This window comes from Frankia sp. EI5c, assembly GCF_001636565.1.
In the GTDB taxonomy this organism is placed as follows: domain Bacteria; phylum Actinomycetota; class Actinomycetes; order Frankiales; family Frankiaceae; genus Parafrankia.
On record NZ_LRTK01000007.1, the window covers coordinates 57,672 to 115,342 of the forward strand.

The 57,671-nt window shown below is 72.6% G+C and carries 40 protein-coding genes and 8 pseudogenes (1 of these 48 only partly in view); 19 read left to right on the forward strand and 29 right to left on the reverse strand.

Annotated features, from left to right (window positions below):
* Positions 1–732: the 3' portion of a helix-turn-helix domain-containing protein gene (locus tag UG55_RS05325; RefSeq protein WP_066063668.1), read on the forward strand. The gene continues 534 nt to the left of window position 1, outside the view; only the last 732 of its 1,266 coding nucleotides appear in the window; the start codon falls outside the window, past its left edge; its stop codon occupies positions 730–732.
* A gap of 33 nt (positions 733–765) precedes the next feature.
* Here UG55_RS05325 and UG55_RS05330 read toward each other — a convergent pair whose 3' ends face one another.
* The 6 genes from UG55_RS05330 to UG55_RS05355 form a co-directional block, all read right to left on the reverse strand.
* Positions 766–1,980: an ABC transporter substrate-binding protein gene (locus UG55_RS05330; protein WP_066063670.1), complete on the reverse strand. Its 1,215-nt coding sequence runs from the start codon at positions 1,978–1,980 to the stop codon at positions 766–768.
* Between the two features lie 562 nt (positions 1,981–2,542).
* Positions 2,543–4,222 carry an MFS transporter gene (locus tag UG55_RS05335; RefSeq protein WP_083986426.1) on the reverse strand — a complete coding sequence of 560 codons (1,680 nt, stop codon included), beginning with the start codon at positions 4,220–4,222 and terminating at the stop codon, positions 2,543–2,545.
* A 21-nt stretch (positions 4,223–4,243) separates the two neighbouring features.
* Complete coding sequence (locus UG55_RS05340; protein WP_242423772.1) at positions 4,244–5,425, reverse strand: alpha/beta hydrolase family protein; 1,182 nt, start codon at positions 5,423–5,425, stop codon at positions 4,244–4,246.
* Between the two features lie 292 nt (positions 5,426–5,717).
* Positions 5,718–7,328 (reverse strand): acyl-CoA carboxylase subunit beta, encoded by a 1,611-nt coding sequence (locus tag UG55_RS05345; RefSeq protein ID WP_066063675.1) that lies wholly within the window; start codon positions 7,326–7,328, stop codon positions 5,718–5,720.
* Positions 7,325–14,854: a type I polyketide synthase gene (locus tag UG55_RS05350; protein WP_066063678.1), complete on the reverse strand. Its 7,530-nt coding sequence runs from the start codon at positions 14,852–14,854 to the stop codon at positions 7,325–7,327. The genes UG55_RS05345 and UG55_RS05350 overlap by 4 nt, the downstream gene beginning before the upstream one ends.
* Positions 14,851–16,806 (reverse strand): fatty acyl-AMP ligase, encoded by a 1,956-nt coding sequence (locus tag UG55_RS05355; protein WP_066063680.1) that lies wholly within the window; start codon positions 16,804–16,806, stop codon positions 14,851–14,853. Before UG55_RS05355 ends, UG55_RS05350 begins: the two co-directional genes overlap by 4 nt.
* 1,036 nt (positions 16,807–17,842) lie before the next feature.
* Here UG55_RS05355 and UG55_RS05365 point away from each other — a divergent pair.
* Positions 17,843–18,610, forward strand: coding sequence for an ABC transporter permease (locus UG55_RS05365; RefSeq protein ID WP_083986429.1), 768 nt, complete (start codon positions 17,843–17,845; stop codon positions 18,608–18,610).
* A gap of 138 nt (positions 18,611–18,748) precedes the next feature.
* Here UG55_RS05365 and UG55_RS05370 read toward each other — a convergent pair whose 3' ends face one another.
* From UG55_RS05370 to UG55_RS46140, 5 genes and pseudogenes are all read right to left on the reverse strand, one after another.
* Positions 18,749–20,326 carry an alpha/beta hydrolase domain-containing protein gene (locus UG55_RS05370; RefSeq protein WP_242423773.1) on the reverse strand — a complete coding sequence of 526 codons (1,578 nt, stop codon included), beginning with the start codon at positions 20,324–20,326 and terminating at the stop codon, positions 18,749–18,751.
* Positions 20,327–20,647: 321 nt separating this feature from the next.
* A partial coding sequence (locus UG55_RS46650) for a hypothetical protein (protein ID WP_396230810.1) occupies positions 20,648–20,933 on the reverse strand: 286 nt, incomplete at its 5' end.
* Position 20,934: 1 nt separating this feature from the next.
* A pseudogene (locus tag UG55_RS46655) lies at positions 20,935–21,049 on the reverse strand (hypothetical protein); the annotation flags it as partial.
* A gap of 39 nt (positions 21,050–21,088) precedes the next feature.
* A complete protein-coding gene (locus UG55_RS32735) occupies positions 21,089–21,334 on the reverse strand; it encodes a hypothetical protein (RefSeq protein WP_242423774.1) in 246 nt (81 codons plus the stop codon).
* 238 nt (positions 21,335–21,572) lie between these two features.
* Positions 21,573–21,758, reverse strand: a pseudogene (locus tag UG55_RS46140) (TetR family transcriptional regulator); the annotation flags it as partial.
* Between the two features lie 1,135 nt (positions 21,759–22,893).
* Between UG55_RS46140 and UG55_RS29830 the strand changes: the two are divergent.
* On the forward strand, positions 22,894–23,916 hold a 1,023-nt coding region (locus UG55_RS29830; protein ID WP_206779345.1), incomplete at its 3' end, for a S9 family peptidase.
* 734 nt (positions 23,917–24,650) lie between these two features.
* On the opposite strand, the gene UG55_RS05390 is transcribed toward UG55_RS29830, so the two are convergent.
* Positions 24,651–25,538: a LysM peptidoglycan-binding domain-containing protein gene (locus UG55_RS05390; protein ID WP_066063691.1), complete on the reverse strand. Its 888-nt coding sequence runs from the start codon at positions 25,536–25,538 to the stop codon at positions 24,651–24,653.
* 715 nt (positions 25,539–26,253) lie between these two features.
* On the opposite strand from UG55_RS05390, the gene UG55_RS05395 reads away from it, so the two are divergent.
* From UG55_RS05395 to UG55_RS05400, 3 genes and pseudogenes are all read left to right on the forward strand, one after another.
* Positions 26,254–26,842: SAM-dependent methyltransferase (locus UG55_RS05395; RefSeq protein WP_242423775.1), on the forward strand; the 589-nt coding region annotated here is incomplete at its 3' end.
* Between the two features lies 1 nt (position 26,843).
* Positions 26,844–27,063 (forward strand): annotated as a pseudogene (locus UG55_RS32745) (SAM-dependent methyltransferase); the annotation flags it as partial.
* A 110-nt stretch (positions 27,064–27,173) separates the two neighbouring features.
* Positions 27,174–27,605, forward strand: coding sequence for a nuclear transport factor 2 family protein (locus UG55_RS05400; RefSeq protein WP_066063695.1), 432 nt, complete (start codon positions 27,174–27,176; stop codon positions 27,603–27,605).
* A gap of 122 nt (positions 27,606–27,727) precedes the next feature.
* Here UG55_RS05400 and UG55_RS05405 read toward each other — a convergent pair whose 3' ends face one another.
* Complete coding sequence (locus tag UG55_RS05405; RefSeq protein WP_199865042.1) at positions 27,728–29,320, reverse strand: Vps62-related protein; 1,593 nt, start codon at positions 29,318–29,320, stop codon at positions 27,728–27,730.
* Between the two features lie 789 nt (positions 29,321–30,109).
* On the opposite strand from UG55_RS05405, the gene UG55_RS29060 reads away from it, so the two are divergent.
* Positions 30,110–30,388, forward strand: coding sequence for a hypothetical protein (locus UG55_RS29060; protein WP_066063698.1), 279 nt, complete (start codon positions 30,110–30,112; stop codon positions 30,386–30,388).
* A complete protein-coding gene (locus tag UG55_RS05415) occupies positions 30,381–31,757 on the forward strand; it encodes a zeta toxin family protein (protein ID WP_066063699.1) in 1,377 nt (458 codons plus the stop codon). Before UG55_RS29060 ends, UG55_RS05415 begins: the two co-directional genes overlap by 8 nt.
* 665 nt (positions 31,758–32,422) lie before the next feature.
* Here the strand turns inward: UG55_RS05415 and UG55_RS05420 are convergent.
* The gene (locus UG55_RS05420; protein WP_066063700.1) at positions 32,423–32,812 is read right to left on the reverse strand and encodes a MerR family transcriptional regulator; all 390 of its coding nucleotides are present in this window, start codon (positions 32,810–32,812) and stop codon (positions 32,423–32,425) included.
* A gap of 56 nt (positions 32,813–32,868) precedes the next feature.
* Between UG55_RS05420 and UG55_RS32750 the strand changes: the two are divergent.
* Together UG55_RS32750 and UG55_RS05425 are read left to right on the forward strand one after the other, a co-directional pair.
* Positions 32,869–33,047, forward strand: a pseudogene (locus tag UG55_RS32750) (serine hydrolase); the annotation flags it as partial.
* A 1-nt stretch (position 33,048) separates the two neighbouring features.
* Positions 33,049–33,982, forward strand: a pseudogene (locus tag UG55_RS05425) (serine hydrolase domain-containing protein); the annotation flags it as partial.
* Between the two features lie 128 nt (positions 33,983–34,110).
* On the opposite strand, the gene UG55_RS05430 reads toward UG55_RS05425, so the two are convergent.
* The 4 genes from UG55_RS05430 to UG55_RS05445 all read right to left on the reverse strand — a co-directional run bounded on the left by UG55_RS05430 (position 34,111) and on the right by UG55_RS05445 (position 39,351).
* A complete protein-coding gene (locus tag UG55_RS05430) occupies positions 34,111–34,788 on the reverse strand; it encodes a uracil-DNA glycosylase (RefSeq protein WP_066063704.1) in 678 nt (225 codons plus the stop codon).
* Positions 34,789–35,940: 1,152 nt separating this feature from the next.
* Positions 35,941–36,864: a TauD/TfdA family dioxygenase gene (locus tag UG55_RS05435; RefSeq protein ID WP_083986433.1), complete on the reverse strand. Its 924-nt coding sequence runs from the start codon at positions 36,862–36,864 to the stop codon at positions 35,941–35,943.
* A 649-nt stretch (positions 36,865–37,513) separates the two neighbouring features.
* Complete coding sequence (locus tag UG55_RS05440) at positions 37,514–38,575, reverse strand: MerR family transcriptional regulator (RefSeq protein ID WP_066063706.1); 1,062 nt, start codon at positions 38,573–38,575, stop codon at positions 37,514–37,516.
* Positions 38,569–39,351 carry a HEAT repeat domain-containing protein gene (locus tag UG55_RS05445; RefSeq protein ID WP_066063708.1) on the reverse strand — a complete coding sequence of 261 codons (783 nt, stop codon included), beginning with the start codon at positions 39,349–39,351 and terminating at the stop codon, positions 38,569–38,571. Before UG55_RS05445 ends, UG55_RS05440 begins: the two co-directional genes overlap by 7 nt.
* A 182-nt stretch (positions 39,352–39,533) precedes the next feature.
* On the opposite strand from UG55_RS05445, the gene UG55_RS05450 reads away from it, so the two are divergent.
* The 8 genes and pseudogenes from UG55_RS05450 to UG55_RS05480 all read left to right on the forward strand — a co-directional run bounded on the left by UG55_RS05450 (position 39,534) and on the right by UG55_RS05480 (position 46,181).
* Complete coding sequence (locus UG55_RS05450) at positions 39,534–40,814, forward strand: sensor histidine kinase (RefSeq protein ID WP_199865043.1); 1,281 nt, start codon at positions 39,534–39,536, stop codon at positions 40,812–40,814.
* Between the two features lie 148 nt (positions 40,815–40,962).
* A complete protein-coding gene (locus tag UG55_RS05455) occupies positions 40,963–41,802 on the forward strand; it encodes a hypothetical protein (protein ID WP_066063712.1) in 840 nt (279 codons plus the stop codon).
* A 46-nt stretch (positions 41,803–41,848) separates the two neighbouring features.
* The gene (locus UG55_RS05460) at positions 41,849–42,874 is read left to right on the forward strand and encodes a TIGR03885 family FMN-dependent LLM class oxidoreductase (RefSeq protein ID WP_083986435.1); all 1,026 of its coding nucleotides are present in this window, start codon (positions 41,849–41,851) and stop codon (positions 42,872–42,874) included.
* The coding region (locus tag UG55_RS32760; RefSeq protein WP_242423812.1) for an alpha-amylase family glycosyl hydrolase at positions 42,871–43,048 on the forward strand (178 nt) is incomplete at its 3' end. The genes UG55_RS05460 and UG55_RS32760, both read left to right, overlap by 4 nt.
* Before the next feature lies 1 nt (position 43,049).
* Positions 43,050–44,553 (forward strand): annotated as a pseudogene (locus UG55_RS05465) (alpha-amylase family protein); the annotation flags it as partial.
* 58 nt (positions 44,554–44,611) lie between these two features.
* On the forward strand, positions 44,612–45,301 hold the full coding sequence (locus UG55_RS05470; RefSeq protein WP_066063715.1) for a histidine phosphatase family protein: 690 nt from the start codon (positions 44,612–44,614) through the stop codon (positions 45,299–45,301).
* A 169-nt stretch (positions 45,302–45,470) separates the two neighbouring features.
* Complete coding sequence (locus tag UG55_RS05475; protein ID WP_066063717.1) at positions 45,471–45,668, forward strand: hypothetical protein; 198 nt, start codon at positions 45,471–45,473, stop codon at positions 45,666–45,668.
* 192 nt (positions 45,669–45,860) lie between these two features.
* Positions 45,861–46,181 carry a VOC family protein gene (locus UG55_RS05480; RefSeq protein WP_083986436.1) on the forward strand — a complete coding sequence of 107 codons (321 nt, stop codon included), beginning with the start codon at positions 45,861–45,863 and terminating at the stop codon, positions 46,179–46,181.
* Between the two features lie 603 nt (positions 46,182–46,784).
* Here UG55_RS05480 and UG55_RS05485 read toward each other — a convergent pair.
* From UG55_RS05485 to UG55_RS05510, 6 genes are all read right to left on the reverse strand, one after another.
* The gene (locus tag UG55_RS05485; RefSeq protein WP_066063718.1) at positions 46,785–47,090 is read right to left on the reverse strand and encodes a hypothetical protein; all 306 of its coding nucleotides are present in this window, start codon (positions 47,088–47,090) and stop codon (positions 46,785–46,787) included.
* Between the two features lie 311 nt (positions 47,091–47,401).
* Positions 47,402–47,983: an FHA domain-containing protein gene (locus UG55_RS05490; protein ID WP_066063720.1), complete on the reverse strand. Its 582-nt coding sequence runs from the start codon at positions 47,981–47,983 to the stop codon at positions 47,402–47,404.
* 14 nt (positions 47,984–47,997) lie between these two features.
* Positions 47,998–48,513 (reverse strand): Rieske (2Fe-2S) protein, encoded by a 516-nt coding sequence (locus tag UG55_RS05495; protein WP_066063722.1) that lies wholly within the window; start codon positions 48,511–48,513, stop codon positions 47,998–48,000.
* 13 nt (positions 48,514–48,526) lie between these two features.
* On the reverse strand, positions 48,527–49,138 hold the full coding sequence (locus tag UG55_RS05500) for a DUF6529 family protein (RefSeq protein ID WP_396230811.1): 612 nt from the start codon (positions 49,136–49,138) through the stop codon (positions 48,527–48,529).
* Positions 49,139–49,339: 201 nt separating this feature from the next.
* Positions 49,340–49,849 (reverse strand): nuclear transport factor 2 family protein, encoded by a 510-nt coding sequence (locus UG55_RS05505; RefSeq protein ID WP_199865045.1) that lies wholly within the window; start codon positions 49,847–49,849, stop codon positions 49,340–49,342.
* Positions 49,831–50,358, reverse strand: coding sequence for a VOC family protein (locus tag UG55_RS05510; RefSeq protein ID WP_083986472.1), 528 nt, complete (start codon positions 50,356–50,358; stop codon positions 49,831–49,833). The genes UG55_RS05505 and UG55_RS05510 overlap by 19 nt, the downstream gene beginning before the upstream one ends.
* Before the next feature lie 260 nt (positions 50,359–50,618).
* On the opposite strand from UG55_RS05510, the gene UG55_RS05515 reads away from it, so the two are divergent.
* Positions 50,619–53,369, forward strand: a complete 2,751-nt coding sequence (locus tag UG55_RS05515; protein WP_242423776.1) for a SpoIIE family protein phosphatase — start codon at positions 50,619–50,621, stop codon at positions 53,367–53,369.
* 55 nt (positions 53,370–53,424) lie between these two features.
* On the opposite strand, the gene UG55_RS05520 is transcribed toward UG55_RS05515, so the two are convergent.
* The 5 genes and pseudogenes from UG55_RS05520 to UG55_RS05530 form a co-directional block, all read right to left on the reverse strand.
* A complete protein-coding gene (locus tag UG55_RS05520) occupies positions 53,425–54,438 on the reverse strand; it encodes a zinc-binding dehydrogenase (protein ID WP_066063729.1) in 1,014 nt (337 codons plus the stop codon).
* A 257-nt stretch (positions 54,439–54,695) separates the two neighbouring features.
* Positions 54,696–55,058 (reverse strand): FCD domain-containing protein (locus UG55_RS32765; RefSeq protein WP_242423777.1); only part of this gene is annotated, 363 nt, incomplete at its 5' end.
* Between the two features lies 1 nt (position 55,059).
* Positions 55,060–55,171 (reverse strand): annotated as a pseudogene (locus UG55_RS46660) (GntR family transcriptional regulator); the annotation flags it as partial.
* A gap of 1 nt (position 55,172) precedes the next feature.
* A pseudogene (locus UG55_RS32770) lies at positions 55,173–55,595 on the reverse strand (GntR family transcriptional regulator); the annotation flags it as partial.
* Positions 55,582–57,015 carry a hypothetical protein gene (locus tag UG55_RS05530; RefSeq protein ID WP_066063732.1) on the reverse strand — a complete coding sequence of 478 codons (1,434 nt, stop codon included), beginning with the start codon at positions 57,013–57,015 and terminating at the stop codon, positions 55,582–55,584. The gene UG55_RS05530 and the pseudogene UG55_RS32770, both read right to left, overlap by 14 nt.
* Positions 57,016–57,671: the final 656 nt, after the last annotated feature.

The window sequence follows — 57,671 nt, forward strand, 5'->3', positions numbered from 1 at the left end:
GCCGACCTCGTGCCGGTCGGGGTTCCGGTACGGATTCTCGGGATGAGCCCGCCTCCGGACGCGGCGCCGGCCCTGCTTGACGAGGTCGCCCGGATCGCGGGTCGCACGGGTGCGACCGTCTGCGGCGCCGCCCACGGGAAGACCGTGCTCCTGGTGTCCGTCGAGGACGGCCCACCGACGGCGCCCCAGCCCGCGGGGTCCCAGCCGGCGCCGCACCAGCCCGCCGCCGGGGAGGCCACCACGCCCGTCGACCTCCTGACGGAGCTGCGGTCGCTGGTCGGCGGGGTGGCCGGTCCCGGGGTGGTCGCCAGCGAGGTCATCTCCTCGGTGGCGCGGGCCGGCCCCGCCGCGGCGGCGGTGCTGTCGGGGCTGCAGGCGCTGGCCGCCTGGCCGGGTAACCCGGCGATCGTCAGCACGGAGGATCTGCTTGTCGAGCGGGTGCTGTGCGGCGACACGGAGGCCGCCCGGCGGCTCGTGGCCGCCTGCGTGGACCCGCTGGTCAGTGCCGGGCACGGGCTGGTGGAGACCGTGGACGCGATGCTGCGTTCGGACGGTTCGCCGGAGGCCGCCGCCCGCAGCCTGCCCGTGCACGTCAACACGCTTCGCTACCGGATAGCAAAGATCATTGCCCTCACCGGCCGTGATCCCCGCCGCTACCGGGACGCGAGCGCGTTGCAGATCGCCTTCACCCTGGCCCGCGCCGGAGTCATCTCCTCCGCGCTCTCCCACTGACCGACCTGATGCGACCTGAGTACCGTGACCGCGCTAACCGCTGATTTTCGCGCCACACCACTGTTCGGTGCCGCCGGGGGACGGCAGCGTCTGGAATCCGGTGCCTTCGGGGTTCACCCGGGCGAAACTGAAACAGCGGGAGAGGTCACCGCGGTTGGAGCTCAGGTCCACCCCACCGGGAATGAGCCCGGCCGCGTCGTAGTCGGTGAGTGCACGCAGGCCGGCATGGAAGGATGCCCTGGTGGGGCAGCGGCCGCCGATCTCCAGTCCGCGCACCAGCATGTCAGCGGAGATATAGGAGTTGAGAACGATGTTCTGATCCGGATCCGTCACCTCGGGAGCAAACCGGCTCATCGCATCGCGATAGGCCGCGAGGGCGGGTGACCTGGACTCCCAGGGGATCTGGGCGAAGTAGGCGTACACCCCGGCGAAGTCCTGGCCGTCATGCGCCAGCATGTTCTTGTCGTAGGCGACCGGCGAGAGCACCATCCGGAAGCCCAGCCCCGCCCGGCGCGCGGCCAGCAGGATCTCGCGCAACCCGTCGGGGGGCATGGAGACGACCAGGGCGTCGGCGCCGCTCGCCTTGATCGCCTGTGCGGCGCGGGTCGCCGAGCTCTGGCCGATCCGGTACGGGATCCTGGTGACCGTTTCGACTCCCTGCGCGGACATGCTTGTGATCATCTGGCCGCTGAGGGTCTGCGACGTCGGCGCGTACGGGTCTTCCAGCACCGCGACGCGGGTGCTGCCCTGCGCGCGGGCGAAGATCCCGAACGTGGTCGCGGAAGCGCCGGCGGAGTAGATGTAGGTCGCCGCAAACATGTTGTCGTAGTCGTTCCAGACCGGCTCGGCGGCGAGCCCGACGACCGGAACAGCCTTCTGCGCCAGGTAGTCCGCCGCCCCGGAGGCGGCGGTCGTCAGCTCCGCGACGGCGAAGATCCCGCGGTTCTCCACCAGCCGGCGGGCCACCACCAAGTTCGTCGCCGACTGGGCCCGGTCGTCGCCCCAGATCACCTCGACCGTGCGGCCGTGGACCCCGCCCGCCTCGTTCGCCAGCTCGATCCGGGCCTCGAACCCGCTGCGGGCCAGCGCGAACGCGGAGGCGAGCGGACCACTGTCCGGGTAGATCAGGCCGATCCGCACCGCGTCGTCGGTGAAGCCCGGCGTCGTGCACGGCGGGGTGCTCGGCCTCTCGTCAGCGACTGCGTTCCGGCCTCCGCAGCCGGCGACCAGCAGCAGCAGCGCGAGCACCGCGGCGAGACCGGCCCGACGGGCGCGACGGGCGCACCCCCGCCTGGGCGACGGGCCCGCCGGGACGCCCGCCGAGGCGGGTAAGTGGGGTAAGCCGGGTAAGCAGCCCGCCGACGACCCGCTCATTCGTCGGCGTCGAGGCTTCTCGCGCACCCGGGCAGAGACCGCCGGCCCCACCGGCGGAAAACGCGACCGCTGTAGTACGGCGACAAGTTTTCGTTCCGGCGTTGGAGTGGCGCTCCAGTAGCTGCCCCCGACTGTGGTTCGGAACCCGGGCTATCAGCACCGCGAGCATGCGCGGCCGGCCCGATTAACACGATCAAAGAACGGCACGGCCGATTTTTCGCACTCACCGAACAACCCTCCCCGCACAACGGCGTCGACGCCTCACGCGGAGGGAACACAGCCCTGACGACAAGGCGTCGGTACACGCCTCGAATGTCACTCCGCGCCGCCGGGTCCCAGCGTGGACCGAGCATAGCGAGATCGATGTGAGAAGTCCCGCAATACGCGATTGGCGACGACCGGATCAGTTGCCGGAATAATACGCCGAAGATTTCCGTCAGGAGGTTCCGGGGGCCTGCCCGACCTGCCTGGCCGCTCCGCCCGGCCCGATCCGCCGGCCCCGCGGGGCCTGGTGGGCGGCAGCGCGCCGCCGCGGCTGGCGGCGGGCCTGGTGCGCGCCGGCCCGGCGGCGATGACGCGGCACCGTGCGCAGCGTCAGCAGGCTCACTACCGCGCCCACGGCCACCAGCGCGGCCGAGATCTCCAGCCCGCGGGTGTAGCCCGCGACGAACGCGGCCGGGAACGAGGCGCCGTCCAGCATCAGGGTTCGCTGCCGAGCCAGCAGAATCGCCCCCGTCAGGGCCACGCCGAGCACACCGGAGACCTCACGGGCGGAGCTCAGCACCGCCGACGCCGTTCCCGCGTTCGGCGGCGGAAGGACCTCCAGGATCCGGGAGGTCATCGGGGTGGTCAGCGCCGAGCCGCCCCCGATGACGAGCAGGCCCGGCAGCAGCTCGACGAACGTCGCGTCGATCGGGATCCGCGCCGTGAGCAGCAGCCCACCGGCCACCAGCAGCAGCCCGCCGGCCACCGTCCAGTGCGCACCGCACCGTTGCGCCAGCGCGCCGGCGACCGGGACCATCACGATCAGTGCCAGGGCGAGCGGGACGAAGGCCAACCCGGCCCTGGTCGGGCTGTAGCCGAGGACAAGCTGCAGGAACAACGCGGTGAAGAAGAACACCCCGTTCACCCCGAGGCCCCACAGCACCTGAGCGACGATGCCGCCGCTGAACGCGCGGACCCGGAACAGGCCCAGGTCAACCATGGGGTCGCGGGAGCCCCGCTCGACCGCGAGGAAGACACCGCCCGCGACCGCCGCCGTGGCGAACGCCAGCTGGATCCGCGGGGACGTCCAGCCCAGGGTGTTGCCCTCGACGAGGGCGTAGGTGAGTGCCAGCAGTGCCAGCGCCGACAACACGACCCCGGGAAGGTCGAGCCGCGGCCGGCCGGTGGCCGGGTCAGCCCGCCGGGACCGCCGGGACCGCCGGGAACGAGGGGCCGGCCCGGACCGCGGGGACCGGGCCGGCCCGCAACGCCGGGCCCGCCGGGAACGGCCCCGCCGGCCGCCGGACCGGCGCGGGACCAGCAGGATCCCCACGGCACACACCGGGACGTTGAGGTAGAAGATCCAGCTCCAGTGCAGGTACTGCGTGATCGTCCCACCGACCGCGGGACCGAGCGCGAGCGCGGCGGCGATCGCGGCGGTCAGCACGCCCGCGCCGAGATGGCGGTCCCGGTCCTCGAGGTCGGCGGCGAGGACGGCCAGCGCGGCCGGCAGCGCGAGCGCACCGCCCGCGCCCTGGGCCAGCCGGGCGAGGATCAGCTCCGTGCTCGTGTCCGCGGCCCCGGCGACAGCGGAGAACACCGCGAAGACCACGAGGCCCAGTTGGAAGATCCGCCACCGGCCGAACAGGTCGGTGAGCCGGCCGCCGAGCAGCAGCAGGCTGGAGAAGGCGAGGATGTAGCTCGTCGCGACCCATTCCAGGCCGGCGGCGGACAACGCGAAGTCACGCTGCATGGACGGCAGCGCGACGTTGACGACCGTGTTGTCCAGTGCGGTGATGAACGCCGCCAGCCCGATCGGCACGATCACCTTCCGGCCCGCGGGCCCATCACCGCCACTGCCGGCACTGGTGGCGGTGATGGGCCGGGCGGGCGCCGCTGTCGTGGCGCTCACGACGGAACTCCGGGCGCCCGGCTAGGCGGGCAGGCCCAGACCGGCCGCCAGGACGGGCCACGACCTGGCGAGCTGGCGGCTCCAGTAGGGCCAGCTGTGCGTACCGTCGCCGTAGAAATCCGTCGTCACCGGCAGCCTCGCCCCCTTCGCGGCGGTGACGAAGTTCTGGCTGTTGCCGTTGGTGGCCATCTCGAAGGGGTCCTCGGTGGCACCGGCGAAGTCCAGCGGGCCTGGTTTGCCGTTGCCCGACGAGACGTACAACCCGACTCCCCGCAGTCTGTTGAGCAGGTTCACCGGATTGCGCTGGGCCCAGACCCGCAGGAACAGCACCGGATCACCCCACATCGCCCAGGAGGCCTGCCCCTCCCGCAACAGCAGGGCCTGGATCATGCCGGAGGCGAGCAGGCCGATCGTGTCGAGCACCCCGCTGTAGGACGCGGCGGCGCCGTACGCCCCCGGGTGCAGGGCCGACAGCGCGAACGCGGCGTACCCGCCGACCGACGCGCCGGCGATGGCCGCGCGCCCGGAGGCCCGGTAACCGCGCTGCAGGATCTGCGGCAGCTCCGTGCCGAGGAAGGTGTCGTAGCCCCAGCCCTTGCGCAGGGTCCCCAGGTTCAGCCAGTTCGTCCCGAAGCCGGCGGAGCCGTCGCTGGGCATGACCACCAGCGCGTCCTTGTCCGCGGTGAACGAGCGGAGGTCGGTGAACACCGACCAGGACTGGTAGTCCGCCCGCTCGCAGCAGCCGTGGATGAGGTAGAGGACCGGCCAGGTCTGCGCCGGGCGGCTCGTCCAGCCCGCGGGCAGCATCACCCGCACCGGCGCGGCGCCGTCCAGGGCCGGCGAGACGATCATCAGGTCGACGGTGCGGTCGTCCACCCTCGACTCGTAGGCCACGTACGCGCCGTCGTCGGCCCTGGCCGACACCAGGCCGACGACCGGGACGGTGCCGGCGTTCGGCACGCCCAGGGTCGCCGTCGCCGGCACGGTGCCGACGATGGCGTTGAGGCCGCCGTTCGCACTGCGGTTCACCTGGGGCAGCGCGGGCACGCTGGTTCCCGGTACCCGCGCCGCCAGGCTCGCCGCGCTCGCACCGGACGCGGCCAGGCGGGCGGGGAACGCGACCGGTTCCATCGGCGGGGCGGCGGCCCGGTCGGCACCGGCGACGGGCAGCCCGGCCGTCAGCCCGACGGCGGCGACGACCACCACCGCGCAGAGTACCCGGACCGGACGGGTGCGCCGCCGGGCCCGGCCCGGGCCGGGCCGGCGCCCTAATCGTCTGGTCGGGCTCCCGCAGTCCGGCGCCGGGACGCGGTCGTGTTCCGTAACGTCGTGTTCCGTGCGGTCGGCCGGGTGCTTCCGACCGGTGGCCGGGGCTGCCGTCTCGGCGGCAGCCGGTGTCATATCCATCTCCGGTGGTCCCTCTGTTTCCTGGCGGCCGGGCTGGCAGGCCGTCTCGGCGGCGGGCGTGCGGAAACTCCTGGTGGCGGACCGCCCATCAGAGCGGCATGTTGCGGTGCCTCCCGATCGGCGGCGCGGAGCGCTTCCCCCGCAGTGACCGGAACGCGGCGCGCACCTGTGCCCGGGTGTCGCGCGGGCGGATCACGGCGTCGATGAAGCCCCGCTCCGCGGCCGCGTAGGGCGACAGCGCGTCCCGCTCGTAGTCGACGGTCAGCTGCTTGCGCAGGCGGGCCGCGTCCAGAGTCCCCTCGGCGGCCCGCAGCTCCCGGCGGTGCAGGATCTCCACCGCGCCGGCGGCGCCCATCACCGCGATCTCCGCCGACGGCCAGGCGAGGTTCACGTCGGCGCCGAGATGCTTGGAGCCCATCACGGCGTACCCGCCGCCGTAGGCCTTGCGCAGCACGACGGTCACCATCGGCACGCTCGCCTCACCGTAGGCGAACAGGAGTTTGGCGCCGCGGCGGATGATGCCGCGGCGTTCCTGCTCCACCCCCGGCAGGTACCCGGGGACGTCCACCAGGGTCAGGATCGGGATGTTGAAGGCGTCGCAGAAGCGCACGAACCGGGCGGCTTTCTCCGAGGCGTCGATGTCGAGCACACCGGCGCTGACCGCGGGCTGGTTGGCGACGACCCCGACCGAGTGCCCGTCGATCCGGCCGAGGCCGCACACGATGTTGGCGGCGAACAGCGCCTGGAACTCCAGCAGGTCGCCGTCGTCGACCACGGCCCGGATCACCTGGTGGACGTCCCACGCCACCTGCGGGCCCTCCTCGACCAGCCGGTCGAGGGCGCGGTCGGCGTCGGTGAGCTGATCGGCGCCGGTGTCCGCGTCGCCGGTGCGGCCGGCCGTGCCGGCGCGGCCGGGGCGGGGGTAGACGGGCGGCGGCGTGAGCGCGTTGTCGGGCAGGTAGCCCAGCAGGCACTGCACCCAGTCGAGGGCGTCGGCCTCGTCGCTCGCCACGTAGTGGACCGTCCCGGCGACGGCGGCGTTGTGCTGGGCCCCGCCGAGCTCCTCCATGCTGACGTCCTCGCCCGTCACCGAACGCACGACGTCCGGCCCGGTGACGAACATGTGGGACGTCCCGTCGACCATGACGACGATGTCGGTGAGCGCGGGTGAGTAGACCGCTCCCCCGGCGCACGAGCCCATGATCAGCGAGATCTGCGGGATGACGCCGGAGGAGCGCACGTTGAGCCGGCCGTACTCGGCGTACCGGGCCAGGGCCGCGACACCCTCCTGGATCCGGGCGCCGCCGGAGTCGTTGATCCCGATGATCGGGCAACCGACCCGCAGCGCCAGCTCGGCCACCTTGATGATCTTCTCGCCGTAGGCCTCACCGAGACTGCCGCCGAAGACGCTGACATCCTGCGAGAACACGCAGACGGGCCGGCCGCCGATCAGCCCGTGGCCGCACACCACCCCGTCGCCGTAGGGCCGGGACGACTCCGGCCGGTTGTCGGTCCGGCCGCGGACGAGCGCGTCGAGCTCGGTGAACGTGCCGGGGTCGCACAGCGCCTCGACGCGCTCCCGGGCGCTCAGGCGGCCCTCGTCCCGCCGCCGGGCGAGGGTGCGGGCCGACCCACCGGCCGCGGCGAGGGCCTGCCGCCGGACGAGCTCGGCGCCGCGGTCGGCCGTCGACGGCGTCACCGCGGGCCCCTGGCGTCGCCGGGGTTCCCGGGATCGCCGGGGTTCCGGGGATCCGGGGCTTCCCGCTGGGTCGGGACGACTGCTGGCCCCGGTGTCACCAGCAGGGCGGACATGTGCCGGGCGATCACATCGGCGTTCGGGCGGTCGATCAGCGACGTGTGGTCCCCGGGCACCGTGACGATCTCCAGGTCCGGCATGGTCGCGGCCCAGCCGAGGTCGGCGTCGTCGCGCAGGTAGCGCGGGTCGAGCGTGACGGTCACCTGGTGGGGGGAAGCCGCCCGGTAGAGCACCGCCGGGCCGTCGTAGTGCCGCGGCCGGTAGTGCTCGGCGATCCGGGCGTCCAGGTACGAGGTGCGCTGGTGGTGCAGCACACCCGGCGTCATGCCGATGCCCGAGGCCGCGAGGATCTCGAAGATCCGCTCGACCTGCTCGGTGTCGTCGGCGGCGGCCAGCTCCTCGTACGGCAGCTCGATGCCGACCCCGTAGACGTCCCGCAGGTAGTCGGCGAAGCGGCCGAACCGGGCCAGCACCTGCTCCGCCGGAGACAGATCGGCCGGGCCCGGCAGCGGAAGGATCGTGTCAATCATGAAGATGCGCTCGACGACCTCCCCGGAGGCGACGATCTGGTGCGCCACCTCCTGCGCGAGCAGCCCGCCGAACGACCACCCGCCCAGCCGGTAGGGGCCCGTCGGCGCGATCTCGCGGATCATCGAGTGGTACAGCGCCGCCTTCCGTTCCACCTCCTGGACGTCGTCCAGGCGTTCCAGCCCGAACACGGGCACCCGCTCGTCCAGCAGCCGGACGAGCGGCTCGTAGACGCCGGTCGGGCCGCCGGCCGGGTGGAAGAGGAACAGCGGCGGCAGGGATCCGGTCGCGCGCAGGACGCGGACCGCCGAACCGCCGCTGCCCATCAGCCGGTCCCGCACCAGGTCGGCCATCTGCTCGACGGTGCGGGCCGCCCGCAGTGCCGTGACCAGGCCCCGCAGGTCCTCGCCGGAGCCGGGGGCCGCGGCGCGGAGACGTTCGCCGACCACGTCGACGAAGCGCTCGACGGCGGCCGGCCCGATCAACGTGTCGAGATCGTCGGTGACACCGACCGGAACGGGCGTCACCGCCTCCGCGAGCAGCTGCACCAGCCACCGCTCGGCCGGTTCACGCGCTGCCACCGACCGCGCGGGGGCGGTGGGCGGCGGCTCGGGACAATCCGCCGGTGCCACCCCGAGCGCCTCCGTCAGGTGGTCCTCCAGATCGGCCAGGCTCGCGCCGCGCAGCAGCAGCCGCACCGGCACCGGCTGGCCGAAGTCGTGCTCGACGGCGTTGCGGGCCCGCATGGCCATCAGCGAGTCGAAGCCGAGCTCGGTCAGCGCGGCGGCCGGATCCACCCGTTCCGGCCGCAGGCCCATGATCGCCGCGATGCGCCCGCGGAGGCGCTCCGCGATCAGGGCGCGGGCCCGCTCCGGCGGAAGCTCCCGCAGCGCCCCCGGACCGGGCCAGTCCGGATCCGACCCGGCGGGTGCGTCCCCGAGCAGCTCGGTGAAGAAGGCGAGATCCGCGAGGCCGGGCAGCAGCGCCAGCGCGCGCGCCGGCGAGAGCCGGACGACGCCGGTCTGGGCGCGGCCGGATTCGACCACCGCCTCCAGCGCCGCCAGGCCGATACCGGGCAGCAGCGGTTCCAGCAGGGCGTTCGCACTCCCGGCCGCGCCGCCGACGCCCGCCCAGGCGCCCCAGTTGATGGTGGCCGCGGGCAGGCCCAGCCGGCGCCGCAGCAGGACCAGCGCATCCAGCCAGGCGTTCGCCGCCGCGTAGGCGGCCTGGCCCGGCGAGCCCAGCAGCGCGGCGGCGGAGGAGAACACCAGCCACCAGTCCAGTTCCGTCCCGGTCTCGGCGGCGAGCCCGGCCGTGGCGAGGTGCAGGTTCCACCCACCGGCCGCCTTCGGACGCCACACCGCCTCCAGGGTGGCGGCGTCCAGGTCGAGGACGGACTGGTCGGCCAGCACACCGGCCGCGTGCGCCACCCCGCGCAGCGGCATCCCGTCCGAGGTCGCCACCGCGACCAGCCGCGACGCCGTCTCCGGCAGGGCGATGTCTCCGGTGACTATGACGATGTCGCATCCGGCGTCATCGGCGGCGGCGGCCGGGGCCGGGCTCGGGGCCGGGGCCGGGCTCGGGGCCGGGGCCGCGGTGGCCAGGCCGGACCGCCCCGCGACCCGGGCCGGCCCGAAGCCGGGGATCACACACCACCCGGGCTCGCCGTCGCCCGCGGCGGCGGCGTTCGGCGGCAGGTTCCGCCCGTTCAGGACGACACGGGACGCCCCGCCCTCCACCAATCTGCGGGCAAGCAGGAGACCCAGCCCGCCGAGCCCACCGGTGACGATGTAGGCCCCGGCCCGCACCAGCGGCCCCGCGGTGGCTGCCGGCGAGTCGGTGACCCGGCCCAGCCGGGCCGTGAACCGGCGGCCGGCCCGCCAGGCGACCTCGTCGTCGGCGGCGTCGGCGGCGATCTCGGCCGCCAGCGCCTCGGCCGGGGCGGGAGTCGCCGCGTCGGTGGAGTGTTCGAGATCGACGAGGGTGGCCCGAAGAGCGGGATGTTCAAGCGCCAGAACCCGGATCAGGCCGCGGAGCGCAGCCCCGGAGGGGTCGGGCAGATCACCGGGGGCTACCGCCGTCGCCCCCCGGGTACTGATCCACAGCCGGGGCGGGCGGATCCCGCCGAGGCGGACCAGTGTCCGCGCCAGCTCGGCCACTGCCGCTGCCAGCTCGGCACCGACAGCCGGCACCGTCTCGGCCGGCAGCCGATCGCCGGTCACGTCCGGTAACTGGTGGCCGGTGGCCTCCGCTGACCGGGGTACGACCAGGACGACTCCCGCCAGCCGGCCCGCGGCATTGAGTTCGCGGATGCGTGCGTCGGCGGCGCTGCCGAGCGTGACCGCCTCGGCGCCCCCGCCAGCCGCCGCGGGCCGGCCGGGCCGCCGGTCGAGCAGCGCCGCGAGGGCTTCCGCATCCCTGTTCGGGAGGCCGCCCGCGGGCGGAACGAGCGTCCCGCGCCCGGAGGGCAGCGAGACGACCAGCAGGCGCGGGCCGGTGTCGGCCGGCGGCGCCGCGGGCGCTCGGTCGTCCACCGCGGGCGCTCGGTCGTCCGGCCGCGGGGTCAGCGGCGCCGGTTCCCAGCGTGCCTCGAACAGCAGGGCGGGCACCGGGACGGGGACCGCGCTCGCCTCCACCGGCCGCAGAACCACGTCCCGCAATGCGAGCAGCGGCGTGCCGTCATCCGCGCAGAGCAGTACCTGACCGACCAGCCCGCCGTCAGCCGGCCCGTCGCCGTCGAGCGCGGGTGCCAGCGTCGCCGAGCATCGGCCACCGGTCACCGCGCGGCCGCCCGGCCGGTCGAACACGGCCAGCTCACCGATGCGGACCGGCAGATGCAGCGGCACGGTCCCCGGGGCGGCGTCGGGCCACAGGCCGACGGCGGCCACCGCCAGGGTCTGCAGACACAGATCACCGAGCGCCGGGTGCACCCGGTAGCGCGGATGCGGCCGGGCGGGTGCCGGCAGGCCGACGCGGGCCGTCGCCTCCCCCAGGCCGGCGGGTATCCGCCCGCCGCTGACCGCGTGTGCCTCCGTGACGCCGACGAACGCGGGTCCGTACTGGTGACCGGCGGCGCCCAGGGCACTGTAGAGGTCCACCGGCGTGCCGGCTTGGCCGTCGAGGGCCGCGGGCGGGTCCGCGGGGCGCGGCCCGCCCGCGGCGATCCGGACCCGGGCCGTCGCGTGCCGGACCCAGCGCCGGGCCCCGCCGGTCCGCCGGGAGAAGATCTCCACGGTTCCCGAGCCGGAGCCGGGGCTGTCCTCCAGCAGCGAGGTCGTGACGTCGGTGTGCTCTCCCAGCGGGAGCAGCTCGATCAGGTCCAGATCGCGGACCACCGGTGTGCCCGGGCCGAGCACCGCGGCGGCGGACAGCGCCATCTCCGCGAAGGCGGCGCCCGGCAGCACGGCCACCCCGTGGACGGTGTGGTCGGCCAGCCACGGCAGGGCGGCTGTCCCGATGTCGGCGCGCCAGATATGCCGACCCGACTCCGGCACCTCGACATGCGTGCCGAGCAGCGGGTGCCCCGGAGCGGGCCGGGCCGGGGCCGGCTCCACCCAGTGCCGCTCACGCCGCCAGGGCGTGGTCGGGACGTCCACCAGCCGTGGCGCGCCCAGCCGGGCCCGCAGGCCCGCCGATTTCGGCCCGAACAGCGGCACCGGGGCCGCCGCCAGCCCGGTCGGGGCAGCGGGCCAGACCGGGAAGGGCTGCGGAAGCATGGCAACCAGCGCTTCCCGGTCACCCCCGAGGGCCAGGGCGGCCAGATTGGTGCGGAGCTCGACCGCGTCGTCCCGGTCACGCCGCAGCGTCGACGCGACGAGGACGTCCGCCGCGCGCGGGCCGGGGGCGTGCCCGGCCGCGGGCACGGCGGCGGACGCCGTCTCCCGCAGCGCCCGGCCGGCGATCGGATGCGGGGCGACCTCCAGGAAGCGGGTGGCCCCGTCGGCGAGGGCCGCCTGAACGGCGTGCACCGCCCGGACCGCGCGGCGCGCGTTGGCGACCCAGTAGTCGGCGTCGAAGGCGGGCAGGCGACGGGGATCCCGGTGCACCGTCCCGTACCAGGGGACGGTGGGCACCGAGCCGCGCACCCCCGCCAGGCGGGAGCGCAGTTCGTCCAGGATGGGGTCGACGGCCGGCGAGTGCCCCGCGCCGGACACCTTCATCGGCAGCGCCGAGCGGCCCATCGACTCCACCACCGCGACCAGCCGGGCGACCCCGGCGGCATCGCCCGCCACCGTGCACTGGCGCGGTGAGGAGTGCATCGCGATGTGCACATCGGGCAGATCCGCCGCGACCCGGCCGAACTCCGCCTCGTCGAGCTCGACGACGGCCATCGCGCCCTTCCCGGCCGCCGCGACGGTGCCGAGCAGGCGGGACCGGGTGGCGATGACCTCCAGGCCGGCGTCGACGTCCAGCGCGCCGGCGACGACGGCCGCCGCGACCTCTCCCATGGAGTAGCCGATGACCGCGGCCGGCCGCAGACCGGCGGCGCGCCACAGCTCGGCCAGCGCCAGCTGGACGCCGAACAGGATGATCTGGCCCGCTTCCACCCCCTCGACCGCGTCACCGCGCTCGAGCACGGCGCGCAGGGACAGGCCGGTCCGCTCGACGAACGGTTTGTCGAGAACCGTCACGGCGTCGACGAAGGCCGGCTCGTCGGCGAGCAGGCGGCGGCCCATGCCCGGCCACTGGGAGCCGTAGCCGGAGAAGACCCAGACGGTGCCCGCCGACAGGTCGGTGCCGGGCGGCGCTGCGGCCGGGGTTTCGGCGGCGGGCGGGGTTTCGGCGGCGGGCGGCCGCGCCGCGGCCGGGCGGGTGACTCTGGCCGTCCCCGCGGGGTCGGCGCCGGTGGCCGCGGCCCGCAGCCGGGCCGCCAGTTCCTCCCGGTCGCGGCCGGTCACCGCGAGGCCGGCGGGAACGGTCGTCCCCAGCCGCCGACCGAGGGTGTACGCGATGTCGTCCAGCTCTGCGCCGCGCCCGGCCGGGGATTCCAGCCAGTCGGCCAGGGCCGCGGCCGCGCTCGACAGCCGGTCCGGCGAGCTGGCGGCGAGTGCCAGCGTGCGCGGGGCGGAGTCGTCCAGGCTGCCCGCGTAGTCCAGGTGGGCCGGGTCGTCCAGGGCCGGGCCGGCCAGGCCGCCCGCGTAGTCCAGGTGGGCCGCGTAGTCCAGGCCGCCCGCGTCATCCAGGCAGGCCGGCAGGTTGCCGGACTCCCCCGGGAGGTGGCCGTACTCCTCCAGGATGACGTGCGCGTTCGTCCCGCCGAAACCGAAGGAGGAGACGCCGGCCCGGGCCCGGCCACCGTAGCGGGGCCAGGGCAGGGGCGCGGTCACGACGCGCAGCGCCGCGGCGTCGAACGGGATGCGCGGGTTCGGTGCGTCGAAGTGGGCCGACCGCGGGATGGTCCCGCGGTCGAGCGCGAGGGCGACCTTGATGACGCCGGCGATCCCCGCGGCGGCCTCCAGATGCCCGAGGTTCGTCTTGACCGAGCCGAGCAGCAGCGGGGTACCGCCGGCACGCCCGCCGCCGGTGCCCAGGACGGCCGCCAGCGCGCTCGCCTCGATCGGATCGCCCAGCGGTGTGCCGGTGCCGTGTGCCTCGACGTAGTCCACCGAGGCCGGGGACAGGCCGGCAGCCGCGTAGGCGGACCGCAGGAGCTCCTCCTGCGCGGCCGGGTTCGGGGCGGTCAGCCCGTTCGAGCGCCCGTCGGAGTTGACGGCGCTGCCCCGTACCACCGCCAGCACCCGGTCGCCGTCGCGTTCGGCGTCCCGCAGCCGCTTGAGCACCACGACACCGCAGCCCTCACCGCGCACGATGCCGTCGGCCGCGGCCGCGAACGCCTTGCACCGGCCGTCGGCCGCGAGCGCACCGGACTCACCGAAGGCGGCGGTGAGCGCCGGGGAGAGCAGCAGGTTCACCCCGCCGACGAGCGCGAGTGCGGACTCGCCGGTGAGCAGGCTCTGGCGGGCGGTGTGCAGCGCCACCAGCGAGGACGAACAGGCGGTGTCGATCGCCAGGCTCGGCCCGCGCAGGTCGAGCAGGTAGGACAGGCGCCCGGCGACGATCGAGGTCGCCGCGCCCGTGGATGTCCAGCCCTCCACCCGCGCCGGATCGGCGAAGGTCAGGTGGGCGTACTCGGCGCTGGACACGCCGACGAAGACGCCCGTGGCGCTGCCCCGAAGCGAGGACGGGGCGATGCCCGCCTGCTCCAGCGCCTCCCACGCGACCTCCAGCAGGAGGCGCTGCCGCGGATCCATCAGCGCGGCCTCCGCCGGGCTGATGCCGAAGAACTCGGCGTCGAACCCGGCGACGTCACCGATGAACCCGCCGTGGCCGACCAACTCACCGTGGCCGACGAGCTCGCCGTGACCCGCGGCGTCCCCCGCCGGTCCGTCCTCGCCCGGCGCGGGATCCCCGAACGCGTCCCAGCGGCCCGGCGGCACCGCGGAGATCGCGTCGACGCCCCGGAACAGCAGGTCCCAGAACTCGTCCGGACGGGCGACGCCGTCGGGATGCTCCGGTCCGCCCGGGAACCGCAGGCCGACCCCGATGATCGCCAGCCCGTCCGCCGGGGATTCCGGCCGCGGCGCGGACAGCTCCGACGCGGACCCGGCGGCCGGGGCCGGAGGTGGAGTCGGAGGTGGAGTCGGAGTCGGGGCGGTCAGGTGCCGGACCAGTGCGGCGAGCGTCGGATGCTGCCAGATCAGGGTGGGTTCAAGCGTGGTGTCGAGCTCCTCCTCCAGGTCCGCGGTCAGGGCGACGGCGTCCCGCGAGGACAGCCCGAGATCGACCAGCGGACGGTCGATGTCGATCTCGGCCGGTTCGACACCGACGCTGTCGGCCACCTGCTGAGTGAGCCAGCGCAGCAGTTCGGCCGCGCCCCGCCCGGCCGCGTCACCCACGGCCCCGTCACCCGCGGCCGGGCCGTGGCCGTCCGCAGCGGTCACCGGGAGGTCCCGGCGGTGGAGACGAGGGTTCCCGCCAGGTACCGCTCTCGGCAGGCGTGACGAGCGATCTTTCCACTGCTGGTGAGCGGAACCGCTCCCGGCCTGGTCAGGACCACGTCATGGACCGCCAGACCGTGGTTCACCGCGACGGCGCCCCGGATGAGCCCGGCCATCCGTTTCGTCTCGGGCAGCTGGTCGTCCCCGGTGACGTCGACCTCGGTGGCCACCACGACCGCCTCCCCGCGCTCCGTGAGGACGGTGAAGGCCGCCGTCCGGTTCGGCCGCACCGCCTCGTGCGCGGCCTCGACCGTCGCCTCGATGTCCTGCGGGTAGTGGTTGCGCCCGTCGATGACGATCAGGTCCTTGAGCCGCCCGGTTACGTACAGGGCGCCGTCGTGGACCATCCCGAGGTCACCGGTGCGCAGCCAGCCGTCCTCCTGCCAGCCGTCCTCCTGCCAGCCGCCGCGCGGCCAGTCCGCGGGCAGCACCGCGACCCGCCGGGTGTCCGCAGCCGTTCCGGTACCCGACGCCGTTCCGGTGTCCGTGCTGGGCGCGGCGGGAGGTGCGTCGGGTGGTCGCGCCAGGCGCTGTCCGAAGGTGACCGCGGAGCGGTCCGGCTGCTGGTGATAGGCACGGGCGACGTTCGGGCCGCGGGTCCAGATCTCGCCGACCGTTCCCACCGGGCAGACCTGCCGCGACTGCGGGTCGACGATCGCGATGTGCTGCCCCACCGGCACGCCGCAGGACAGCAGTGCCGTGACCCGCGCCGCCCCCTCACCGCCGGCCGCGCCGCCCTGTTCCGTGGCCTCGACCGGCACCGCGGTTCCCGTGGCGAGCGCGGCGGCGTCGAACAGCACCGGGAGCTGGGCGACCCCGGAGGCCGCGCCGCACACGTAGACGGTGGCCTCCGCGAGCCCGTAGGAGGGGCACAGCGCCTCCGGCCGCAGTCCCAGCGGGCCGAACGTCTCCACGAACCGCGTGAGGGTCGCCGGCCTGACCGGCTCCGCACCGTTGACCATCACCCAGACGCCGCCCAGCCGCAGGCCGGCCCGGTCCTTTTCCCGGACTCGCTCGGCCGCGAAGTCGAAGGCGAAGTTCGGCGCCATGGTCACGGCGCCGGGGTTCGCGGCGAGCTGGGCCAGCCAGCGGACGGGCCGCTGCAGGAAGGCCACCGGGTCCATGAAGACCGCCCGGATGCCGCCGGCCACGGTGCCGCCGACCAGCAGGACAAGGCCCATGTCGTGGAAGAGCGGCAGCCAGCTCACGATCGTGTTGCGGGACGGCTCGCACCGGTAGGCCGTTATGGCCTGCGCGGTGTTCGAGACCACGTTCCGATGGCTGATCAGCACCCCGGACGGGGTTCTCGTCGACCCCGACGTGTACTGGATGTAGGCGATGTCGTCGAGCTCGGGCCGAGGCCGCCTGGCGGGGGCCGGGCCGGGCGGTGCTTCCGGGCCGTCGGTATCGGCCGGGGGCTCCCCCGGCCCGTCGACGACACAGATCGGGAGTGGCCGCGGCCGGGTCCGCAGGTATGCCTCGACCGCCGGTAAGGCGCCGCTGGTGGTAGCCACACACGCCGGCTCGCAGTCGTCGACGACGGCGGTCAGCCGGTCGCCGTGCCCGATCAAATCCGGCGGGAACAACGGCACCGCGACCACACCGGCGCGCAGGGCTCCGAGGAAGGCGGTCACGTAGCCGAGTCCCTGCGGCGAGAGGATCACCATGCGGGCTCCCCGCGGCGCCACCCGCGCGATCCGCCCGGCGGCGCGGGTCACCGCGGCATCCAGCTCGCCGAAGGTGACCGGTGTCTCCCTGCCCGCCCGGTCGGACGAGTAGTCCATGAAGGACATCACGATCTCGCCGGGGCGGTTCGCCGCCCGCTCGGTGAGGTGCTCGTCGAGGGTGCGCGCCGCGATCGCCCTGAACTGGTCGCCGGGCAACGCGGTGCCCACCCCGGCGGCGCCCGGAGCCGAACCGCTCCCCCGGGCCGAAACCCGGGGCCCGAATTCACCTCTCGATGCCGGGCCTGCCAGCGCCCCAGGATTTTCCGGCAGTAATGGCGCCAACCGGTGGTAGGGTTCTGTCCCCATGCTGTGCACCACTTTCTCCAGTGCGGCATCACCGAGCACGGCAGCGATCCGGAAGTCGGCTTCCGAGAGCTCCACACAACCCGGATCACATCCCGGCCACTCTTTTCCTCACCGGCGATGCGCATACCTTCGCAAGACAATCCCAAGCGCGACACCCCGAGAGTGACGTACCGCACAGGATGTCCGAATATGCGCTCATCATCCTCGACGGGGGACTCCAAAGTTGGCCGCGCCCTCCTGTAGGAGAAGTACAATCCGGCGAGAGAAGGCACCCATATAAAAGCGGCGCCCCCACACCGGGCAACCACTTCCCCAAATTGCACCGACAGATTTTACGCGGATGAATCAGGCGCCGCCACAACTGCGTCAGGCGGGGGCGACCCGAGGGCCGCACCCCGCCGGCGCATTGGTTCGTCCATCGGTGATCGGGTGGTGAGTCATCCGCGCGGAGCCACGTAACGACAACCGAGAGGGCTATCTGCCTCCGTACACGGCGCGGTCTGAACAGTCCCGCGGGCGAAAGGTGTGCCGAGGGCGGCGGGCTGACGGCTGACGGGCGCGGCGAACCACGGGCACCATCGCCAGCAGTGCCAGCGGGTACGGAGCGACGATCAGGAGCCGGCTGTCGAGCTGGCCGCCGACGACCAGCAGATCCGCGAGCCCGACCCGCCCGATCGGCCCGGGTGAAATCGGCGGTTCCCTCGACGTCGGTCCGGTGGATGTCATGCTCCGGATGCTGGAAACGGCGCGGCGAGCACCCTGTGTGCTTCTGGCACCACAACGGTCCGCACCGGGTTCGGCGGGCCACGGCGGCCGCTGGTCCCGCACACCCCCGTTCACCCGTCCCCCCGCCCACCCCGAGTACTGCCAGGGAGCCTGATGCGGAGAGCGACACCGGGTGAACGCTGACCTGCGGCTGGCCGCCGGACTCGGGCTGCTGCTGGCCCTCGCCGTCGGATGCCAGACGATCATGCGGCTGCGGGTGCGGACGGCGGTCGTCACCGCGTCCGCCCGCGCCTTCGTGCAGCTTGCCGCGGTCGGGCTGGCGGTCCGGCTGGTGTTCGCGGCACCGGCGGCGTGCGCCGCCGTCCTCGCCGTCATGGCCACCGTGGCCGCGCACACCGCGGCCAGGCGGCTGAGCCGGCTGCCCGGCGCTGGCCGGGCCGTGGTCATCGCGATCGTGGCGGCGGCGGCTCTCACCCTGGGCGTCCTGTTCGCCGTGCCCGCGCTGCCGCGATCCGCCCGATATCTGGTCGCGCTGGGCGGGAGCGTGCTCGGCGGGACGATGACCGCGTGCACCCTGGCCGGGCGCCGGCTGCTGGACGGCCTGCTCCAGCGCCGCGACGAGGTCGAGGCCTGGCTGGCGCTGGGAGCGACACCCCGCCAGGCAGTCGCGGACATCGCCCGCACCGCGGCCACCGAGGCGCTCCTGCCGGCTCTGGACCAGACCCGGACCGTCGGTCTGGTCACGCTGCCGGGAGCGTTCGTCGGGGCCCTGCTCGGCGGCGCCAGCCCGACCGAGGCCGCCCGCTTCCAGCTCGTGGTCCTCATCTCGCTGCTCGCCGCGGAGACCTACGCGGCGGCCATCCTGGTCTGGCTGCTCGGCGCACCCACCCAGCTACCGGCCATGGATCACCAACAGACGACCGGACGCCGTGCCACGTGACCGGACCCGCGCGGCGCCTCCCGCAAGCGCCACCCGCGGGAGCGCCACCGGGCGGCGGTGGGTCGCCAGCGGGATCGCCGGCAGCCCACCGCCCCGGGGTCGGGTTGGTCGGGTCGCCCCGGTCTGCGGCTGGCCTGGTCAGCCGCCGATGGTGGATCGACTGGCCGCGGTGACGATGGCCCTGGCGTCCGCCGGCGTCAGGAATCCCTGGAACACCGACGTCCACGCCGCCACCCGCACCTTGTTCACGTAGTCGGTGTGGGTCGGGTAGAGCTGGCTGAGCGCCGGTTCCGCGGTCCGCGGCGCGGTCGGGTTGGACGGGTCGCCCGCGTCATGCCTGTCCCAGGGGTCGGCGTCGCCGTTCCACGGGTCGGTCGCGCCGAACAGACCGCAGGTCAGTGCGGCTATGCCTTCGGCATGGCGCTGACCGGACAGCGTCCTGGTCGGCACCGCGACATCCGGCAGCCGGATGCCACCGCGGGCCAGGCCGGTGGCCGGGTCCCGCACCGGCGTGTTGCCCTCCATGGCGAGGAGCGCACCGGTGGCTGGTGCGCGCCCGCCCCGCATCCACCGGTTCATGGCCGACAGCGCGGCGTTGAGGGAGTAGTGCGCTGGACCGTTGTTCACCGGCGGCGTGTCGGCCCCGCAGTCCCGGGACAGGACGGGCCCACCGAACATGCGCTCGGAGACCGCCTGCATGCCGTTGAGAAGCCACTGGTCGGCATGGGAGGTGCCGGCGAGCTCCCAGGTGTGCACGGTGGCCGAGTCCGGCTGCCGGGCGGTCACATGAAGCGTCATGTCGGTCTCGGTCAGAACGACGAAGGTCGGCACCTTCAGATCGGTACGAACAAGGGTCGGATTGGGCATCGCCTCGAACAGGCCCGCGCCCAACGGGGTCGGCACCGCCATGTTGCTGTGGATGAGGTGACCGTCGTACACCTGGGCCACCGGAGCCACCGCGTTGACGTAGGTGGTCAGGCGCATCGCGGACTGCGACTCCCCCACCGCCAGCAGCTTGGAGAACCGCAGTTTCCCCAGCGGATTCGGCCCGTTCGGCGTGCGCAACGCCTGCGCGGCCTGCGAGAAGATGTCGTACGAGTACTGGTCGCCGGGGTGGCTGAGGGTGCCGTAACGGGCTGGGTCCCAGGCCTTGAGGCCGGGGTACGCACCGGTCGCGTTGATGCCGAGCTGCTGGGCGGATATACCGACATAGGCGTAACCGGAGCGCAGGATCTCGTCGCGCATGGTCGTCCAGTCAACCTGCGCGTCAATGCCGCCGCTGACGTTGAACCACTCGACCAGGACGGTCCCGTTGAACTTCGCCGGGTTGGCCGGATAGCGGACCAGCATGCGGCTCTGATAAGGGGCCCGAGTGCCCGGCGTCACCCGCCAGTTGCCATCGGATCCGAACGTGCCGTCCCTGTCATAGGCGGTCGCCGTGCCGCCGAACAGGAACTCCCGCTCCACGTATCCCTTGCCGGCGAGAATCGCCTGGTCCTCTGCCTGAAATGGGAAACCGTGATTCCCGGCCGTCGGCACGGTGATCGTCGGGGACGCGACGGCGCCGGCCCCGGTGCCGGCCCCGGTGCCCGCCTCGGGGGCCGCCCGAGGGGTCGCGTTCGCGGGAAGAGAGCTGACGGCGAGCACCGTCATCGTGCAGGCTACCGCGGCGAGCAGCGCCGACGCGCGCCTGCCCAGTAATCGCGAATATCTCATGTAAACCTCCACTGAATTTCGTTTCGATTGGCAGATCCTCATTCTTGTGGGGACGCGATCTGATGTCACCAGGCCCATCCGGAGGCTGGCACCGAGGTGCCATCCGACCTCCCGGAGCCGACGTGGCGGACCACCTGCTTTTCAGGAGCACTTGATTGGCCGGCTCCGGGTCGCACGGCCGCGGCATCCACGGAATGGCGAACCCGCGTCGACCCTGAATTCACTGAGAAAAGTCGACGTGAATGATGGCGTGGTGAGCGGAGAAGTCCACCGCCTCCGCCAGGAACGACCGCTCCCGGGCACCGGGGAGCGGTCGTGGGTTCAGCCGCGGCTGGTGTCGCAGAAATCGCTGGTGTCGGCCTCGTCGGCGCCGCCGACAAGCGCGTCCGGCGCGCGCATCCGCCAGGCGTCGGTGATGAGCTCCGTCAGGCGGTCGACCGTCACCTTCGCCAGGCGCACCAGCACGAGGGGCGAACCACCGTAGCCGGGGGCGGTGAAGAAGAGGTCTGGCTCGCCGAGCAGCAGCGCCTGCTTCTCCGCCTCGTCCCCGACGAACAGCACCGCGATATCCGTCCGGATTACCCGCGGTCGCCCCGGCGCACGTTCCNGGTAGGACCAGACGAATCCACGGCCGCCCACCCTGAAGTCAAAACCCGCGCTCTCGATCTCCACGACGTTCGGCAGGCCCAGCGCCAACCGACGCACGTCATCGGCGTCAGCCACCGAGATCCTCCCCGGCAGCTGGGATCGCCGTTTCTGGGATCACCGCTTCTCCGGAAACTCGTTGCGGGCGCCGGGGCCACTGCACACAACAGTGTCGATGACGGCGAGAGCCTCGCTGATCGTCCCCGGCAGGTCTCCGCCGATCAGAAACCAGCGGGTCTGCGCCGCGAGGATGATCGCACCCGCGGCGGTCGCGAGCACCGAGGGCTCCAGGTCGTCCGGCGCCCTGCCCAGCCGGGCGCCGAGGAAGTCGGCGAGAACGCCGTTGAAATCGAGGATGCACACCGATCATCACCCGGGAGGCGTACGTGCTGGCCTCCACCACCCGGACCCACCGGGCGACCTCCGTCGGGTCCTCGGCGGCGACGACCTCCTGGACGGCCCGGCGCACCGAACGCATCGGTGCCTCGTCCGGCGGCTGAGCGGCCAGGGCGGCCTCGACGGCCTTCGCCCGTCGCCGGACAAGAGCCCGCAGGAGATCGTCTTTGGCCGGGAAGTAGCGGTAGAAGGTGCGGACGGAGATGCCCGCGGCGGCGGCGATGTCGTCGACCGTCACCGTGTCGAAGCCGCTGCGCTCGAACAGCTGGAGAGCCACCGACTCGACGGCCCGGGCCGCGGCGTCCAGCCGGTCGGCTCGGGCTTGCCGCACGCTCGGCGACGTCCGGTACGGTCTCTTCGCGCCGTCGCCCACCGCTCGCCCCCCGCACACCTGTGACGGCTGGTCGGACCGTCGTCACCAGGCTAGGCCGATTCTCTGGATCTTGACCCTGCGGGGCTGACTCGTGCGGGTTCTCGGCGGAGGCGCGGGACGGTGCTCGACGGGGCGGGTTCTCGGCGGACGGCGCGGGCTGGTACCCGGGCGTGCGTTTGGTGATCTGACGATGGCGGTCGGTGTTCGGGGCGCGGGCGCGGGAGTGGCGATCCCGCGCCTGAAGAGCTCCTCGTTTCTCCCACCGAGATGTCTTGACAACGACGGTGGCGCAGGGGCCGCAACCCCTGCGAACGAAGGACACACAAAGCCCTTCAGTCGCTGTCGGCGAATCCTCGCGGACCCGCGCCGCGCGGGTGGGCGACGGCTGCCGCGGGACCTGCCGGCGCGCTGAAAGACCAGGTAGCCCCGCTACCGCGGGGGCCTGCCGGGTGCCGGTGGCCCGGCGGTCGCACCGCGGCGGGATCTTCACCGGCCGAGGTGGCCGCGGGTGGGGTCGTGGACGTCGAACGGGTGGGGCGGTGGGCTCCCGGTGCCGGTCCGGGGTCGCCGCCCGCCGGGCCTGACGGGCGGCCCGACGGGCGAGATATCCCTCTGATCAGACAGCTGTGTCACCCGAGTACCCGGCCCCACCCGACCACCGCCCGAGGCGACCGGAGCAAGGCAACGGATGAAGGTTCGTGTGCGTGAGGCCATACGGCTCCTACCAAATTGTGTGGCAGATACTGCCGCACAATTTGGAGAAGATCACGCCTCCGGGATTGACCCGGCTGCCGCCGACGTCAGGGATGGCGGGGCATGCGACTATTTGCTGAAAAGCAAGCAGCTCGCCGCGGGCAGGCACCCCGGCGGCACCGAACCGCGCTGCGCCGCGCGCAACCGCACCGCACCACACCGACCGCGCACCGCGCCACACCGCACCGTCGCGAGTCGGCCACCGGTCGGTCGCCCGGCGCAGCGACCGGCCGGCGTTCCGAGCGGGCGGCAGGTTGGTCCTCGCCAGCCTGTCGGCCAGCCGCTCGGGGCGTCGGGGGCCATGCTCGTCGCCAGGCCGGTCCGCGACCGGCCGGCGCCGGTCCCTGGCCGTCGGCGAGCGCGTGCGGCCGCGTGTCGGGCCCGAGAGGAATAGATCGCATTGTCGCTGGTACGTGTCGCCACCGCCGTGGCGGCCCTCGCCGTCGTCCTCGCGCCCGGGGCCGCCGCGCAGGCCCGGGGATCGACCGCCAACGGGCCGACGCAGCAGACCGCGGCGGCCGCGGAATCCACGGACACCACGGACACCACGGCCGCGGTGCCGCCCATCCTCGCGCAGCGGCGGGACGTCACAGTGACATCGTTCGACGGCACCGGGATCGCGGCCCATGTCTTCCCGGCCCCCGGGCTGGTCGCCGGCGCCACGGCGCCGACGGTTCTCACGCCGCCCGGCTGGGGACAGCCCGGCTACACCGACCCCGCTACGGCCAGGCGGTTCACCGACCAGGGCTACAACGTCGTGACCTGGGACCCCCGCGGGTTCGGCACCAGCGGCGGAACCGTCGAGTTCAACTCGCCCGCGATCGAGGGCCGGGACACCAGCGCGATCATCGACTGGGTGGCCACCCAGCCCTGGGCACAGCTCGACCGGCCGGGTGACCCGCGCGTCGGAATGAGCGGCGGCAGCTACGGGGGCAGCATCCAGTACTCGACCGCGGCAAACGACCACCGGCTCGACGCGCTCGTCCCCACCGTCGGCTGGTTCAGCCTGGCCACCTCGCTCTACAAGAACAACACCGTCAAGCAGGCCTGGTTCGACAGCCTGTACATGGGCGGCTATGGCGCTGCCGCCGAGGTCCCACCCGGGCTCGACCCACAGCTGGCCGCCGGCTTCGTGAACGGCAGCCGGACAGGCGTGCTCACCCCGGCCGAGATCTCGTGGCTCGCGGAACGGGGCCCCGGGTCCGCCGCGGAGAACATCACCACCCCGACAATGATCATCGGTGGGACCGTCGACACGCTCTTCCCGCTGGACGAGCAGATCGAGCTCTACCGGACGATCAGAAAAGGTGGCGCGCCGGTCAAGATGGTGTGGATGTGCGGCGGCCACGGCATCTGCTCCACCGGCATCGGCGACCCCGGCGACACCGAGGTCCACAGCCTGTCCTTCGACTCGAAGTACGTCNCCGCGCTCACCGACAGGTGGTTCGACAGGTACCTGCGGAAGAAGGACGTCGACACCGGGCCCGGCTTCGAATGGCTGTCCGACGACGCCACCTGGCGGTGGGCCGAGCGGTACCCCGCCCCCGCGGCGGCGCCGATCACCGCCACCGGGGCCGGCCAGCTGACCCTGGTCGAGGGCTACCAGTCATCGGGCGACTCCCTGGAGGCGACGCCGGCCGGGGCCGGCGAGGCCCTCCAGATCGCGGTGACCGCCCCGCGTCCGGCGCAGATCGTCGGCCCGCCGCGGCTCACCCTGACCTACCAGGGCCAGGGGGCACCCGCCGACGCCCGGGTCTACGCGCAGCTCGTCGACGACGAACGCGGCATCGTCGTCGACGGGCAGGTCACCCCGATCCCGCTCGTCCTGGACGGCAGCAGCCACACCGCCGACATCGAGATGTATCCGATCGCCGTCACCGCCGCCACCGGCACCCGCTACACGCTCCAGATCATCTCCAGCTCCCGGCTCTGGGCGCCGCAGCGTGGCACCGGCACCATCACCGTCACCCGGGCGAGTCTCACCCTGCCGACGGTCACTCCCGACGTCGCGGCGCCGGCCGGATCCAGCTCGACCCGCACGTGGCACTCCGGCCACGGCGGGCTGGTCGCGGCGGCCGCCAGCACCGCGGCCGTCCTGCTGCCCGCGCTGGCGCTACGGCGACGCGCCCGCAGACGGGCCAGTCGGGGTTGTTCCGGTCAGGCGTCCGGGACCAGTACCCACTCCAGCTGAAGGTCCTCGACGGGCGAGAGGTCGCCGTCCGGGTCGTTGATGCGCTTGAGCTCGTCGACGGTGGTGCCGTTCTGGCGGGCGATCTGCTCCCAGGACTCACCGCTGCCGTCGGGGAGGCCGAGAATCCGGTGCGCCCGGAATCCCGGCACGGTGATCTGCAGGTCCATACCGTCGGGGATGAAACCCTCGGCCTCGCCGAGGGTGACGTCCTTGTTCAGCGCCGCGAAATCCGTCGGCGAGATGCCGGTCCCGCGGCTTATCCAGGCGTGGCCACGACGTCCGCTGGCCACGGGGAACGGCACCCGTCGCGTCCCGCCGGCAGCGGTGACGGGTGGCATCGGGTACCACCGCCCCGCCTGGTCGACCGCGGTCCCCAACAGCTCGGTGTGGCCCTGGAAGAAGGCAGCGGGAATCGCGTTCTTCCCGACAGTCCCGATCGCCTTGCGGACTCGTGTCACGAACGGCAGGTAGTCGGCGGTCGCCTCGTAGTCGGGCAGCCAGTCACGGGCCGGCCAGCGATCCTCCTGGCCGGTGATCTCGAGGTTCAGCCGCCGGATCTCCTCCGCGGAGAGTCCGCCGACATGCCGGGTCGCCTGCACGGCCAGGAACTCGCAGAATCCCTCGCGGACGACGACGCTGCGCCCGGTCGCCGCCGGCAGCAGCGGATGCTGCAGGACGTGCAGGTACTCGTGGATGAGGAGCACGAAGGTGTCCCACTTCTTCGCGGCCACCGCCGCCGACGCGACCTCGGAATCCTCCGCCGCCCAGTCCAGGACCCACGGTGTGATGAAGATGCGGGCCGTCTCCGGGTCGGACATCGACATCTCGTACGCCTCGTAGCGGAGGAGCGCCACTGTCTTCCTTGGCGTCGATGGCCGCCTTCAGCGCGGTCGCCAGCTCGGCCGCGAAGTCGTCCTGCTCCTTCCGGCTCGGGTGGGTGTCCCTCCAGACGTGACGGTCGTCGTTCCTGGCCGGCGCGGACGCGGCGACCTCGGGCTCGGTGACGGCGGGCTCGGTGACGGCGGGCTCGGGTGGAAGCGGGAGCCCCAGCAGTCCCCGGACGGTCGCGATCTCGTCCGCCGTGAGCAGCTTTGTACCGGTTCGCTGGGTCATGGTCGACACCTATCCGTCGGGGGCAGTGGACGAAGCGCCGCAGATGTTTGCACGGCGCCGACCGCCCAGCACGGCAAATACAAGGTTTCGGTACACAACGTGGATTCCTGCCGGGTTCTGACTGTTCCTGCCATGCCAGCGCCCCGGCGGCCGCGACGCGGCGGCACCGGCGCGGCCCCTGAGGGGGCACCAGGCTGCCGGGGACGCGCCGGGCGAACCCGGAATCAGACTGAGCAACCACGGCGGGTCGGGCCAGGCAGGTACCCCAGGGGAACACCCCGACCCGGCGCAAGCCGCACACCAGCCACACCCGCACCGCACCGCACCGCACCGCACCGACGACCGACATTGCTGGACAGCAAGCGCAGGAACACCGGACGCCGGAATCCGGACAACAGGAACCGGCGGACCGATACCGGGCGCCGCCTTTCGGCCGCGGGTGGCGGTCGACCGTGCATGATTGCCGATATGGGTGCTGACATACCGGCGCAGAGCGCCTGGTCCCGGGTCGACACGAGCGTGCCGCACTCCGCCCGTGTCTGGAACTACTGGCTCGGCGGCAAGGACCACTTTCCCGCCGACCGCGAGCTGGGAGACAAGGTCTTCGAGGTCTACCCGGACATCGTGCTGGTGGCCCGCGCACAGCGCGAGTTCCTGGTCCGAGCGATCACCCACCTCGCCGGCGAGGTGGGCATCCGCCAGTTCCTGGACATCGGCACCGGCCTGCCGAGCGCGGACAACACCCATGAGGTCGCGCAGCGGATCGCCCCGGACTCCCGCGTCGTCTACGTCGACAACGACCCGCTGGTGCTGGTGCACGCCCGTGCGCTGCTGACCAGCGCGCCCGGCGGTGCCACCGCCTACATCGACGCCGACGTGCGCCAACCCGACCGGATCCTCGCGGAGGCGGCCGAGGTTCTGGACTTCACCCAGCCGATCGCGCTCGTGATGTTCGGCATCGTGGGCAACGTCGCCGACGACGACGAGGCCACGCTGATCGTGCGGCGGCTGCTCGACGGGGTGCCGTCAGGCAGCTACCTCGCGCNCAACGACGGAACCCACGGTGAGGACGTCGACCGGGCGATCGAGATCACCCAGGCCGACGGGCACCCCTACAACCTGCGCAGCCCGGAGCAGATCACGTCCTTCTTCGCCGGCCTCGATCTCGTCGAGCCAGGCGTGGTCACGACGCCCCGCTGGCGGCCCGCGCCCGGGCCGACACCGGAGCCGCTGCACATCTTCGGCGGAGTCGGCCGCAAGCCGTAGGCCCCGCCGCGCGCTTCCGCACGGGGGTTTCCGTTTCTTCGCGTCGTCGCCGGCATTCCGGGATGCTGGCGACCCCGTCCGATGCCGGTGACCCCCAGGGAGCAGCTTTCATGCCCGACCGCCGTGAGGACCTCGAACTCATCCGCGAGGTGCTGATCCGTTATTCCACCGGTATCGACCGACGGGACTGGCCGCTGTTCCGCACCTGCTGGACGCCCGACGCGGAGGCCGACTACGGCCACCTCGGGCACTTCAGCGGAGCCGACGCGATCACCGAGCTGATGGTGGCCGCGCACCGGGACCTGGGCAGCACCCGGCACCAGCTGTCCAACTTCGTCATCGAGGTCGACGGTGACCGGGCGACGGCCTCCACCTATGTGCACGCCGTGCTGATGCTCTCGACCAGTGACCCGAACGCCTGGATCGACGTCGTCGGCGGCTACGAGGACGACCTCGTCCGGACGCCGGAGGGGTGGCGCATCAGCCGGCGGGCGTTCCACACCACCCGCCTGATCAACAACGGGGGGACGCCGGCCAGCTGAGCCCGTCACGAGCGTCGTCGACCGGCTCGGCGGCGCGGGGACGAAAGCGGCCGGGGCACCGCCCCCCGAGGGTGTTCCTCAAGGGGGCGGCGCCCCGGGCGCGTCGATCAGGTCAGGTCAGGTCAGCACGAGTCGGCGCTGTTCCCGTCCTTGTTGTACTCCAGGTACTTCACGTCATCCATACCGAACTCCAGGGCCTCACTGATCTGGCCGTCGGCGTTGATGGCGTTGAACTGCGTGACCGTCTGCAACCACTGGCCGATACTTCCGGCGGGGACGACCTTGCAGTCCTCCACCGAGGTCTCGGTGGAGTACATCTTGCTTTCCGTGTTCGACCACCCGAGGTTCAGCGACATGGTGACCGACAGGCTCGTGGACGCCGACGAGACCCCTTCGACTCCGGCCGAAGCTCCCTCGGTGATGGTGGTCGAGATCCCGTAGTCCACCGAGATGTGCGTCTCGGAGGTCTGCGAGGTGCCCTTGGTCGACGTGGCCGTCACCCGCATGGGCGACCGGCTCGCGCAGTTGTCACGCGACGACGGCTCCATCGGCCCGTAGCTCGTGGAACGCTGCAGGACGTAGAACGGGGACGACTTGGCGTTGCTGAAGTTCTCGCTGATGTCGGTCCACGGCAGCATGGTGAACGGCACCCGGGTCGAGTTCGCCGCATAGGACTTCGAGAACTCGCTGGACGGAATGGGCGCGCACGAGGTCAGCCGCAGGTCGAAGCGCTCACTGCGCACCTCGTAGGTCGAGGTCCTGATCCCGAGCAGGTAGCCGGGAACCAGCTTCTGGTCCTTGTCCATCTTCAGCGTGGTCGACCCCACGCTGAACGGTGTCAGATCCCCGGTCTGGATCCTGGGGCTCGTCAGGCCGAAGGCGATGAACCCGTCCTTCTCGGTGCCAGCGGTACTGGTGACCTCCGCCGCCTGCTGCCCGGGGATCGCCAGGTCACGCTTGACGCAGCGCACCGACGTGTTCGACGGCTCCGACTCCGCGGCGACCGTGCCCATGGCTACGTAGTTGTTCGGGCAGTTCACCTGCCACAGACTGATGCCGCGGCTCACCCGCGAACCCGCGTCGTCCCACAGCTTGGTGAAGCCGGTCGGCGCCGCCAGGAGCCCCTTGTTCTGGGAATCCTTCACCACGACCGCCAGCACCTTGTCCTTCGGCAGGCTGTTGTGCCGCAGGATCAGCGTGCCCAGCGCGTAATAGCCGTCAGGCCCCTTCGGATGGTAGAAACCGAGCGGGTTCCGCAGCCGTCCGCCGGCGGCCGTCCATTTCTCGTCAAACTGGTCGGTATATCTCATCAGCAGGCCGTTACCGACGTCCAGCGAGTCCCGCTCCGCCACGTTCACCGTGACCGTTGCTTTTCCGTCCACGCCGTCGGCCGCGACGGTGAAGACCCCCGAGCAGGGCGCGTTCCCACCGGTGACGACGATTTCGGCGCCGGCCGTGCTGGTGGAGAAGCAGCCACCGGCGCCCGACAGACTGATCGGGGTGCTGGCACCGGCCTTGAGCGCCTGGAAACCAAACGACCTGCGCTGCCCCGGTTCCACCGTGATGACGCTGTAGTCGACGTCCAGCAGCGTGGCACCCTCGGCTGCCATCTCCGGCTTGGGCTCGGGAGCTGGGGCGGGCGAGGCCGACGTCGGCGCCGACGCATTGTCGGTCGCCGCGTCGTCGTCGCCTCCACCGCACGCGCCGAGCGCCACCAGCGCCGCCATACAGCAGCTGACGACAGACACACTTCTGCCGCGCGAGCGCACGAAAAATCCTGAAGATCGCAATGTATCCCCCCAGATGCATGCATATGAGCAGCGGCGAAGCTATCACACCTGTTTCCCTGGCATTCGCTTCCAGGAAATCTGACGTTCAGTAGCTAACCGATCGCACCATTCCACTCAACCGCACACGGATGAACGCTTACGGAGAACTCCCCTGCGTGATTGCTTGTCAGCAAATTATGAGTTGCTTGCGCGATGAGTATCCAAATTGTCACGACAATCGGGGGTCGCCGGACGCCAGGTCACGGGGCCCGCGGGTCCCCGCATGGGGTCGTCATCACAGATCACCAACGGGATCGATGTCCATTTTGGCGGTATTTCACCCAGCGAAAGGCGCCGAGTGCGCGTCGGGGGCAACCCGGCGACGGATGATCACACTCGACACATGACCGTCCGGCGTCCGCCCGTTGTCCATTCAGTGTCCGGTCGCGGATCGACGCGGCGACGAGGGATCGCCGGCGCGGTGTCGGTTCGCCGGCGCGGCGGACCACTCAAACGATGTTGAAAAGTGGGCGGCCGGTCCAGCCGGGCGAGGTTGAACGGGCCGCGCCGCCACCGGGGAGAGGTGGCGCCCCAGCGGGCCCGTGCGGCGGCCTCGGTCATCTCCACGAGCTCCGCCGCCCGCGCCCAGCCCTCGCCCCCGCCGGCGCAGAGAAGACACTCTCGGGTGAAAGAACCTCGACGATGTTCTCTGGCGCACCAGGCGAGAGGAACTCCGTGACCGAGCACAGCCCGACCCCGACCATCCCCGATGACGTGCCCACCTCGGTGGTCTACGACATGGCCGCCGAGACCGCCACTCACCTGTCGGCCCGCTACGTGCGGCTCTCGGAGAGCGTCGCCACCGAGGACGAGCGTCAGCGCTGGTGGACCAAGGTCATCGAACTGCGGGACGCGAAGGAGGCGGTCGACGCCCACGACCGGGCCGCCCTGCTCGCCCGAATCTCCGCATGGACGGCGGAGATCCGCGCGTTGGACGAGGAGCGCCGTGGCTGACCGCGACCCCTACGAGCTGCCCCCGGGCCAGCTGCGGGAGCGCTTCGACAGGCTGGTCGTGCCCTACGTCTTCGCCGGCCGCCGGCCCAGCGATCGGCCGATCGCGATTCTCACCGGCGCGCAACCGGCCGCTGGCAAGAGCCAGGCTATGGCCTCGGTCCGGCAACAGAACGCGGACCGCGATGTGATCCAGCTGTCGGGCGACGAACTGCGACAGTTCCACCCGGACTTCCTGGATCTGATGGACACCAACCCCATCGGCATGGTCCCAGCCACCCAGCAGGCGTCGACCGCCTGGATGCAGATGAGCTTCGCCTACGCGGTCGAGCACGGCTACTCCTTCGCCGAGGGAACCTTCCGTAACACGGACGCGGTGCTTGCCGACGCCCGCTTCTTCGCGACCGGCCGGCGCGGTGAGCAGTTGGCGGCGCCGCTCCCCGAAGGCCGCCCCCGTCACGAGGTGTGGGTGCTCGCCCTCGCGGTCCGGGCGGAGCGCAGTCGGCTCGATGCCCTGTACCGCTACCTGGCGCCCGGCGCGGAGCCCGGCCGCTGGGTCTGGCCCGAGTGGGCCCAAGCCTCGTACGACACGATCCCCACCACGGTGGCCGCCGCCGAGATGAGCCCACACGTCCACCGTGTGATCGTCACCAACCGGACCGGCGCCGACCTGTACGTGAACGTCCGCCAGGCCGACGGCACCCTGCTGCGCCCGCCGACGGCCGTCGAAGCAATCCACGCCGAGCGGGCCCGCCCGCTGCCAGTCGCCGAGGCCGACGGCTGGCTGGCACGCCAGCAGGACGTCGTACTCCAGTTCGTTGCCACCGATCAGGTCACCGCGACGACTCACGAGGGGCTGGCCATCGCCCTCGCGGACGCCCCGACCATCATCTCGATGTCGAGCAGCGCCGGCGGCCAGCGGCTGCTCGATGCACAAGCGATCCAGAGCGGACTGAGCCAGGTGCTCCAGTGGGCGCACGAGGGCCCTCATCTGCAGCGCCCCGTATTCCTCGTCCCGGACTCAGTACTCCTCGCGCGGCTGCTTCGCCCGGGTGGCCATACCGACCCGCGCGCGACGGAGCTGCGAACCGAACTCGACCGCCGAGCAGCATTGAACCCGACGGTCCGCGCGACCGAAGACGCGATCCGTACAAGCGCCCAGGCCCTGGCCGAACGGCGCCGCGGCGGTCTGAACCCCAATAACCAGGTCGACGTCACCGCGGCGCCCTCACATGCCACTCGGTCTCCGGTACAAGCGTCGTTCTCTAAACCTCTCAAGCCATCCCCGCCGCGTAGGGGCAGTGGCCCACCACCGAGACCTGGAACCCCACCACCCGGCCCGCGGATCGGCCGGGGACCCAAAGGCATCTAGCACTGAGCCCGCCACGGTCGGTGGCGGGCTGCCGCCCAAGGGTGAGTCGGTCACAGGGACGTGCTCCGTCTCGTCTCGGAAGGATCGGGGGACGGCGGGAGCGCGGCCGGGCCGCGGGGGGGTCGGCGGCCGGGCCGCGGTCTGGGTGGGAAACGCCGTCGTGTGGGCAGCTGCCTGCCCGGCGGCGTCCGCGGGTGGGCGGGGCCGGGCCCGCTGGGTGAGACGGTCCATCGCACCGTCGGCGTTGGTGTGGATCGCGTCCAGGACATGGTGATGGACCGCTTGGAGCGCCTGGTTGATCCGGGCGGCCTGGGCGGGGGTGGAGGGTGTGTAGCCCTCGGCGGGCACCATGCCGAGCCGGCGGGCCAGGTAGACGATCAGTTCAGCGGCGTGCTGCGGTTCTCCCGCGATGATCGACACGGCGGCGTCTGTGGCCGCGATCCGGCTCTGCTTCGTTGTCAGGCTGGTTTGAAGTCGCAGCCGGTCCAGCTCGGCTTGGGTGTCCACGACCGCGTCGATCGCGGCGGTGGCCAGAGGACGCTGGTGGTCCGGGCTGGTCAGCGCGGCACGCAGCCGCGCCGCGCCGTCCATCAGGTACACGTCGGCCGGGTCCAGCCCATCCAGGTTCGGTCGCAGCAGCGTCTTCTCCTCTACGTTTCAACCGGTCAGGAATCCGCGGGGACCGGCCCGTTCGCGTGCTGCTGGAGTTCGGCGAGGTACCTGGCGACCGCGTCCCGGTTGCGGGAAAGGACGTCGATGCGCTCCGACAGGCGGTCCCGCTCGCCTTCCAGCGCGGCCACCGTCTCGGGGGTGACACCCTCGAAGACGATCGGGTCGCGCGGTGATTCCAGGCAGGGCAGGATCGCGAGAATGAGCTGGGTCGACAGGCCGGCGCGCAGCAGCTCGCGGATCTGCCGCACGCGCGCCAGTGTGGTCTCGGTATAGTCGCGATAGTTGTTGGCCCCGCGGGTCGAGGTGATCAGGCCCTTCGCCTCGTAGTACCGCACCTGCCGCGGGGACGTGCCCGCCCGCGCGGCCAGCTCGCCGATCCGCATACCGCCAACGCTACCGCTTGACCTTGACACTAGTGTCAAGGTTCGAGGCTGCGAACATGACCGAACTACACGGAACCGTGAGCGCCGCGTTCGAACCCGTCCGTGACGCCGTGCTGGGGCAGCTGCGAGCGGGCGCGGAGGTGGGCCTGTCGCTGGTGGTCGACGTCGACGGCCAGCAGGTGGTCGACCTGTGGGGAGGCCACCGCGACGCGGCCCGCACCCAGCCCTGGCAGCCNGACACGATCGTCAACGTCTGGTCGATCACCAAGTGCGTGACCAGCCTCGCCGCCCTGCTGCTCGTCGACGCCGGCGAACTGGACGTGCACGCGCCGGTCGCCCGCTACTGGCCGGAGTTCGCCGCGAACGGCAAGCGGCACGTCGAGGTGCGGCACCTGCTGTCACACACCTCTGGCGTCTCCGGCCTGGACGGTCCCGCCCGTCTCAAGGACCTGTACGACGTCCGCGCGGCGGCGGCCCGGATGGCGTCCCAGGCGCCCTGGTGGGAGCCCGGCTCGGCGTCCGGCTATCACGTCCTGAACTACGGGCACCTGGTAGGCGAACTGGTGCACCGGCTGACCGGGCTGTCGCTGCGCGACTTCGTGCACCAGCACCTCGCCACCCCGCTCGGCGCGGACTTCCAGCTCGGGCTGCGCGCCACCGCCACCAGCACCAGCACCAGCACCGCCACCAGCACCGACGCCGGACGGGTCGCCGACGTCATCACGCCGCCCGGCTTCGACCCCTCGGTACTCGACCGCGACTCCGTCGCGTACCGGACCTTCACCGGCCCGCCGTTCACGGCGGCCGCGGCCAACACCCCGGGCTGGCGGGCGGCGGACCTCGGGGCGGCGAACGGCCATGGCAACGCGCTGTCGGTGGCCCGGATCCTCTCGCCGATCTCCCGCGGCGGAGCGGCCGCCCACGGCCGGCTGCTCCGGCCCGACACCCTCGGTCTCATCTTCGACCAGCAGTCCGACGGGCCGGACCTCGTCAACGGACTGCACCTGCGGTGGGGAATCGGGTACGCACTGCCCGACCGGCGCACCCTGCCCTGGATCCCGGACGGCCGCATCGCGTTCTGGGGCGGCTGGGGCGGCTCGATGGCGGTCATGGACCTCGACCGGCGCACGACGATCAGCTACGTCATGAACAGGATGGACGCCGACATCCNGGGCTCGGCCCGAGCCGCGACCTACTGCAGGACCATCTACCAGGCCCTCGGCGCGGCCAGCGCACCCTGAGCGGCCCAGCGCGCCCTGAGCGCCCAGCGCACCCTGAGCGGCCCGCGCCACCGCCGGCTACGAAAGTGTCCAGTCGACGGGTTGGGCCCCCAGCCGGAGCAGGATGTCGTTGGCCCGGCTGAACGGCCGGGACCCGAAGAATCCGCGGTCCGCCGACCGCGGTGACGGGTGGGCGGACTCGATCGTCGCGGTACTGTCCAGGAAGGTCCGCAGGCTGCGCGCGTCCTGGCCCCACAGAATCGCGACCAGCGGCTTGCCCCGCGCGGCAAGTGCCCGGATCGCCTGTTCGGTGATCTCCTCCCAGCCCTTGCCGCGGTGCGAGCCGGGCTGGCGCGGCGCTGTCGTCAGCGCCCTGTTGAGGAGCAGCACCCCCTGGCGCGTCCACGGAGTCAGGTCACCGCTCGTCGGTCTGGGCACGCCGACGTCCGCGCACAGTTCCTGGTAGATGTTCTGCAGGCTGCCGGGCAGCCGGCGTACCTCGGGCGCGACCGCGAAGCTGTAGCCGATGGCCATGCCCGGGGTCGGGTAGGGGTCCTGACCGACGATCAGCACCCGCACCTCGTCGAACGGCTGTTGGAAGGCCCGCAGCACATGCGGGCCGGCGGGCAGGTAGGTGCGGCCCTCGGCGATCTCCGCCCGGAGGAAGTCGCCCATTGCCGCGATCCGCCCGGCCACCGGTTCGAGGGCCTGTGCCCAACCTGGCTCGACAAGTTCCCGCAGTGGTTGCGCCGACATGACTGATCAGCTTACGGCGTACCGCCGCACGCCCCGCGGGCGACGGGACGCCCCGTCGCCCGCGGGCGTCCCGTCGCCTGTGGGCGTCCCGTCGCCTGCGGGCCTGCCGTCACCCGCGGACGTCCCGTCACCCGCGGGGCGCGCAGACCCCTTGGGCGATTTCTCGTGGATCAAGGTCTGGTGGTTCGGGGCAGCAGGCGGGGTCATCGGCCCGGGGCCGGGGCCGGGGCGAACGGGGCTCACCCGGGCCGGGCTGGCAGTGGCCGAACCGAGGCCACGGCAGCCACGGCTGAACCGAGGCCGCGGCGGCCGCGGCTCACCGGAAGCACGGGTGCCAGCGGCTCACCGGAGGCCGGGGTGACAGAACTGTCTGATCGGACGGAAAATCCGGGTGCCGAGCCGGCCCGGGAGGCCCGACGGGCGACCGCCCCGAACCGGTACCGGGACACCACCGCCCCATCCCTCCGACGTCCGCCACCCCGCCGGCGGGCNCCTCGGCCCGCGGCCACCCGGCCGGCGCACGACCACCGGGCCACCGCAGCCGACCGAACCCGGCCGAACCCGCCACAACACCGCCACCAGGGCTTTCAGCGGGCGCACAGGCCCCGAAACAGCCCCCACCCACCCCGCGCCACCCGTCCGCGAATGTTCGCCGACGGCGACTGAAGACCTCGTTGTGTCTCCGCTCCGCGGCGGGGTTGCGCCCCCTCCACCACCGGGGTTGTCAACACCTCTCCCGAAGAGACACAGCTAGCCCTTCAGTCGCCGCACCGCCACACCCGCGCCGCCACCCGAAATACTGACCACCACCGTCAGATCACCGAACGCACCCGCCCGCACCCACCGGCCCCCGCGCACGCCGGGCACCCACCCCGCCCCGCAACGTCAGGCACCCGCACGGGACTCGATTCACGCGCCCTGGTTGCTGTAAATCCGCCGGGGACTCAGGAACACGGCGGTACGCCGTTGCTCGACCATCACCCGGTCGTAGGCATCCCGGTCGTAGGCATCCCGGTCGTCATGCGTGCCGCCGGCGGCGACGAAGACCTCCCGAAGCGGCAGCCGGAGCCGCTCGGCGCCGACGTCGGGGTGTGGGTCCTCAGGGCCGACAAGCTCCGCGTCGCCCCCGGCGGTGACCCACCTCCACCCGGGTCAGCGGGGTTCGTCGCCCCGCAGCGTGACGCGCTGGATCACGCGGTGCGCGTCGCCGAAGTCGCCGGCGACGGAATGCTGAGTCGCCCGGTTGTCCCAGAAACCGATGGTCCCCTCCTGCCAGTGGTAGCGCACCGTGAACTCCGGCCGCACCGAGTGCTGGTAGAGGAAGGCGAGCAGGGCGTCGCTCTCGGCGCGGTCGAGTTCCTTGATGTGGGAGGTGAAGCCCGGGTTCACGAACAGCGACTTCTTGCCGGTCTCCGGGTGCGTGCGCACCACGGGGTGCTCGGCCGGCTCCAGCTTGGCGAAGGTCTCACCTTCCCAACGCCCCTCGCCGACGAGGTCGAGGATGGCCTGGAACTGGGACTCGCCGTTGTGCACGGCGGTCAGCGTGCTCAGGAAGCCCTGCAGCGCGGGGCTGAGGGCGGCGAAGGCGGCCTCCTGGTTGGAGAACAGCGTGTCGCCGCCGGCCGGGGGCACCACGACCGCCCGCAGGATCGAGCCGAGCGGCGGGCGCTTCACGAAGGTGACGTCGGTGTGCCAGTCCAGGCCGCGCGACGCGGTGCCGACCCGGCCGTAGCTCGCGGACAGTTCCCGGGCCTTGCTGTAGTCGATCTCGAACACCTCGGGCTGCTCGTCCAGACCGGGGATGACCGGGTGGCCCTCGGTCGGCTCGCCGAAGAGGCGGGCGAAGGCGAGGTGCTCCTGCGGCGTCAGGTGCTGGCCCGGGAAGAACACGACCTTGTGGTGCAGCCAGGCGGCGCGGACCGCGGCGACCTGCTCGTCGTCGAGGGTCCGCACGTCGAGGCCCCGGATCTCGGCGCCGATGTTGCCCGAGAGCGGGACCACCTCGAACGGCGGGTCGGATGCCGCGGGCGCGGCGTAGGCCTGGCCGGTGACTTCGGTGTCGACGGTGAGGGTCACGGCGGAACTCCTTGGTAGGTCGGTCGCGGACGGCGGGGGCGGTGCGTCGACGTGGTCTCGTAGAGCGGCAGAGCCACACCTGGAAGCGACACGTGAACGCACGCGGATCCGGTTCCGGACGGGGTGAAAAAGCCGGACAGGACGAGCCGGCTGCCGGGGCNGGCACACGGAAAAGCGATCAGAAGGCCCCACGATCCGGGACCGGGGATATCTGGAAGGGGCTCTGTGGAGTCAGTCCNAACAGAGCGCGCTACAGATGCGCTTGAAGTCGACACATCGACGCGAGGTCAGGCCGTGGCCACACGCGGTTGTCGACACACCGTCCATACTCGGCCATCTCGATCGAGTTTGTCAATATTGTGGCAACGGGCACACCGCGCCGCTCCGAGCAGCCTGGCCTGCACGCTCAGCGACTCGTCCGCCACTCCGGCGCCCGCTGCGCACTGCCACCCGGGCAGCACCGCAGCTGCGCAATCCGTGACTTCCGGTATTGCGGACNAGCCCTTCGGCGGTGAAGGAGCCGACCGAGCAGTGACCGGCGAAGAGGCAGTCAAGGGCCAGCTCGTATTCCGCGGAGAATCACCGGAAGAATCGGTGTCATTCCCTTCCCGGAGCGACCGGTACCACCGGGACCCGCCGTCCTGGGTGGCTATTTCGCCCACGGGCCGGAGGGGCTGTCCCGTGTCGAGTCCGAGACCTCCGGCGACCGCTCTTCGAGCACTCCGACGAAGGTCGCGGCGACGAGGGCGACCGCCCGGTCGTCGTCCTGGGCCAGCCGGCGCAGGACGTCGCACGCGGTGGTCCCCGACAGCTCGACGAGCGCCTGGGCCAGGCGTATCCGCACCCCGGTGTCCCCGGTGTGCGCGTCGAGCTCGGCCACCAGCGCGGCCAGGATCCGGTCCGCGCACCCCGGCTCCGCGAAAAGCGTTCCCAGGACCTCCGCCGCCTCGACGTCGTTGACGCCCTCGACCACCATGCCGACGAGCGTCGGCACGGCCTCGGTCACACCTCGCCGGCCGGACGCCAGCGCCGCGTGCCGGCGCACCGTCGGGTCCGGGTCGGCGAGCGCGTCCGTGAGCACCGCGGTCGCACCCGCCGCTTCGGGCAGCTCGGCGATCGCCAGCACCGCGCGCCGGCGGATGTCGACATCCGCCGAGTGGGCGCCGGCGGCCAGGCTCACCAGACCGTCGCCGCCCGAGCGGGCAAGCGCCCACCGCAGGGCACCCGCGACGTTGGCGTCGGATTCGGCGAGGACCGCCCCGGCCAGCAGCTCGGCGGGAACGGACGCGCCCTCCGGCCGGGCGAGGGCGGCCTGCTGCCGGTGCGCGGCGCTGGCCGAGGTGAGCCCCTGCATGAGCTCGACGATCCGCAGGACGCCCTGCCAGCCGGAGGGCGCCGACGCGTCGATCGCTCGGAGCCGCTCAAGCAGCTCCCGCTCCCGCTCCAGGCGGTCTTCCGTCCACCGGATGAGGTCGCCGACCAGGGCGGACGGGGTGAAGGACGGGTCCTGCAGCGCGCGCCCGATCTGCCTGAGCGAAAGTCCGAGGGACCGCAGGCTCTCCACCTGGAAGATCCTGCGCAGGTCCTCGGCGGAGTACTCGCGGTAGCCGCCGACGGTGCGACCGGTCGGTCGCACCAGCCCGAGGGCGTCGTAGTGCCGAAGCATCCGGGCGCTCACCCCCGACTGGCGGGCAACCTCACCGATCAGCAATCCACAGCCTCCGTCGGGCCGAGGGCGACGACTCGCCTCGCCTCGTCGATGGCCGCGTCGAAGCCGGTCTCCGGGTCCCGCAGGAGCAGCTCGGTGGCCCGGGCGTGCGCGGCCACCTCCGGATCGGCGTTCGCCGCGGCCCTTTCCAGCGCGGGCTCGATCACCTCGCCGAGGTCGACGAGTGCCCGGCTCAGGCTCAGCCGCACCGTGCGGTCGCCGCGGCCGAGCTGCCCGACCAGTTCTTCGGCCAGGTCCTCCCGCTCATCCTCAGCCTCGGGAACGAGGACGACCGCGACCCGCCACGCGGTGCGCGCGACCTCGTCGTCGCCGTCGCGCAGCAGGTCGCGCGTGATCCAGGCCCACGCGCCACGATCGCCGATCTTGGAGAGCGTGTGCAGCGCCTGGCTGCGGGCCTGGGCGCGCTCGGAGCCGAGTTCCCGCCGGATCCGGGGCAGGGTGATCTCCGGCGAGAGCCTGGTCAGCGCCCAGGACAGCATGTCTCGCACGAAGAAGTCCGGCTCGACCGCGCACCGCTCGACGAGCATCTCCACCACTCCGGCCTCGGCTTCGGCCTCGGGGCCGGAACCGGAGCCCGAGCCCGAGCCGGAGCCGGAGCCGGAGTCAAGCCCGGAGCCGGAGCCGGCGTTCGAGCCGATCGCCAGGGCCGCCCGAAGCCGCGCTGACGGGTCGTGGGCGGCGAGGGCGGCGAGGGCGGCGGCCGCACGGGTGTTCCACGGGGTTCCGTCTGTCGTGTTGATCGGTACCACCTCCGACACCCAGTGGACGCCTTGTCATCGTGTCAAGGTAAAGCTCCCACCCGGCGAATCAGAAGATCGTCTGCTCCACGGCACCCCTCCGGCTACGGAGGACCGGCAACCGGTTGGTGGGGAAAGCACCACCNCCGTGAGGGCGGCAGACGGGATGGTGGCCGGTGGGCGACGTCCCTACGGTGAACGGTGTGGTCAGGAAGCTGCTCTCCCCGTGGCGAACGGCACGTACGTGGTATGGCGTCGTGCACGGCGTGCTCGACCTGTTCGTCGGCACGGTCACCTTCAGTCTCGTCGTCACGCTGCTGGCGCTCTCCGCCAGCCTGCTGATCGTCTTCCCGCTCGCGCTGCCGTTCGTCTGGCTGCTGTTCGGCTGCGCCGACCTCGCCGGCAGGATCGAGCGGTCGCGGGCCGCCGCCCTGCTGGGCGTGCACCTGCCGGCACCGCACGCACCGTTCACCAGCCGCGGCTGGTTCGGGCGCCTCGGTCAGCGGGCCACCTCCGGCAGCCGGTGGCGCGAGATCGCGTACTGCCTCCTGCTGCTGCCGACCGGGGCGATCAAGCTCGTGGTGCTCACGGCGGTGTGGAGCGGATCCTTCGCACTGTTGATCCTGCCGCTGTACATCGGTTCGCTGCCGGGTGACAGTGCCGAGTTCGGCCTGTTCGAGCTGTCCGGCCCCGACGGCGCGCTCGCCGGCAGCCTCACCGGAGCCTTCGGGCTGCTGCTCGTCGCACCCTGGGCGACCGTCGCGCTCTCGACGCTCGGTGGGCTGATCGTTCGCGCGCTCCTCGGCCCCTCGCCCGAGGTCGCGCTGCGCGCGCAGGTCACCGAGCTGGAGGCCAGCCGCACCGCGGCCGAGGCCAGCCGCACCGCCGCGGTCGACAGTGCCGAGGCCGAGCGGCGACGCATCGAGCGTGACCTGCACGACGGTGCGCAGCAACGGCTCGTCGGGCTGGCGATGGACCTCGGCATCATCCGGGAGAAGTTCGACCAGGACCCCGACCGCGCCCGCCAGCTCGTCACCAACGCGCACCAGGAAGCCAAGGCCGCGCTCGCCGAGCTGCGTGATCTGGTGCGGGGCTTCCACCCGGCGATCCTGGAGGACCGCGGCCTCGACGCGGCGCTGTCCGCGGTGGTCGCGCGATGCCCGATCCCCGTCCAGCTCGACATCGCGGTCGAGCCCCGACCTCCCGCCAGCGTCGAGAGCGCGGCGTACTTCGTCGTGGCCGAGGCGCTCACGAACGTCACGAAGCATGCCCAGGCCACGGCGGCACGGGTGTCCATCGCCCGGCACGGCACGCTGCTCGCGATCGACATCAGCGACAACGGTCGCGGCGGCGCGACCCTGACGGGAGGAACCGGTCTGCGCGGCCTCGACGAGCGGGTGCGCGGACTCGACGGCTGGATGCGGGTGCTGAGCCCGCCGGGCGGGCCGACCTCGGTACTCGTGGAGCTGCCATGCGGATCATGACCGAACCGACACCGCCCGCCGACTCGCCCTCGCCCGCCGACTCGCCCTCGCCGCCGGCGGCGGCACGGTCGGCGGCGGCGGCGGCACGGTCGGGAAACACGTCAGCGGCACTTTCACCAGGCTCGGCATCCAGTAGCTGGGGGGCATCGTGACCATCGGAACCCGACCGGCGCCCGCGCCGGAACCGTCGTCGGCGCCGTCATCCCCCGAGCCCTCCTTCGCCCGCGCGGCCTGGATCACCTTCGGGAGCCTGGTCGCCGTCGGAACGCTCGTCTACGGCGTCTTCTGGTACGTCCAGGCGTGGTCCTTCGAGCGCACGAGCACACGTGCCGTGTTCGCCGCGGACGCCCGCTCACTCGACGTGCGCAACGGCGCCGGGAGCACGCGCATCGTGGCCACCGAGGCGGACGAGATCCTGGTCGAGGCGAAGATCACCTACGGGCTGCGGAAGCCCACGGACCAGTCCTGGGTCGACGGTGAGAAGCTCGTGGTGCGGGCGTCGTGTTCCGCTTTCCTCGGCCAGTGGTGCGGTGTCGACTACACGATCCATGTGCCCGCCGACGTCGAGGTCCTCGCCCGCGGATCTGGCGGTGGCGTGCGCGTCGAGGGCATCGACGGCGCGGTCGACGTTTCGTCGTCCGGCGGTGGCGTGCGCGTCGACAACGTGGGTGGGCAGCTGCGCCTGCGCGCCAGCGGCGGCGGGATCAGCGGTTCGCGCCTGCGGTCCGAGGTGGTCGACGCATCGTCGAGTGGCGGCGGTGTGCGCCTCACCTTCGCCGCGCCGCCGAGCGAGGCGAAGGTCCGCTCCTCCGGCGGCGGGGTCACCGTGGTGGTGCCCGACACCGGCGGGCCCTACAACATCCGCGCCTCGTCGAGCGGTGGATCGGTCCGCACCAGCGGGGTCCGCCACGATCCCGCCAGCCCCCGCCTGATCGACGTCGGTTCGAGCGGTGGTGGCGTGACCGTGCGCTACCCGGACGACACGTAGCCCGCCGGACCGGGTTATCGCCCGACCAATGGGCAGATAGGCCGGCGTGACTCTTTTCGGCATCCATGCGTCCCATGAGCAACTCGCCCCCGGTGAGCTGCTGCGCGCCGTCGTGCTGGCCGAGCGATCCGGCTTCGGGGCGGCGATGTCGTCCGACCACTTCTCCCCGTGGAGCGCCCGGCAGGGCGAGTCGGGCTTCGCCTGGACGTGGCTCGGCGCGGCGATGCAGGCGACGAGCCTGCCTTTCGGGGTGGTCACGGCGCCCGGCCAGCGGTACCACCCGGCGATCAGCGCCCAGGCCATCTCGACGGTCGCCACGATGTTCCCCGGCCGGTTCTGGGCCGCGCTCGGCACCGGCGAGGCCAGCAACGAGCACATCACCGGCGCCCCCTGGCCGGCCAAGCCGGTCCGGTCCGCGCGGCTGCGCGAGTGCGTCGACGTGCTGCGCGCCCTGTTCGCCGGTGAGGAGGTCACCCATCACGGCCTCGTCACCGTCGACCGGGCCCGGCTGTGGACCCTGCCCGCCGAGCCACCGGCGCTCGTCGGCGCGGCCGTGAGCCCGCGGACGGCGGCCTGGTGCGCCGGGTGGGCGGACGGCCTGATCACCGTCAACGCGCCGGAGGAGCGGCTGCGCGCGGTCGCCGACGCCTACCGCGACGCGGGCGGGCGGGGTCCGCTGCGCCTGCAGGTCCATCTCAGCTACGCCGCCGACGCCGACGAGGCGCTGCGCATCGCCCACGAGCAGTGGCGTTCGAACGTGTTCCCGCCGCCGGCATGCTGGGACATCGACCACACCGACACGTTCGACGCGATGTCCGCGCACGTGCCGCCGGCCGTCGTCGCCGAGACCGTCAACGTCTCCCACGAACCGGGCTGGCACGCCGAGCGGCTCGCCAACTACGCCGAGCTCGGCTACGAGGAGATCTTCCTGCACCATGTCGGCCAGCACCTCGACGAGTTCATCGAGGTCTTCGCCGGCTCGGTGCTCCCGCAGCTCACGGAGCCCACAGAGCCCACGGGCGACACCTCCCGCTCGGTGGCGCGGGCCCGGCCGGCGGCGGTACCGGCGTGAAGCTGACCAGAACGGCCGACCTGTGGTGGAAGACGGCGGTCGTCTACTGCCTGGACGTCGAGACGTTCTTCGACTCCGACGGTGACGGGTGCGGTGACTTCCGCGGGCTGGCGGAGCGTCTCGACCATCTGCACGAGCTGGGCGTCACCTGCCTGTGGCTGATGCCGTTCTACCNGTCCCCCGACCGCGACGACGGCTACGACATCACTGACTTCTACGGCGTCGACCCACGGCTGGGCACTCACGGTGACCTCGTCGAGTTCCTGCGCCTCGCCCGCGACCGAGGCCTGCGCGTGCTCGTCGACCTCGTCGTGAACCACACCTCCGACCAGCACCCGTGGTTCCGCTCGGCGCGCTCCAGCCGCGACTCGCCCTACCGCGACTACTACGTGTGGCGGGACGAGCCGCCCGCGGACGGTCCGTCCGGTGTGGTGTTCCCCGACAAGGAGAAAAGCCTCTGGCAGTACGACGAGGAGGCCGGCCAGTACTACCTGCACCGGTTCTACCGACACCAGCCCGACCTGGACGTGACCAATCCCGCCGTGCGCGACGAGATCGGCCGGGTGATGGGTTTCTGGCTGGAGCTCGGGATCTCCGGTTTCCGCGTCGACGCGGTCCCCTACCTGCTGGAGACGGCCGGCTCGCTGGCCGCCGACGACCTGCCGAACCCCCATGAATACCTTCGTGACCTGCGGGCGTTCCTGTCCCGGCGCAACGGCGAGGCGATCCTGCTGGGCGAGGTCAACCTGCCGTATCCGCAGCTGCGCCCGTTCTTCGGGGACGAGGACGGCGACGAGCTCACCATGTGCTTCGACTTCCCCGGCATGCAGCGGCTCTACCTGGCGCTCGCCCGCGAGGACGCCGCGGTGCTCGCCACGGCCCTGCGGGAACGGCCGGGGGCACCCAAGGACGGGCAGTGGGCCCTCTTCGTGCGCAACCACGACGAGCTGACCCTGGACAAGCTCAGCGAGGACGAGCGGCAGGAGGTGTTCGCCGCGTTCGGCCCCCCGTCGATGCAGCTGTACGGACGCGGGCTGCGCCGCCGGCTGCCGCCGATGCTCGGCGGGGACCAGGCCCGCCTCCGCCTCGTCTACAGCCTGCTGTTCACGCTGCCCGGCACCCCGACCCTCTTCTACGGCGAGGAGATCGGCCTGGGCGAGAACCTGGCCGCCGAGGGCCGCCTCGCCGTGCGCACCCCCATGCAGTGGGACGACGGCCCCAACGGCGGGTTCTCGACGGCCGCGCCCGACCGGCTGCCGGGCCCGGTGGTCGAGGGCGACTTCGGCCCGGCGAAGATCAACGTCGCGGACCAGCGGAACGATCCCGACTCGTTGCTCTCCTGGTTCACCAGGCTGATCCGCGAGTACCGACGCTGCCCGGAGCTCGCCTGGGGCACCTGCACGCCCCTCGACTGCCCGGACTTCCCGACCGTGTTCGCGCACCGCGCCGATCTCGACGGCCAGACGATCGTCGCCGTCCACAACCTCGGCCGCCAGCCGACCCGCCTGCGCCTCCCGCTGGCCGGGGTCGAGCCCGGTGACCGGCTGGCCGGTCTCGCCGGAACCACGGGAGCCGGCGATGAGCTGGTCACCGGTGACGGTGGTGCCGTCTCGCTCGACCTCCACCTGGACGGTTACGGCTTCCGCTGGCTGCGGATCCACCGGGCCGGGACAAGCTGACAACGGCCGGCGCCGGCCTGCCGGACGGGGCGCACACCGGACGTTAGACTCGGCCGCGATGCGCCTGATGCTGCTTCGACATGGCCAGACCCCGTACAACGTCGCCGGTGCGCTCGACACCGGGCGTCCGGGAGCCGAGCTGACCGCCCTGGGTCACGCACAGGCGCGGGCCCTGCCCCACGCGCTGCGCGGTGAGACGATCTCGGCGATCTACGCCTCGGTCCTCATCCGCACCCAGCTCACCGCGGCGCCCCTCGCCGAGGCACGCGAGCTGAGGGTAGCGGTGACCGAGGGCATCGAGGAGATCACTGCGGGCGACCTTGAGCTGCGCAGCGACCGCGACTCCATCACGACCTACCTCGACGTGGTCAGCGACTGGATCAACGGCGATCTGACCCGCACGATGCCGGGTGGGCAGAGCGGCCAGCTGTTCGTCGCCGGCTATGACGCCGCCATCGCGAACATCGCCGCCGCGCATGACGAGGATGACGCCGTCCTGGTCGTCAGTCACGGTGCCGCGATCCGGGCCTGGGTCGGCATCCGGGCCGGCGGGGTCGGGTCCGTCGAGGATCGGTGGCTCTCCAACACCGGCATGGTCACCCTCGAGGGCGACCCCGCGGCCGGCTGGAACCTCGTCCAGTGGCATGGCGAACCGCGGGGCGGGGCCGCCGTTCCCGACCTCGCGGCGCACGACGTCACCGGCGCTCCGGTGGGCGAGGCCGTCGCCGAGGACCGCGCGGCCGGCTAGCGACCCGGGCCAGGTGACCGTCACCAGCCCCGGCCGGCTGGCGTCGTAGCACGCCCGGAACGGAGCGGTTGCGGACCTCATCGGCAAGACCACGGTCGCCCTCAAGGTCGCCACACGGGCGGAACAGCGCGGAGCGAAGGTCTGGTGGATCAGCGCGGCAAAACGGACCGTGTTTCTGGCCGGGCTGCGGGAACTCACGCTCAACCGGGTCGGCCTGCAGGATGATCGGCTCGGCGCCTCCGACCCGGAAACGATTGCAACGCGCACCCCACTGATCATTATTCTCCGGATACATGACAGGGATGCCGAGGCCGAAAAGCAGCAGCGACTCCTGCCGCTCACCGACCAGACAGCCGATTTCCCGTAGCGGTGGGCCGGACACGAAAGCCGCCTTGTCCGTTGTCATACGGGCGGGATCATCCGCTCGTCGGAACCTCGTAGGAGGTGGCGATCACCGCCGAATGCCTTCACTCTTTCAAGATCATAAATTGAACGGGCGGCCGTCAACGCGGTTGACTATCTTGGTTCCACGCGGCCGAGCTCCGAGGTCCCCACGCGGATGCCGCTGACCTGCCGAACGCAGCGGAGCGCGCCCGCGCACACCGGGTGGCGGAGCTGTCGAGACTGCCTGTGGCGTCAGCCGGCCGGGCCGACGGTGTTCGCGGCGTTCGAGTCGGAGAGCGACTACTCCGGATCCCGGGCCCAGCGGACCAGGCTCAACTTCCGGGTCCGCGACCTGGAAGCCAGGCTCACGCAGTTGCGCTCCAAGGGAGCGGACGTCGCGGAGGAGATTCAGGAGATCGAGGGGGTCGGGCGATTCGGCTGGGTCGCCGAGCCGGACGGCAAACAGGTCGAGCTTCGGCAGCCCGCCCGACCATAGGACCCGGGCGAGGCGAGGGCTGCGGGCGGTGCGCCACGGTTGCCGGGAACATGGAGCCCGGGAAACACAAAAGCTGGAAACACGAGGGCTGGGAAGCGCGAAGGCCCGGGAGATGCGAAGGCTGCTGGTAGCAGATGGCACGTGTGTGCCGGGCCTTCGTCAGTGCTCCCGGGCCTGGGCCGGATTCCGCCCGCCGGCGGAATCCTCATCGAAGGGCCCTACCACGGGTACGCCCTCCGGAGCGGGGTGTGCTCACGCCGATCACCGCCGGGGCAGGAGGGGCCCCGCCAGCTGGCTGCACACCCGGTTCGCGCGGTCATCGCCTGACGCGTTCTCACGGCTCCGCTGATTCCCACCCTCTCCCTTCTCCCGCCCCGGCTGCCATTCCGGGAACAGGACCTATCCTGCCCTCGCAGACCTTCGCTCCCCAGGGATAGCTGTCCCCCCGCAAGCGGGACGAAAGCCTGCCCCGGCTGCCCACACAGCCCGGACTACCCTGACCGCGACACCACGCGAACCGCGGTACCGCGGCACCGCGGGGCCTGGGCACGGTCGGCCGGTGTGCCCCGGCCCGCGGCCACGCCTTCGCCCTCCCGCGGTAGGTCAGCCCGGTGTTGCGGGAAGGCCGGCGGCGAGCCGCACCGCATAGACCTGCTCGTGGTCCGCGGGGGTCCACATCCAGCCGGCGCCGAGGCGCGAGCCCAGCGTTTCGGTGGCCCGCACCGCATAGGGCTCTTCCGGGTTGGTCATCCCCCAGCGTTTCGCGATCGTTCTGGCGGCGTCGCGGGCGACGGCGACGGCCTGCTGCTCATCGGGGTAGACGCCGATGATACGCAGCGCCGGCTCCTCGATCACCCCGCATTCGATGCAGCCGACCTTGCAGACGAGCCACTCAGTACTGCCGCTCACCGGACTTCCCTTCCGCAATGTCCGCGGATTCCCGCCCCACCTTCCGGCCGGGCGGGCCGCGCACGACTCTCCGGGCGCCGGAACCGGCCGTGGCCGGTGCGGGCGGGCCGACGGGTCGCCGGTGCCCACGGATTTCCAGGCCGCCGGGGTGGAACGTTTCCCGGCGAACACCGGACCGCCGCGGGGAAAGAACGGCCGCGGCCGGTTTCCGGCTGCTCTGTTCGCCGGCCAGAATACGCAGCGACCGCACCGGAAAATCCCCGGCCGGGACGTCGGGTGGATCACCCGTTCCCGCCGGACGGGCAGCCGGCTCAGCGCAGTGCCACGAGGGCACCCAGCGTGAAGCCGACCGCCCCGAGCCAGACCAGGGTGGGCAGCATGCGCAGCCAGCCCGCCAGCGCAGGGGCGGGCGCACCGCCGCCCGCAGGCCCGGCACCGCCCGCAGGCCCGGCACCGCCCAGCCGCCCGGCAGGCCCAAGCCGCCGGCCACCCGACCGCGGAGCAGGTCCCGCTGCACGCCCCTGCCCGGCGAGGACGGTCTCGGCCTCGGCGTTCCCGGCGTCGAATCCGGCGGGCACAGCCGGCGGCCGCTGTCGTGGCCGCTCGGCGCGCAGCAGGATCTCGGGCCCGTCCGGTCCGCCGAGCCGCAGGCGCACCTCTCCCTCGACGACGAGCTGTTTCGCCCGGGCGCCGGCCTGCCAGACACCGTTGCTGCTCAGGTCACGGGCAACCCACCCCCGCGGCTCCGGGACGAGCTCCACATGGCGCCGGGAGACCTTCGCGTGGGCCACCGGGACGTCCGACTCGCGGCCGCGGCCGATCACGTGGGGACGGTCCGGGCTCAGTTCCACCGTGCCGGTGGCCGTGGTCACCCGGATGCTGCTCAGCTCCATCTGCGTCCGTCTCCTCAGGCACCGAACACGGCATCGTCACGGACGGTCACCGCGATGGGCGGTAGCTTCTTCTTCGCTGGCCCGGCCACCGGCTCGCCGGTGAGCGCGTCGAACCTGCTCCCGTGGCAGGGGCAGATGATCTGACCCTTCGCCACCGAGGAGACAGTGCAGCCCTGGTGCGTGCACACGGCCGAGAACGCCTGCACCCCGTCGCCACCATCCCTGACCAGGACGATCCCGGCGTCACCGAGCACCAGCCCGCCGTTCGGGGGCACGTCGGCCAGCTGGGCGAGCGGCGCCGGACCGCCGCCGCCGGCAGCACCCCCGCCGGCAGCACCCCCGCCGGCAGCACCGCCGCCACCGGCGGCACCGGCTCCGTCGCCAGGACCGGCTCCATTCGCCGCGGCCGTGCGTGGCTTCGGGTCGGCGGCCGCACTGTTGGAAGCGACGGCGTAGCCGGCGGCGGCACCCGCCACGGTCACGACCAGGCCCGGCAGCACAACTCGCCTCGTCGGCGTTTCCTGCGCCATCTCGCTGCCCTTCTCAGAACTTCGGGAGGTCGGGTCGGGTGAAGAACCACAGCGAGGCGGTCAGCCAGAGCACCACCAGGCAGAGAAGCACCGCCGAGCCCAGGAGCGGCAGCGCCCACCCGGGGAGCCGGGCAGTCCGCAGCCCGAGCATCTTCGCCGCGTAGGCGCCGTAGAACAGGCAGCCGACCAGGCTGTGGACGAGGGTGCGGGCATCATCCGCGGCGAAGCCGAGCGCCCACACGCAGTGCAGGGCCACGGGGAGGGTGAGGACGAATGCCACGGTGCCGCTCCAGCGGTGCACCGGCACGGCCCACGCCGGCGCGGGTCCCGCCCCTGGCAGCCGCCCCCACATCCACAGCGCGGTGGTGAGCTGCACCAGCAGCAGGGCGGCGGCCCCCGTCGTGAGCCAGGCCTTCATCGCCAGCATGCCGGAGAAGCCCAGGGTGAACAGCGGACGGGCCGCGGGTTCGTGCGCCTTCGCGTACACGCCGAGCGACAGCGCGACAGCCACGCCTGCGAGCAGCACCAGGGCAAGACCCGTCCGGGCCGGCCGGCCGGCCGCTGCGTAACCACCCGCCGACGGATCAGCATCGGGTGTGCCGATCGGTGTCCGGCTCCTCGCCATCCGCCCCCCTCTCCACCGAAATGATCGTCCGGACGCACTATCCGGCACAGGGCAACGGTGGACGCGGGATCGTCAGCCGGGTGACAGCCGATTGGCAGCGAGTGACAGTCCAGGACCGAGTTGCCGTGGACGTGGTTGCGCTCGGCCACCGCGGCCCGGCTGCCGTTGGTCTCCAGCCGGGCCGCCGGCGTCTCGAACAGGTCAGGCCGCGGGGACGGACCCGCTGTCCCAGTAGTCGACGCGGTGCGCGACCATCGCGTCCCGCAGCGTCAACAGCCACAGTCCGCGGATGCGCAGCGGCCCGCCCGCCGTCGAGGCCGTCATGAGATACGGCACGGCCAGCCGGTCGCCCGCCGTGACCGGCTCGCCGTCGGGGGCGTACCGCAGGCCGGGGAAGGAGGCGAAGAAGCCCGGCAGCCGCTCCCGGTAGGCCGCCCGCCCGGCGCACCCCCGACCGACCGGCGACGCGTGCTCGTTGCGGAAGTCCTCGGTGACGCAGGCCGCGACGGCGTCCGGATCACCGGCGTTGAGCGCCGCGATGTAGGCCGCCGCCGGGGCGGGCAGACCGCTCCAGGCTCCCGGCAGGCCGCTCCCCCCTGCCGGCAGTCCGCTCCGCCCTGCCGGCAGACCGGTCCCGGCCGCGGGCGCGGCGGTCCCGGCGCCCGGGGAACCGGTTGACCGGGCCGTGGCGGTCACCGCTTCGGGCCCCACAGCTCCCGCACGGTCTCGAAGACCCGCTGGTTGTGGCTGAACTCGATGACGTTTCCGTCCGGGTCGGTGACCGCGCAGATGTAGCCGATCGGGTCGGGCATGTCCCGCGGCTCCCAGTGCAGGCACCCGGCGGCCCGGGCCCGGTCGGCGGCGGCGTCGACGTCCGCGCGGGTGGGCAGTTCGATGCCGATGTGCGCGAACGGTTTCATGATCCCCTGCTGGCTGCCGCTGCTGTGGTTGAAGGCGGCGAGCACCAGCACGAACGGCGTCTCCCACTGCCCGGGGTTCGACAGCCAGGCGTTGCGGCCGTCGGCGTCCGCGCGCTCCGCCACCACGACCAGCGGGGTCATGCTCGTGTAGAAGGCGATGGACGCGTCCAGATCGCCGGACGGAAGCGCGATGTGGGTCCAGCGCGGCTGGGTGAGCCCACCCTCGGCGCCCGGCCCGGTACCCGCCTGGGCCGCGGGCCGCGCCGCTGTTGTCGCCGCTGTTGTCGCGTCGATGGTCACCGGCGTCACTCCCTCGCTGTCCCGCCCGCCCGACAACCTGGCTCGTACCCGGTCCGGTGATCGGTCCCACGTCGGTGGGGTCACACCGTCGAGTCCAGATGCTGGGAAGACTGGGCATCCGTACCGATGTGCCCGGAGCACAAAGGCGCCACGGTAGAACACTCTGACCCACGTGGGCGGTTTCCGGGGCGTGTTGGCCGCGGCGGTCGATTACGAGGGCCGAACGGGTGCTTTGCGCCGGACACAGGTATACATGGGCAGTGGACAACGGCTCGGCCGGAGCGGACCCGCGGCCAACGGCGGAGCCGGTCGCGGAGCGTGCCCGGGCGCCCCGGCAGGCCGAGTGCTGGGTTTCGGTGGGCAGGTGGGCCCTGGGCAGCGACCCGTCGGCGCCCTCCATCGTCCGTCGGCTGGTGAAGACTGCCCTGGCCGGTGAGCTGTGGGCCGAGCTGCGGCCGGACGCGGTCCTGGTCGCCAGCGAACTGACGACCAACGCCTGGCTGCACGGCAGCCCCCCGGTCGAGGCCCGGCTGTTCGTCGCTGACCGGGCCGTGCGGATCGAGATCGCGGACGGCAGCCCGGCCGCTCCGGTGTGCCCGCCGACGGGCGGGCAGGGGCTCACCGGCCGGGGCATCGGGCTGGTTGCCTCGCTCGCCGCCCGGTGGGGCGTCGACGGCCGCGAGGGCGGCGGGGCCGTGGAGCGCGGTGAGGGCGGCGGGACCGGCAAGGTCGTGTGGGCGGAGCTGACCCTCGAGGCCGCCGACTCCGTCACCGCCCCGCTCGTGGGCGCCTCGATCAGCCCCGATCCGCCGCCGGGCAGTCCGGAGCTGGTCACGGTCCGCCTCGGGGACATCCCTACGGAGCTGCTGCTCGCGGCGAAGAACCACGTTGACGGGCTGGTGCGGGAGTTCGCGCTGGCGACCGCGGGTGCCGAGAGCGGTTCGAGCGAGCCCCTCCCGGGCCGGCTCGCGGAGTTGCTGCGGATCGTGACGACCCGGTTCGCGGCGCCCCGGGAGGCGATCAAACGGCAGGCACTGGCCGCCGCGGCGACCGGCGCGCCACGTACCCAGCTGGATATCTCGCTGTCGCCGCGGTCCGCCGACGCCGGCGAGGCCTACCTCGCGGCGCTGGAGGAGATCGAGAGCTACGCCCGCGCGGCCCGGCTGCTCACCCTGCAGTCGCCGCCGCAGCACATCGCCTTCCGCCGCTGGTACGTGCGGGCGCTGGTGGAGCAGCTGCGCGCGGTGGAGGCCGGCGAGGCCCGGCCCGCCACACCGAGTTTCGAGCAGTTCCTGCTCGACACGCTCGATGCGGAGGTCCTGGCCGGGCGGGCCGCCGAGCGGGCGGCCCGCCTGCAGCAGGTGACCGCCGCGCTGGCCGGCGCCACGACACCGGAACAGGTCGCGGCGGTCGTCGTCTCGGAGAGCGTGAACTCCCTCGGTGCCTCGGGCGGCGTCCTGCTGGTCCCCGCCCAGCCCGGGGATCCGGCGGGCGAGATCCAGATTCCGGGGGCCGTCGGGTACGGCGAGGAGCTCATGGCGCAGATCCGCGCCGAACGCCTCGACGACCGGCTGCCGGCGGTGCACGCCCTGCGCAGTGGCCAGGCGGTCTGGCTGGAGTCGCGGGCCGAGTGCTACGCGCGTTACCCCGCGCTCGCCCAGCTGGAACCGGGCGTGGTGGCCATGTGCTGCCTGCCGCTCGTCGTCGCGGACCGGGTGCTGGGCGCGCTGCGCTTCTCCTTCGACCACTCGCGCCTGTTCGACTCCGACGAGCGCGGTTTCGTGGAGGCACTGGCGGCGCAGACCGCCCTCGCACTGGAACGGGCTCGGCTGTTCACCGCGGAACGGCAGGCCCGGGATCGGGCCGCGTTCCTCACCACCGCGGGCGAGCTGTTCGTCTCGACCCTGGACTCCGGCCAGATACTCGACCGGCTGATCCGGCTGCTGGTGCCGCGCTTCGCCGAGGCCGCGGCCGCCTGGCGGATCCCGGCGAGCGGTTTCTCCGAGGAGACCGCGCTGGATGCCACCGCCGTGACCACCGCCACCGCGGGCCGGTCGGACGCCCTGCGCTCGCTGAGTGGCCACCCACCGCCCCCGGTCCTGGCGGCGTCCACGCGCCGCGAGACCGTGCGGGACGCGGCCAGCGGCACCCTCGCGATCCCGCTCGTGGTCGCCGGCCGAAGCGCCGCGGTCGTCGCGCTCGGCCGGCCGGCGTCCGGGGTGGGGCCGGGCGACACCGACCTGATCGAGGATCTGATCCGGCGCGCGTCCGGCGCGTTCGGCAACGCGCTGCAGTACGAGCGCGAACGTGAGATCGCGGTGACCCTGCAGCGCAGTCTCCTGCCGCGCACGCTCCCCCAGGTCCCCGGGCTGACCTTCGCCTGGCGGTATCTGCCGGGCAGCGCGGGGGCACTGGTGGGCGGCGACTGGTACGACGTCCTGGTCCTGGACGACGGCCGGCTGGCGCTGGTCATCGGGGATGTCATGGGCCACGGGCTGCACGCTGCGGCGACGATGGGCCAGCTGCGCGCGACGGCCCGGGCCTACGCGGTGGAGCGCTTCCAGCCGGCTGCCGTCCTCGCCGCGCTGGACGCGGCGATCAACCGCCTGGAGCAGGCGAGCATCACCACCGTGGCGATGGCCGTCCTGGACCCCGCCAGCGGGAAGCTCACCGTGGCGTCCGCCGGCCATCTCCCGCCGCTGGTGATACCGCCCCACGAGCGGCCCTGGTACCCGGCGGTCGAGCCGGGCCCGCCGCTGGGCGCCGGCTCGCCGGACTTCCCGGAGCTGGAGCTGACCCTGGAACCCGGCAGCACCCTGTTGCTGTTCACCGATGGGCTCGTCGAGGACCGTTCCCGCCCGATCGACACGGGTCTGGAGCTGCTTCGGCGGCACGCCGCGCCCGGTCTCTCGCCGGAGCGCCTCTGCGACGGCCTGCTCGCCACGCTGGACCGGGCCCGGGGCAACGAGGACGACGTGGCCATGCTCGCCGTCAGCCTGGACGGCGAGTGAGCCGGTTCCCGACGGCGCCGGGGCACGCACCCCTCGTCACCGGACGGGCGTCGCCCTAGGGCTGGAGGATGAGGCGCAGCGGGTTCCCCTCCTTGGTGTGCATGCGCTGGACGGCGACACTGGCCTTGGCCAGCGGGAGCACGTCCGTGATGGAGCGGGAGAAGTCCAGCCGGCCGTTCTCCACCAGGTCGACCAGCTGCGGCACGACCTCGGCGGTAGACCCGAAGTGCCCGATGATGCGGTGCTTCATGTAGCTGAACGTCGTGCTGTCGCGGATCGTCAGCGGGCGGCCGGACAGGCCGACGATCACCAGTCGACCCTCGGGCCCGAGGACGGACAGCGCCTGGTCGTACACCGAGCTGGAGCCGGCGAAGTCGAAGGCGGCATTGAGCCCGGCGCCCCTGGTCAGAAACAGGACCTGGTCCTTGATTGTCCGGTCGCGCGGGTCGAGGGCGAGGTCCGCGCCCAGCGCCAGGGCCCGCTCACGGGCGGCGGGAACGGGGTCGACGGCGACGATCGGATAGGCGCCGACGGCTCGGAGCACCTGCACCGCGTGCGCGCCCAGCCCGCCGACCCCCCACACACCCGCCGCCTCGGCCGGCCGGACCTCGCCCGTGTGCACGATGGCACCCCAGGGCGTGGACACCGCGTCCGGGATGATGGCGGCCTGTTCGAACGGGATCGAATCCGGCAGGGCGAACACCGAGTCCATGGCGGCCACGGTGTACTCGGCCCAGCCCCCGTCGTAGTCGACCCCACGGGTGTAGGTCTCGCCGTCCCTGTTCTCCCCGGCCTGCAGGACGACCCGCTGACCCTCCCGCCAGTCCGACACCTCGGGGCCGAGCTCGACGATCGTGCCGGCCACCTCGTGCCCGATCGTGACGGTGTCGTCCAGGAGGTGCCGCGGGCGGCCGAGGGTGCCGTCGATGAGATGGACGTCCGACATGCAGACGCCCGCGGCGGCCACCTTCACCAGCACCTGCCAGGGACCGGGAACGGGCCGCGGGACATCCTCGATCGTCAGTGTGCGACTGGGTATGTGGAGGCGAGCGGCTCGCATCAGGTCCACAGGTTTCTTCCTCCCCATTTTCTGCCAGGGATCGGGAATTCCGGCGTCGCCAACGTGTCCGCCTCCANCTCCTCGCTGCCGCGCGCTCACCCGGCCTGGCGGCGCACCGGCATACCCCCTCATCGGCGGAGCGCCCTGTTTCTCCGCCCGTGGACCCTTCAGCGGATCTTAACTCCTTGGCGCGGCGCCACCGGGACCGGTGACGGCGCACGCACCGGTGACGGGCGGAAGCGACGGACGTCGCGGGAGCCGGGGGCTCACTCCGCCGTGTCGGGGATCCAAAGAATGTTGCGGCTGCGCAGCATCGTGACGACGCGTTCTCCGTGCTGTTCCAGCAGAGCGACGAAGGCGGCGTTGGCGCCGGCGCCGTCACGGGCCTTCACCGCCCGGTAGACCGCGGAGATCCCTTTCTTCTGCGGAGCGATCGAACCGGGCACGAGCTCGAAGAAGTTGCCCGGGACGATGCCGACCATCAGCCGGCTCATCGACTTGAGCCGAGACGACCGCGCCAGCGCGAAGATCTGCCGCAGGAACACCTCGTTCGCCTCGAGGACGGCGGCGGGGTCGGTCGCCGCGTGCAGCGCGCGCTCGGCGGTCCGCAGCCGGCCGATCCCCTCGTCNGTGCCCCGCTCGGTGGCGCGCGCGGCGGCGAAACCGTAGAGCATGCCCAGAATGCCGTAGTGGTCGCGGACGGAGTTCTCGTCCAGACCGTGGACGAAGGCGCCCCGGTGCANCTCGTTGGTCACCCAGCCCTCACGATCGAGGACGATGATCGCTTCACGGACCGGGATCCGGCTCACGCCGAGCTCCTCGGCGATCTCGTCCTGGCGAACATGATCACCCTGGCGAAGCACGCCGGTGAAGATCAGGTTGCGGATGTGCTCCGCGACCTGGGTGCCGCTGCTGCGGCGGTCGATCGTCGGCCGCCGGCCGCCTCGATCTTCCGAAACAGGGGCCGACGGAACTCGACCATGGCCAGGTATCGGGGGCTCCTTCGGGTCTTCCGGCGCCGGCCAGCGGGACGAAAGCCCACCACACGGCCAGGCACCGAGGTTGCGACAGCTTCTCGATCGTATACATCTGGCGGAGCGCACCTGTCTCCGGCGGCACCGTGACAGCACCGGTACCCACACCGCCGAATATTCACGTTGAGTCATCGGCGGGTGCGCCGGTGACCGGCCGGGCCGGTACCCGACCCGGCCAGGCGACGGGCGGCCCGCACGCTCCGACCAGGGCGTCGGTCGCCCGGTAGTCAACCGGCACCTCGATCACGTGCACACCCGGCCGCGTCAGCGCCGCGGCCAGCCGCTCCCGGTGCTCCCCCGCCGAGCCGATCGCGCGGCCGCCGCTGCTCGCCGTACCGCCCACGCCCCAGATCTCGATCACGACCGTGCCGGGACCGGCGGCCGCCCAGTCGAGCAGCGTGGGCACGGCACCGTCCGCGGGCAGGCTGTCGACGACGGCGACCGCGACACCGCCCGGGCGCAGCGCCGCGCCCAGCGCGCCGGCCACCGCCACACCGACCGAGCCCACCGGAGGGACGCGCACGCTGCCCAACCGGGTGGTGGGCAGCGCCCGCGCGACCCACAGCCCGGCGAGACCCGGCTCGGTCCACACCGCGGCCCCCTCGGGCAGCATCTCGGCGACGTCGGCGGCCGCGCGCGCCGGGTTGAGCGGCGCCTCCGTCCGCCCGTACAGGGGCTGGACGACCGCGGCGAGATCCCGGTACAGCCGCGGCCGCCCGGCGTCCACCGTGCCGCCCGGCCGCAGGACGGCGGCAGCGGCGGCCAGGTCACCCGGCGCCAGCCCGAAGATCCGTTCCGCCGGGACTCCCGCGGCCCGCGCCAGCGCCTCCGGCCACTCGTCTGTGTCCAGCCCGACGGTCACGACGGTGCCCGCACCTCTGCCGGCCCCGGCGAAGGCGAGGGCGAGGTCGAGTTCCTGCAGGCCGCCGGTTCCGAGGTGGAACGGGCTGTCCCAGCGGAACAGGCCCTTGGCCGTGAAGGTGTTGAGCACACCGAGACCGGTGCGCTCCGCGAACGCCCGCAGCAGGCCGGCCGCGCCCGCCCGGACCACCCCGCGGCCGGCCACGACGAGGTCCACGGGCAGCTGGACGAGGTCGGCCGGCAGGCTGCCGGGCGCCACAGTCGGGAATCGGGCGGCGAGCGACGGGTCGTCCCGAGCGGCCAGCGGGTCGAGCGGGGCTGGCGGGTCGAGCGGGACGGCCGGGTCGAAGCCGAGGTGGAGGCGCACGGCTCCATCGCCACTCCGCCGCGCCCGCGCGACTTCCGCGACCAGCTGCGCGGGCGAGGCGACCGGAACCAGCGAGTGCGTCGGGTTCGGCGGGTACGGCGGGTACGGCGGTCGGGAGAGCAGGGTGAGCACCTCGCCGTCGAGGACCGCACCCAGACCACCGCCCATGGTTCCGGCCGCCTCGGCGAGCAGCAGGGCACTCGGCACATCCGGCGCCCGGTGGCAGCCGAGCCCACTCTGGTCCGCACCGCCGGGAGCCGGGGTGCCCGGGGTGTGCAGCAGCAGGCCGACACCGAGCCGCTCCAGCAGATCCCGCAGCACCATGTCGTCTCCGCCCGTCAGCGTCGTCTCCGCCCGTCAGCCCACCGGCACCGCCGGCCACTGCTAGGATAATTTATACAAAGTGAGCACCGAAGACACCCGTCAGCGCCTGCTCGCGCGGGCGGCGACACGGGCCGCGGCGCGCCGGCCGGGCGACGGGGAGGCAGTGCGATCAGCAGCGGTCACAGGTCCCGCCAGCCTTCCTCCCGGTCCGTTCGGGCGGGCTGCCGGCCGATGCGCATCGGCGAGAGCGGGGCGTCACGCATGAGGAACCTGTGGGTCGACTCGCTGGCGTCCAGCAGCCGGCGCTGCCAGCGACCCGGGCCCGACCGGCGGTCCAGCACGGCCTTTTCCAGCTCGGCCCAGGCCTCCCAGCTCGGAATCGCCCAGATCAGGATGCACTCCGAGTCGTCGGCCAATGCCGCGTGAAAAGCACCCACGAGCTGCCAGCCGTGTTCACCGTAACGCGGAACCGCCTCCTCCGCGACGACGGAGAGAAAATCAGGCGCCGTTCCGCGCGGGACCCTGATCAGCTCATGGGCGTACAGCTCGCCGCGCACACCGGCCGCGCACAGCTCGCCGATGGTGCGGGTCCACGGCGCCGGCACGAGGACCNGGTCAAAGCCGCCGCTGCGATAGTCGGCCGCCTCCAACCACCA

Bases quoted from the DNA above. Each gene is read 5' to 3' on its own strand.
- UG55_RS05370 (WP_242423773.1), bottom strand. From the start codon at position 20,326: ATGAGATATTCGCGATTACTGGGCAGGCGCGCGTCGGCGCTGCTCGCC.
- UG55_RS05400 (WP_066063695.1), top strand. From the start codon at position 27,174: ATGCCCGACCGCCGTGAGGACCTCGAACTCATCCGCGAGGTGCTGATC.
- UG55_RS05420 (WP_066063700.1), bottom strand. From the start codon at position 32,812: ATGCGGATCGGCGAGCTGGCCGCGCGGGCGGGCACGTCCCCGCGGCAG.
- UG55_RS05430 (WP_066063704.1), bottom strand. From the start codon at position 34,788: ATGTCGGCGCAACCACTGCGGGAACTTGTCGAGCCAGGTTGGGCACAG.
- UG55_RS05470 (WP_066063715.1), top strand. From the start codon at position 44,612: ATGCGCCTGATGCTGCTTCGACATGGCCAGACCCCGTACAACGTCGCC.
- UG55_RS05480 (WP_083986436.1), top strand. From the start codon at position 45,861: ATGCCGCTGACCTGCCGAACGCAGCGGAGCGCGCCCGCGCACACCGGG.
- UG55_RS05490 (WP_066063720.1), bottom strand. From the start codon at position 47,983: ATGGAGCTGAGCAGCATCCGGGTGACCACGGCCACCGGCACGGTGGAA.
- UG55_RS05495 (WP_066063722.1), bottom strand. From the start codon at position 48,513: ATGGCGCAGGAAACGCCGACGAGGCGAGTTGTGCTGCCGGGCCTGGTC.
- UG55_RS05500 (WP_396230811.1), bottom strand. From the start codon at position 49,138: ATGGCGAGGAGCCGGACACCGATCGGCACACCCGATGCTGATCCGTCG.
- UG55_RS05530 (WP_066063732.1), bottom strand. From the start codon at position 57,015: ATGGTGCTGCGGGATCTGCTGGAGCGGCTCGGTGTCGGCCTGCTGCTG.